53 protein-coding genes and 1 tRNA gene (2 of these 54 running past the window's edge) are annotated in these 57,671 nt (G+C 45.6%); 5 read left to right on the forward strand and 49 right to left on the reverse strand.

What is annotated here, in order from left to right:
* The 12 genes from FRZ06_12810 to FRZ06_12865 form a co-directional block, all read right to left on the reverse strand.
* Positions 1-147, reverse strand: the 5' portion of a protein-coding gene (locus FRZ06_12810; protein QOX64156.1) for an RnfABCDGE type electron transport complex subunit D. It extends 846 nt beyond the left edge of the window; only the first 147 of its 993 coding nucleotides appear in the window; the start codon lies at positions 145-147; its stop codon lies off the left edge, out of view.
* A 13-nt stretch (positions 148-160) separates the two neighbouring features.
* Positions 161-1,483 (reverse strand): electron transport complex subunit RsxC, encoded by a 1,323-nt coding sequence (gene rsxC / locus FRZ06_12815; GenBank protein QOX64157.1) that lies wholly within the window; start codon positions 1,481-1,483, stop codon positions 161-163.
* Between the two features lie 146 nt (positions 1,484-1,629).
* Complete coding sequence (locus FRZ06_12820) at positions 1,630-2,040, reverse strand: SoxR reducing system RseC family protein (GenBank protein QOX64158.1); 411 nt, start codon at positions 2,038-2,040, stop codon at positions 1,630-1,632.
* A gap of 134 nt (positions 2,041-2,174) precedes the next feature.
* Positions 2,175-2,639: a DUF3842 family protein gene (locus FRZ06_12825; GenBank protein ID QOX65928.1), complete on the reverse strand. Its 465-nt coding sequence runs from the start codon at positions 2,637-2,639 to the stop codon at positions 2,175-2,177.
* Between the two features lie 696 nt (positions 2,640-3,335).
* Positions 3,336-4,082: a nickel pincer cofactor biosynthesis protein LarB gene (gene larB / locus FRZ06_12830; GenBank protein QOX64159.1), complete on the reverse strand. Its 747-nt coding sequence runs from the start codon at positions 4,080-4,082 to the stop codon at positions 3,336-3,338.
* Positions 4,083-4,130: 48 nt separating this feature from the next.
* Positions 4,131-4,961, reverse strand: a complete 831-nt coding sequence (locus tag FRZ06_12835) for a hypothetical protein (protein QOX64160.1) — start codon at positions 4,959-4,961, stop codon at positions 4,131-4,133.
* Positions 4,962-5,066: 105 nt separating this feature from the next.
* Positions 5,067-6,041 (reverse strand): LarC family nickel insertion protein, encoded by a 975-nt coding sequence (locus tag FRZ06_12840; GenBank protein ID QOX64161.1) that lies wholly within the window; start codon positions 6,039-6,041, stop codon positions 5,067-5,069.
* A gap of 132 nt (positions 6,042-6,173) precedes the next feature.
* The gene (locus FRZ06_12845) at positions 6,174-6,821 is read right to left on the reverse strand and encodes a CoA transferase subunit B (protein ID QOX64162.1); all 648 of its coding nucleotides are present in this window, start codon (positions 6,819-6,821) and stop codon (positions 6,174-6,176) included.
* Positions 6,809-7,474: a CoA transferase subunit A gene (locus FRZ06_12850; GenBank protein ID QOX65929.1), complete on the reverse strand. Its 666-nt coding sequence runs from the start codon at positions 7,472-7,474 to the stop codon at positions 6,809-6,811. Before FRZ06_12850 ends, FRZ06_12845 begins: the two co-directional genes overlap by 13 nt.
* A gap of 60 nt (positions 7,475-7,534) precedes the next feature.
* Positions 7,535-7,834 carry a hypothetical protein gene (locus FRZ06_12855; GenBank protein ID QOX64163.1) on the reverse strand — a complete coding sequence of 100 codons (300 nt, stop codon included), beginning with the start codon at positions 7,832-7,834 and terminating at the stop codon, positions 7,535-7,537.
* A gap of 90 nt (positions 7,835-7,924) precedes the next feature.
* Positions 7,925-8,872 (reverse strand): 3-hydroxyacyl-CoA dehydrogenase family protein, encoded by a 948-nt coding sequence (locus FRZ06_12860; GenBank protein QOX64164.1) that lies wholly within the window; start codon positions 8,870-8,872, stop codon positions 7,925-7,927.
* A 24-nt stretch (positions 8,873-8,896) separates the two neighbouring features.
* Positions 8,897-9,703 carry a cyclase family protein gene (locus tag FRZ06_12865; GenBank protein ID QOX64165.1) on the reverse strand — a complete coding sequence of 269 codons (807 nt, stop codon included), beginning with the start codon at positions 9,701-9,703 and terminating at the stop codon, positions 8,897-8,899.
* A gap of 500 nt (positions 9,704-10,203) precedes the next feature.
* Between FRZ06_12865 and FRZ06_12870 the strand changes: the two genes are divergently transcribed.
* Positions 10,204-11,727, forward strand: coding sequence for a PAS domain-containing protein (locus tag FRZ06_12870; GenBank protein QOX64166.1), 1,524 nt, complete (start codon positions 10,204-10,206; stop codon positions 11,725-11,727).
* Positions 11,728-11,856: 129 nt separating this feature from the next.
* Here the strand turns inward: FRZ06_12870 and larE are convergent, their stop codons facing one another.
* The 4 genes from larE to FRZ06_12890 all read right to left on the reverse strand — a co-directional run bounded on the left by larE (position 11,857) and on the right by FRZ06_12890 (position 16,630).
* Entirely contained in the window at positions 11,857-12,681 is an 825-nt protein-coding gene (gene larE, locus FRZ06_12875; protein ID QOX64167.1) for an ATP-dependent sacrificial sulfur transferase LarE, read from the reverse strand.
* A gap of 17 nt (positions 12,682-12,698) precedes the next feature.
* On the reverse strand, positions 12,699-13,880 hold the full coding sequence (locus tag FRZ06_12880) for a thiolase family protein (GenBank protein QOX64168.1): 1,182 nt from the start codon (positions 13,878-13,880) through the stop codon (positions 12,699-12,701).
* Positions 13,881-14,015: 135 nt separating this feature from the next.
* Positions 14,016-15,329, reverse strand: coding sequence for an MFS transporter (locus FRZ06_12885; protein ID QOX64169.1), 1,314 nt, complete (start codon positions 15,327-15,329; stop codon positions 14,016-14,018).
* Between the two features lie 38 nt (positions 15,330-15,367).
* Complete coding sequence (locus tag FRZ06_12890; GenBank protein ID QOX64170.1) at positions 15,368-16,630, reverse strand: DUF362 domain-containing protein; 1,263 nt, start codon at positions 16,628-16,630, stop codon at positions 15,368-15,370.
* Between the two features lie 354 nt (positions 16,631-16,984).
* On the opposite strand from FRZ06_12890, the gene FRZ06_12895 reads away from it, so the two are divergent.
* Positions 16,985-17,833, forward strand: a complete 849-nt coding sequence (locus FRZ06_12895) for a 3-keto-5-aminohexanoate cleavage protein (protein QOX64171.1) — start codon at positions 16,985-16,987, stop codon at positions 17,831-17,833.
* Between the two features lie 197 nt (positions 17,834-18,030).
* Here the strand turns inward: FRZ06_12895 and FRZ06_12900 are convergent, their stop codons facing one another.
* From FRZ06_12900 to FRZ06_12920, 5 genes are read right to left on the reverse strand one after another with little or no spacing between them, the layout of a single operon-like run.
* A complete protein-coding gene (locus FRZ06_12900) occupies positions 18,031-20,088 on the reverse strand; it encodes an FAD-dependent oxidoreductase (GenBank protein ID QOX64172.1) in 2,058 nt (685 codons plus the stop codon).
* 55 nt (positions 20,089-20,143) lie between these two features.
* Complete coding sequence (locus FRZ06_12905) at positions 20,144-21,106, reverse strand: ABC transporter permease (protein QOX64173.1); 963 nt, start codon at positions 21,104-21,106, stop codon at positions 20,144-20,146.
* Positions 21,103-22,605, reverse strand: coding sequence for a sugar ABC transporter ATP-binding protein (locus FRZ06_12910; protein ID QOX64174.1), 1,503 nt, complete (start codon positions 22,603-22,605; stop codon positions 21,103-21,105). The genes FRZ06_12905 and FRZ06_12910 overlap by 4 nt, the downstream gene beginning before the upstream one ends.
* Positions 22,602-23,690 (reverse strand): ABC transporter permease, encoded by a 1,089-nt coding sequence (locus tag FRZ06_12915; protein ID QOX64175.1) that lies wholly within the window; start codon positions 23,688-23,690, stop codon positions 22,602-22,604. The genes FRZ06_12910 and FRZ06_12915 overlap by 4 nt, the downstream gene beginning before the upstream one ends.
* Positions 23,659-24,810: a sugar ABC transporter substrate-binding protein gene (locus FRZ06_12920; protein ID QOX64176.1), complete on the reverse strand. Its 1,152-nt coding sequence runs from the start codon at positions 24,808-24,810 to the stop codon at positions 23,659-23,661. The genes FRZ06_12915 and FRZ06_12920 overlap by 32 nt, the downstream gene beginning before the upstream one ends.
* Before the next feature lie 252 nt (positions 24,811-25,062).
* On the opposite strand from FRZ06_12920, the gene FRZ06_12925 reads away from it, so the two are divergent.
* Positions 25,063-25,770: a cyclic nucleotide-binding domain-containing protein gene (locus FRZ06_12925; GenBank protein ID QOX64177.1), complete on the forward strand. Its 708-nt coding sequence runs from the start codon at positions 25,063-25,065 to the stop codon at positions 25,768-25,770.
* Positions 25,771-25,869: 99 nt separating this feature from the next.
* Here FRZ06_12925 and FRZ06_12930 read toward each other — a convergent pair whose 3' ends face one another.
* The 8 genes from FRZ06_12930 to FRZ06_12965 form a co-directional block, all read right to left on the reverse strand.
* Positions 25,870-27,024, reverse strand: a complete 1,155-nt coding sequence (locus FRZ06_12930) for an iron-containing alcohol dehydrogenase (GenBank protein QOX64178.1) — start codon at positions 27,022-27,024, stop codon at positions 25,870-25,872.
* Positions 27,025-27,028: 4 nt separating this feature from the next.
* Positions 27,029-28,081, reverse strand: a complete 1,053-nt coding sequence (locus FRZ06_12935) for a hydroxyacid dehydrogenase (protein QOX64179.1) — start codon at positions 28,079-28,081, stop codon at positions 27,029-27,031.
* A 121-nt stretch (positions 28,082-28,202) separates the two neighbouring features.
* Entirely contained in the window at positions 28,203-28,844 is a 642-nt protein-coding gene (locus FRZ06_12940) for a class II aldolase/adducin family protein (GenBank protein ID QOX64180.1), read from the reverse strand.
* A gap of 80 nt (positions 28,845-28,924) precedes the next feature.
* Positions 28,925-30,070 (reverse strand): iron-containing alcohol dehydrogenase, encoded by a 1,146-nt coding sequence (locus FRZ06_12945; protein QOX64181.1) that lies wholly within the window; start codon positions 30,068-30,070, stop codon positions 28,925-28,927.
* 26 nt (positions 30,071-30,096) lie between these two features.
* The gene (locus FRZ06_12950; GenBank protein ID QOX65930.1) at positions 30,097-32,073 is read right to left on the reverse strand and encodes an FAD-dependent oxidoreductase; all 1,977 of its coding nucleotides are present in this window, start codon (positions 32,071-32,073) and stop codon (positions 30,097-30,099) included.
* A 244-nt stretch (positions 32,074-32,317) separates the two neighbouring features.
* Positions 32,318-34,264 (reverse strand): HTH domain-containing protein, encoded by a 1,947-nt coding sequence (locus FRZ06_12955; protein ID QOX64182.1) that lies wholly within the window; start codon positions 34,262-34,264, stop codon positions 32,318-32,320.
* Positions 34,265-34,339: 75 nt separating this feature from the next.
* Positions 34,340-36,319: an HTH domain-containing protein gene (locus FRZ06_12960; GenBank protein ID QOX64183.1), complete on the reverse strand. Its 1,980-nt coding sequence runs from the start codon at positions 36,317-36,319 to the stop codon at positions 34,340-34,342.
* Between the two features lie 265 nt (positions 36,320-36,584).
* Positions 36,585-37,622 (reverse strand): zinc-binding dehydrogenase, encoded by a 1,038-nt coding sequence (locus FRZ06_12965; GenBank protein ID QOX65931.1) that lies wholly within the window; start codon positions 37,620-37,622, stop codon positions 36,585-36,587.
* 253 nt (positions 37,623-37,875) lie between these two features.
* Here FRZ06_12965 and FRZ06_12970 point away from each other — a divergent pair, with 253 nt between their 5' ends.
* Positions 37,876-39,429, forward strand: coding sequence for a carbohydrate kinase (locus FRZ06_12970; GenBank protein ID QOX64184.1), 1,554 nt, complete (start codon positions 37,876-37,878; stop codon positions 39,427-39,429).
* Between the two features lie 207 nt (positions 39,430-39,636).
* Here FRZ06_12970 and FRZ06_12975 read toward each other — a convergent pair whose 3' ends face one another.
* The 19 genes from FRZ06_12975 to FRZ06_13065 all read right to left on the reverse strand — a co-directional run bounded on the left by FRZ06_12975 (position 39,637) and on the right by FRZ06_13065 (position 55,833).
* Entirely contained in the window at positions 39,637-40,596 is a 960-nt protein-coding gene (locus FRZ06_12975; GenBank protein ID QOX64185.1) for an ABC transporter permease, read from the reverse strand.
* Positions 40,593-42,182: a sugar ABC transporter ATP-binding protein gene (locus tag FRZ06_12980; GenBank protein ID QOX64186.1), complete on the reverse strand. Its 1,590-nt coding sequence runs from the start codon at positions 42,180-42,182 to the stop codon at positions 40,593-40,595. The genes FRZ06_12975 and FRZ06_12980 overlap by 4 nt, the downstream gene beginning before the upstream one ends.
* Positions 42,101-43,069 carry an ABC transporter permease gene (locus FRZ06_12985; protein QOX64187.1) on the reverse strand — a complete coding sequence of 323 codons (969 nt, stop codon included), beginning with the start codon at positions 43,067-43,069 and terminating at the stop codon, positions 42,101-42,103. The genes FRZ06_12980 and FRZ06_12985 overlap by 82 nt, the downstream gene beginning before the upstream one ends.
* Before the next feature lie 156 nt (positions 43,070-43,225).
* Positions 43,226-44,380, reverse strand: a complete 1,155-nt coding sequence (locus FRZ06_12990; GenBank protein ID QOX64188.1) for a substrate-binding domain-containing protein — start codon at positions 44,378-44,380, stop codon at positions 43,226-43,228.
* A gap of 451 nt (positions 44,381-44,831) precedes the next feature.
* Entirely contained in the window at positions 44,832-45,545 is a 714-nt protein-coding gene (locus FRZ06_12995) for a GntR family transcriptional regulator (protein QOX64189.1), read from the reverse strand.
* Positions 45,546-45,664: 119 nt separating this feature from the next.
* On the reverse strand, positions 45,665-45,931 hold the full coding sequence (locus tag FRZ06_13000; protein QOX64190.1) for an HPr family phosphocarrier protein: 267 nt from the start codon (positions 45,929-45,931) through the stop codon (positions 45,665-45,667).
* A gap of 89 nt (positions 45,932-46,020) precedes the next feature.
* Positions 46,021-46,413, reverse strand: a complete 393-nt coding sequence (locus tag FRZ06_13005; GenBank protein ID QOX64191.1) for a PTS sugar transporter subunit IIA — start codon at positions 46,411-46,413, stop codon at positions 46,021-46,023.
* A 146-nt stretch (positions 46,414-46,559) separates the two neighbouring features.
* Positions 46,560-47,426: a PTS system mannose/fructose/sorbose family transporter subunit IID gene (locus FRZ06_13010; GenBank protein QOX64192.1), complete on the reverse strand. Its 867-nt coding sequence runs from the start codon at positions 47,424-47,426 to the stop codon at positions 46,560-46,562.
* A gap of 2 nt (positions 47,427-47,428) precedes the next feature.
* Entirely contained in the window at positions 47,429-48,220 is a 792-nt protein-coding gene (locus FRZ06_13015) for a PTS sugar transporter subunit IIC (GenBank protein QOX64193.1), read from the reverse strand.
* 87 nt (positions 48,221-48,307) lie between these two features.
* A complete protein-coding gene (locus FRZ06_13020) occupies positions 48,308-48,796 on the reverse strand; it encodes a PTS sugar transporter subunit IIB (GenBank protein ID QOX64194.1) in 489 nt (162 codons plus the stop codon).
* A gap of 122 nt (positions 48,797-48,918) precedes the next feature.
* A complete protein-coding gene (gene murQ, locus FRZ06_13025) occupies positions 48,919-49,815 on the reverse strand; it encodes an N-acetylmuramic acid 6-phosphate etherase (GenBank protein ID QOX64195.1) in 897 nt (298 codons plus the stop codon).
* 78 nt (positions 49,816-49,893) lie between these two features.
* Complete coding sequence (locus FRZ06_13030; protein ID QOX64196.1) at positions 49,894-50,574, reverse strand: PIG-L family deacetylase; 681 nt, start codon at positions 50,572-50,574, stop codon at positions 49,894-49,896.
* 8 nt (positions 50,575-50,582) lie between these two features.
* Positions 50,583-51,521, reverse strand: a complete 939-nt coding sequence (locus FRZ06_13035; GenBank protein QOX64197.1) for a GNAT family N-acetyltransferase — start codon at positions 51,519-51,521, stop codon at positions 50,583-50,585.
* A 279-nt stretch (positions 51,522-51,800) separates the two neighbouring features.
* Positions 51,801-52,970, reverse strand: coding sequence for a TraB/GumN family protein (locus FRZ06_13040; protein QOX65932.1), 1,170 nt, complete (start codon positions 52,968-52,970; stop codon positions 51,801-51,803).
* A gap of 655 nt (positions 52,971-53,625) precedes the next feature.
* Entirely contained in the window at positions 53,626-54,273 is a 648-nt protein-coding gene (locus FRZ06_13045; GenBank protein ID QOX64198.1) for a hypothetical protein, read from the reverse strand.
* Complete coding sequence (locus FRZ06_13050) at positions 54,266-54,598, reverse strand: hypothetical protein (GenBank protein ID QOX64199.1); 333 nt, start codon at positions 54,596-54,598, stop codon at positions 54,266-54,268. The genes FRZ06_13045 and FRZ06_13050 overlap by 8 nt, the downstream gene beginning before the upstream one ends.
* Positions 54,599-54,820: 222 nt before the next feature.
* Positions 54,821-55,294: a cupin domain-containing protein gene (locus tag FRZ06_13055; GenBank protein ID QOX64200.1), complete on the reverse strand. Its 474-nt coding sequence runs from the start codon at positions 55,292-55,294 to the stop codon at positions 54,821-54,823.
* A 167-nt stretch (positions 55,295-55,461) separates the two neighbouring features.
* Positions 55,462-55,536 (reverse strand) — tRNA-Asn (locus tag FRZ06_13060).
* Positions 55,537-55,644: 108 nt separating this feature from the next.
* Positions 55,645-55,833, reverse strand: coding sequence for a hypothetical protein (locus FRZ06_13065; GenBank protein QOX64201.1), 189 nt, complete (start codon positions 55,831-55,833; stop codon positions 55,645-55,647).
* Between the two features lie 559 nt (positions 55,834-56,392).
* On the opposite strand from FRZ06_13065, the gene FRZ06_13070 reads away from it, so the two are divergent.
* On the forward strand, positions 56,393-56,605 hold the full coding sequence (locus tag FRZ06_13070) for a cold-shock protein (GenBank protein QOX64202.1): 213 nt from the start codon (positions 56,393-56,395) through the stop codon (positions 56,603-56,605).
* A 255-nt stretch (positions 56,606-56,860) separates the two neighbouring features.
* Here FRZ06_13070 and FRZ06_13075 read toward each other — a convergent pair whose 3' ends face one another.
* Positions 56,861-57,671, reverse strand: the 3' portion of a protein-coding gene (locus FRZ06_13075) for a hypothetical protein (GenBank protein QOX64203.1). The gene runs 86 nt beyond the window's last position; only the last 811 of its 897 coding nucleotides appear in the window; its start codon lies beyond the right edge, outside the window — the gene reads right to left on this strand; its stop codon occupies positions 56,861-56,863.

The following is a 57,671-nucleotide window of genomic DNA, read 5'->3' on the forward strand; positions in this document are numbered from 1 at the left end:
TCCGAAATAGATCACGCCGAAAATTGCCGCAGGAGCCAGTGCCAGATTGACCTTCCACATGATCTTGCTGACGGTGTCTTCACTTTTTATGTAAGGCGCTGTTGAAACCGATAATAACGTTTCCGCAGCGTTGATTTGTGCGCTCATGCTGTTTTCCTCCTTATTTATGATGTGGGGAATGCTCCCAATTCAGATTTTTCAGGTACCGTATGTACTGAACGATGTTCCTCTTGGCCGGACAGACATAGGAGCAGCTTCCGCACTCAATACAGTTTAAAATTCCAAATTTCTCTTTTGCTTCTTCGTATCTGCCCTTTTCTCCAAGGATGCTCAGCATGCTGGGAATCAATCCGATAGGACAAGCCTCCACACATCTTCCGCAGCGAATGCAAGCCTCTTCATCACCGTCGCAAAGGGCCTCTTTCGTCATTGCCAGAATTCCGGCAACCCCTTTTACCACAGGCACTTCCATGGAGCCTTGTGCATAACCCATCATGGGGCCTCCGTTTATGATCTTATCCGGCGTCTTTGTAAGACCCCCGCAAAATTCGATGACGTCCTTGAAGCTTGTGCCGATGCGAACCATGACATTCATCGGCTCGGCAACTGCGTCTCCCGCTACAGTGACAACTCTCTCAATGAGCGGAATTCCGTTTATCACTGCATTTGCGACAGAATCAATTGTACAGACATTCATTCCCACCACGCCGATATCAGAATGCCTTTTTCCTGCCGGAATCTCCCGTTCCGCCAGGACTTTGATGAGCATTCTCTCCGCACCCTGAGGATATTTTGTTGGCACTGCCACAACCTGTACATCGGTTCCCTTCAGGGCCTCTGTCATAGCTTTCACCGCTTCCGGCTTATTGTCCTCGATTCCCACGATGCCTCTTTTTACATTGAGGGATTTCATGGCAATCTTCACACCGGCTGCAAGGCGTTCCGTATGGTCCATCATAATGCGGTAGTCTCCGTTAAGATACGGTTCGCATTCGGCGCCGTTGAGAATGAAGGTATCAATCTTCTTTTCCGGTCCATAGGAAATTTTGATGTGACTGGGGAAATTGGCACCTCCCAGACCCACAATTCCGGAATCTCTTACAATCTGATGGATTTCCTTGATATCAAGGTTTTCCCAGTCCCTATGCATCGGCAGACCTAGCGCCCACTCGTCCAAGCCGTCGCTTTCAATGACGATGGCCAAACTTTCGTTTTTATAGGAGCTTGGGTATACGCCAATGTCTACCACCTTTCCCGAGGTGGAAGCATGGACCGAGCTGGTAATAAAGGTATCGTTATATGCGATAAGCTGTCCCTTTTTTACGTCATCGCCTACCTTGACGACTGGGTTTCCCGGTGCACCGATATGCTGGCTCACAGGGATTATGACCTTTTTGGGAACAGGCATTTCAACGATTGCTTTGTCCCTGGTGTAACTCTTACTATCCTGAGGATGAACTCCTCCGCGGAAAGTCTTTAACACTTTCAATCACCTTCCTCTATCTACGTATTTTAGGAAACGCTGATTCATAGCGTGCATAAATCTGCACACACTCCATCAAATCAGCGCTTCCTTTGATTTGATGCTGACTCAGCCCGGCTGTTTCACAACAACCTGACCGGCTTGTTTTATAAAATTCTGATGATTACCGGCAAGGATTTTTCTTTTTTGCCTACATAATGATCAAATATCTTAATGAATGCTGCCGCCGCCGCAAAGGCTGCAATGCCTCCAAAAACTCTCCCCGGAGCTTCCGGATAGCCTGCTAGACCCACCAGAATCCCGCCAAGCACCGCACCCAGAAAAACAGCAATGAGCGGCAAAACGAATACCACAAAGGCTCCTTTCAAAGAGTTAGTCTCATTCATTTCAAAGATCACTCTTTGACCAGGAACTGCGCCAACTTCATTTTTCGCGGTTACAATTGCGGAATCGTTGCCTGGGCAAGCGCCGCAGCTTTTACACTCACCGTGTTTTGCCGCTTTGATTTTAGCAATATTTGCCTTCGCTTCAATGACCATGCCTTCTTCTCTTTCCATTACAACTCACTCCTTTTTTAAGACTTCCTGCCGGCGCACAGCCCGCGGCAGAATTTTAACTGGTGAACAAAAAATAAAACCACGGAAGCTACACACAGTTCGACTGCGCAATAAACCTTCGTGGTTCTATATCATTATTTATATGTTGAGGGTACAGAGGGTGCTACCGACCCCCCATTTTTTTCTTCATAATAAAGGGCTTTGATCGATTTCACAGCTTTTTCTATGAGTTGGCTTGTATTGAGACTTTCATCGACTCCGCTGATCTTGATACCGGATTTTTCATGGGGAATCAGGAACTTCCTTGCGGGACTGGAAACCACAGCAAGTGCCATAGCCTCGGTCACTTCACCCTTCATACTGTTTGCAGCTATGATCCCGACCGATCCCAGAATCAGATCAACCTTTGGAGCAGCGCTCTGAACGGCGTTTTCTCCTGTAGCGCCCACATTGGCTCCCCCCTGTACCATAAAAGACGTTGCCAGCGAATTGGTTCCCAGTGCGATAATCTGGATATCCCAGTAAATCCGCTGTCTGATTTCCTCTATGATCTGTCTGCCGATACCGCCTTCCTGTCCATCGATAACAGCTATCTTCAGCAATTCTCTCACCCGATTTCATCTAAGCGTTTGATGCTTTTCCAAAATAAAAAGCCACGCCGGTTGTCATTTTCCTGATAACAAAACCTTCGTGGCTAAAATATTACTCTCCAAATATTTCAATCGATCTTCGTGATCTTCAAACAGATTTTACTCGCTTCGCAAAGCGAAGTCAATGGCTTTTCATATTTTTTCAAAAAATAATTCATATACCAGATTGTTGCTCTTAAACCATAAGTGCTGCGCCGGAATCCCTCAATTATCTTCCAAAACAAAAAGCCGCTTCTATGGTACTGCGGCATTTTGTTTGTATGATTTTAGGCATCGGTTTATCGCGGATTCTTTAGAAATGCAAATTCATTTCAAATGATAATTTCCAAAGATCTGACGAACCGATACTGAGGAGCTTGCAATAAAAAAAAACCAAGGGTGTTGTTAAACAGGAACGCTTCTCGCATTCGCTACACCTTCTTGGCAATTATGTAAAACGGCTGATATTCAGCCCGTGTTATTCAGCTAATCTTGTCATGGGCTTCTGCCCCGGTTTCACTCTCTGCGAAACACTAGAATAGATTAACGCTGATTGATCTAAATGTCAACCTATTTTTGATTTTCTAATGAAATTTTATAGTATGCAATTGAATTGTTAATTGAAGTAACTTCTACCTGTTTCGTAAAAACAATATCATTCGTTCTTTACCGATGATTGATCATGCTTGCCAGGTAACCTGCCCCAAATCCGTTATCAATATTGACGACACTGATCCCGCTTGCACAGGAATTCAACATGGACAGAAGCGCTGCCAGGCCGTGAAATGAGGCTCCGTATCCAATGCTTGTAGGCACTGCAATCACCGGACAGTCGGCAATGCCACCGATCACACTGGCCAGTGCACCTTCCATTCCTGCGATGGCGATGATAACATTCGCGCTCATGATCTCATCCATATGAGAAAACAACCTGTGGATTCCCGCCACGCCCACATCATACAATTTTGTCACTTGGTTCCCAAGGGCTTCAGCGGTGACTGCGGCTTCCTCTGCGACTGGAATATCGCTGGTCCCCCCTGTAGCTATCACGATCTTCCCTTTTCCGTTTGCTTTTGGAAAAATCCCAATCACGCCAATACGACCTGATTCGTTATAATACATGGTATGATACTGTCCAATATACTCTGCAGATTCAGATGACAAACGGGTGATTATGATCGTCTTTTGGCCGTGCTTCACCATTGCTGATGCAATTTCTACGATCTGCCGAGCTGTTTTCCCCTCACCGTAAATTACCTCGGAGGTACCTTGTCTAAGTTCTCGATGATGATCTATTTTTACAAATCCCATATCTTCAAAGGGCGACTGTTTTAGTTTGAGGAATGCGTCTTCAATAGACAGGCAACCGTTCTTCACTTCTTCTAAAATATGCATTACATGTTTGTTGCTCATTTTCTGCCCTTTCTGCTCTGTTCTCTCAATTCTGCACTTTTCTCTCAATCACACTTTATCCGCAAGAATTTTGATATCCTCTGCCAGTTTTGAAAGAGATACGATTGCATTGGTAATATCCTGTGTGGCTGATTGCTGAACCATGCTGATCTCGTCAACCTTTCGGATTTCTCCATCATGCCCCACCATCCCCATTTGAATCCCTTCCAGAATCTCCTGCGCCTCTTTTACTGCCGAAAAGCTGTTTACAGACAGCTTCCTCATCTCGTCTGCTACCACAGAGAAACCTCGGCCGTATTGACCTGCCCTTGCTGCCTCCAACAGCGCATTGAAACCAAGAAGATTGGACTGTGTGGCAATTTCCTTTATGAACACCAAAACCTGATCCGATTTTTTCAGACTTCCCACCATTCCATCTCCGGATTGCCTGAGTGCATCCATTTTATGCTGAAGCAGCTTCGCATTCTCCGCAAGATGGAGACTGGAAGCTGTCAGCTGCTGAGAAGAAGCTGCGATGGTACTCGCTGCATCCTGCAAAATCTCCTGATTCTCAAGACTGTACCCAAAGCCAAAGGCTCCAATTACTTCACCGTCCAGTCCATACAAGGGTGTCTGAATACTCTTAAAGGTGACTCCCCATACATCCTTGGGTATGATAGCTGAAAATGTCTGTCTGTAATGCATCGTTTCCCACATGCCGTCACCTTTTATAATTGCTTTCCCAACGGGGGATTCATGCCTCAGTTTCTCACCGGGCAGATAGAAGATAAACCGTTCTCGATCTGCCATACCCATCATGCAGTCAAAGGGGAAGACCTTTTGCATGACAGGTGCTGCATTCTTTATTGATTCGAATAAATCCGTCATGTTACTATCCATCTTTCTTATTTATAAATGGTGATTTCATCTGCTTCATTTGATCCATTGGAGCACTTTCCTTCTGCCCCATCCAACCAATACATCCATGGTGTGCTTTTCTCTGCCTTATTCAACCTGTGCATCCATAGACTTTAATTGATGGGTTGTCCCAAGAATTGCTCTTACTGCACCGAACCTGCCTGTTTCGCGCTTACCCAGGCCGTATCCGATTTTATCAATACTCATTTCAGGTATTTTGATGTAATCCTTTGCGAGACATTTCACGATGCCCATTCCCGTAGGAGTAATCATCTCTGTATTCACATCTTCCTGGACCATCGGAATACCCGAACCTTCCAGCATTGCCATGACTGCCGGAACCGGAACTGGAAGCAAGCCGTGACGGCATTGTATGAATCCGTTTCCGTCATGAAGGGTCGAAGCATAAATTATGTCAACATCAAGGGCTGCCACACATATGGCTACACCGACAATATCGACAATCGAATCGATAGCTCCCACCTCATGAAAATGTACCTGATCAATGGATTTGCCATGAACCTTTGCCTCGGCTCTTGCAATCTCCTCAAAGATTTTCTTGCTGATTTCCTTCGCACCATTGGAAATTGTGCTATTATCAATGATTTCCTGAATCATTGATAAATTTCGTTCGTTCGAGTGACTGTGGTTGTGATGGTGATCATTGCCTTCGTGGCTGTGTCCATGGTCGTGATGGTGATCATTGCCTTCGTGGCTGTGTCCATGGTCGTGATGGTGATCATGACCTTTGTGGCTGTGGTCATGGTCGTAACCATGATGGTGATCCTGCTGCTCATGGCTGTAATCATGTTCGCTACTGTGTTCATGTGCCTCAGGTGCGTTTTCATGGTTCATATGGGATTGCTCGGTCAGTATCACGTCGACATCCATCATCTGGATGCTGTGCCTGTCCTTTTTTTGTATCTTGACTTCGTAACCGTCGACCCCCAGCTTGCTTAGTTCTTGTAAAAAGAAATCTTTATCAACCCCCAGATCCAGCAGTGCCCCAAGGGTCATGTCGCCGCTGATTCCGGAAGTACAGTCCAAATATAATATTTTCATTGTGCTCCCTTTTATTTGCAAGTAATATTACGCTTTGCGCCGCTGATCAACCAGCTTCAAGTTCAGGCTGGTGTTCAGCTCTGCTGTAAAACCGGGCTGATGATTGGCACCGCTTCAAATCTGCTCGGCTTGTTAGTTCTGCTTTAGATTCGGGCTGATGATCAGCTCCGCTTCTGTAGCGGCCTGAACCTCTTCGATGGTATAGCCTTCGTTAATTTCTGTAAGGATGATACCCTCCGGAGTAAGCTCCATGACCCCCATCTCCGTGATGATCATGTCCACTACACCCACAGCCGTATACGGCAATCTGCATTCCTTCAGGATCTTGTGTGCTCCCTTCTGGGTGTGCTGCATGGCGATGATGACCTTCTTTGCGCCTACCACCAGATCCATCGCACCGCCCATGCCTGGCACCATCTTTCCCGGTACGATCCAGTTGGCCAAGTTTCCGTGCTGGTCTACCTCAAGGGCGCCCAGAATGGTTGCATCTACATGACCGCCTCGGATGATTCCAAAGGAGGTTGCGCTGTCAAAGAACATGGCTCCCGGATTTACGGTCACATACTGGGCTCCTGCGTTGACGATGTCCACGTCTTCTTTGCCCTTCTCTGCCGCTGCTCCCATCCCCATCATTCCGTTTTCTGACTGGAGAATGATATTCACTCCCTCAGGAAGAAAGTTTGCTACCATGGTGGGAAGTCCGATTCCCAGGTTTACCACATCACCGTCTTTCAGTTCCTTTGCAACTCTTGCGGCAATGATTTCCTTTATATCTGCCATGGCATTTCCCCTCCTACGATGGCATCCACAAAGATGCCCGATGTCACTACATTGTTCGGATCTATGGCTCCGATTTCCACGATCTCGCATGCGCCTACTATCACATAGCTTGCCGCTGCGGCCATCATGGGATTAAAGGTTCTTGTGGTCCCGTTATAGGTTGTATTGCCAAATTCATCCGTTACAGAGCCTCTGATGAGAGCGAAATCTGCCTTTAGCGGCTTCTCCAGAAGATAGTCTCTGCCGTCAACATGGATGACCTCCTTGCCCTCTGCAACGATGGTTCCCACTCCCGTAGGCGTGAGAAAGCCGCCAAGGCCTGCACCGCCTGCTCTGATCTGCTCAGCCAAGGTTCCCTGAGGCACCAGGATGCATTCCAGCTTATCTTCCTCAATGTCGGTGTTCATTCTCCTCGCCACCTCGGGGTTAAGTCCCACATGGGATGCAATGAGGGTTTTGATCTGACCGCTCGAGACCAGCTTTCCAACGCCTCTTCCCGGCACCCCCGCATCATTGCAAATGACAGTGAGATGTTTCACACCCTTTTCTACAAGGGCGTCTATGAGAATTTCCGGTGTTCCGCAGGCCATAAACCCGCCGACCATGACGGACGCCCCATCCTTTATTTCAGCGACAGCTTCCACTGCTGTCATGATTTTATTCTTCACTTGCTTGCTCCTTTTTCATTGGAATTCACTCTGATAGGGTATCGGTTACGCAGTAGGTCTCAGACAGCCAGACTCTTTCATTGCCGTCTGATACATCTCATCCCAGCTCTCGAATGCGGTCTTTCCTTTTACGCAGCAGTCAAAAGCCATCCTGTCCCCGACAATAAAATCAGCACTCCAGTTCACAAAGACAGCTCCGGCAAACCGGAATTCCTCAAAGGACTCGTAATTTGTATACTTCTTCATAAATCCATCATGAAACAGTGCTTCCAACTCTTCGTTGCTTTCATAGATCGCCAGCATTTTCGTCCGTTCATGTTCGTTCCGATAAGATTCACCCATCATATTCTCCCTCCAAAGCAAAATATACGGTTTGGGTTTTAACAGATCCACCGTCAAGCCCAAACCGCAACGTTACCCTTCTTTTGGCACGTATCAGAGCCGTTCTAAAATCCGTGCAACTTTTATCAACTTTTCCGTTAAATTCTTTTTTTCAAATTCTATCTTTTCCTGTGTCCATGGGAGCAGCCCTTCTCCGGTTTTGAAACCAAGCTTTCCCTGATTCAACTTCTCGACCAGGATTGGAGACGGTTCTTTCGAGCAGCTCAAATCCCGAAACAAATAGCTGTGAATGGAATGGGTCAGATCCAGCCCTCCCATATCCATTACCGTAACAGGCGCCATGATGCCGAGTCTCATGCCAAAACCGTATTTAATGGCATCGTCCACTGCCTCGGGTTCTGCAATACCCTGCTCAATGATATACAGTGCTTCACGAAACAGTGCATGCTGCATGCGGTTTGCCAGAAATCCGGGTACATCCTTATTGACAACGACAGGTTTTTTACCGGCGTCTGTAAGCAATGTACAGGTTCTCTTCACTGTCTGTTCCGATACATATTTTGTTTTTACCACCTCTACAAGCGGAATCAGATACGCTGGATTCCAATAGTGGGTTCCAATAATCCGCTCTTTATTCTCAGCCTTCTCTGCGATTTCTGTAATACTGATAGCTGATGTGTTTGAGGCAAGGATCGTGTCTTTCGGACATAAACGATCAAGCTCTGCAAAGTAGTCCTGTTTTATTTTTAGATCTTCAATGATGCATTCAAAGATAATATCTGCAAACCCGGCAGCTTCTTCAAGAGATTCGGTAATGCTGATCCGTTTCATGATTTCAGGTATTTCTTCTGCTGTTATCACCTGGTTTTCTTTCAAAATCTCAAGAGAGCTTCTGATTCTTCCGAGTGGGTCGGATTTCTGATCTGCTTCGCAAGTATAAATCAACATAACTTGAAATCCTTTTATTGCGAAAAGCTGACCAATTCCTGCTCCCATGGTACCCGCGCCAAGTACCGCTATTCTTTTTATTTCATTTTTCATGCAATCATTCCTTAATCGGCTTGTTTAAAAAACGCCGTACTTGTAGATTCTGTCCGGTACATCCTGATTGATATCGTCTTCATCAACGAACGCCACCGCGCGGACAATTGTACCGTCACCCATATACCATCTTAAAGGAAATGCGCAGAACATAAATCTTTTGCCTGTAACCTTATCAAGATCACCGCCAAGGTTTTCGATCCCCATTACATTATTTCTCATAAGAATGTCATGGCAAGGCTCCCATTCAGGAAAATCCTCAATTGGCGGATGGCCGAACATTTCGGTATATTCATCAATTAGTCTTGGCACGAAAGGACCCGGACCGTGATCGATCATATAGGTATAACAGGGGTGATCAATGGCCTGCATGTCAAATCCGACACCCTTTACCTTCTTTTCTACAAACCACTTAGCGCCTTCAATGGAAAGTCCCGGGCTGTACATAAAGTAATCGTCGTTCTCTCCCCATCTTCTGTGAGTACCTGTATTCAGGAGAACCCAGTCTCCTTCTTTGATGGTCGGGGTGGCATTTTCCAGGTCTTCAACCGTGATCAGCTCCCATTTTTTCTTTGGAATGCTCACGCACACTGCTTCACCATAGTAATTTTCCAGTGGAAGCTCATGGGTATATGGGCTTTCCGGAATAACGTGCGCAGGTGAGTCTGCATGCGTTGAGTTATGCATATGAAAATCGTTGAAGGTCTGAAGTAATCTGTAGTGCATCGGCATATGATTTACTCTGTCGATGTGGAAGTCTCCGTTAGACGGCCAAAGCGGATTACCTCTTCCAAACGGATGTGATAAATCGACTAATTTTGTTTTTCCCATTGTAGTTCTCCTCTTTTTATTTTTGATCCGATGTGTGTCGGATTTGCTAATATATAACGCAAGGACCGTGCCAAAATTGTCTCTTCAGAACATTTTGCAATGAAGTTTTGTATCTCTTGAATTCAGCCGTTCTCATTAATATTTGCAGCCGATGCGGCCCCGGCGAGTTCGAAAATACAGCAATTCTTGTTGCACAGAGTCAGATTTGTTGCAACCGTGCATCCCGGATAAATTTTCCCGCATGCAATTGGTTTGAAAAGAGAACATTATTTTGATATACTAATAACAAGATAAATTTATTACTAAGGAAGTGCTGATTTAATGGAGTGTGCGCAGATGGTCGAGGAAATTTTTCGATTGGCAAGGAAAAAAACGCAGCAATAGCGGCGCTATTGCGAGGATTTTTGACACCGCCAAGCGAAAAATTAACCGATTAGATGTGCGCACAGAATTAATCAGAGCTTCCCTAAGGTTCTGTTTTTAAGATACGAGGCTTTACTATGGATCAAGTACTTGCAATCATAAAGATTTGCGAAAAAATAAATAAGGCGCTGCCGTCAATCAAGGAACCTGCTGCGGAGACGCTGCTTCATGAGATTCTTTCCGATCTGAAGGTTTTTTTGGACAAAGGGATAGACTTTAAAGAAGTGGTCGACAGTCTGGATGACAGTATTTTCATCACCGACGGTGAGGGGAAAGTTCTGTACGTAAATCCCGCTTATGAACAAAATACGGGTATCCTTCCCAGGGAGGTTCTCTTCCGCTATGTGCAGGAGATCCTGGACGAGGGCAAGCTGTTCACCGGAGGCGCAACCATGGATGTCATCGAAACCGGTAAGAAGGCATTTCGCCTCTCTACCATCATCAAAAATGATCCGCCCAGAGTTGGTTATGCAGTGGGCGTGCCCATTATCGATAATGATGACAAGCTGAAGCAGGTGGTCGTCAGTAGCCGTCCCATTCTGACGCTGAAAGCGCTTCAGGAAGATTACGAACGGTTCCTCGACGAAGTGAAAATGATTCAGGAACCCGGCAACATCAGAATCATACCAAACTCGGACACCAGTGATCTTACCAAACGGATGATCGGTTCCAGCGAAACAGTAAAGAAGGTGTGGAATCTCATCGGGCTCATTGCGGATACCGATGCGACGGTTTTAATCACAGGGGAATCAGGTGTGGGGAAAGAGGTTGTTGCAGATGAAATCTATCGCCGCAGCAACCGAAATCAAAAACCCTTTATCAAGGTAAACTGTGCATCCATTCCATCAAACCTGCTGGAATCAGAGCTCTTTGGATATGAAAAAGGGGCTTTTTCTGGCGCAAGCTCTTCCGGCAAGCAGGGACTTTTTGAAATGGCCAACAGTGGTATTCTGCTGTTGGATGAAATCGGTGATATGCCCATGGATCTGCAGGCGAAGCTGCTTCGCGCCATCCAAAGCAGAGAAATCACCCGGGTTGGAGGGACAAAAGTAATTCCGCTTGATATCCGGATCATCGCACTGACAAATTCTGATCTGAAGCAGAAAATTAAAGAAGGCTCCTTCCGCAGCGATTTATATTACCGACTCAGCGTAATTCCCATTCATTTGGACCCGCTGAGAGCGCATACGGAAGACATTGAAGATCTCAGCCGCTACTTTATCGATATTTACTCTCATAAGCATAAGCGGACCATCAATCTCACTCAAAAAAATATTTCGCTGATGAAACTGTACTCCTGGCCGGGCAACATAAGAGAACTGGAGAATGTCATAGAGTATCTTGTGATCTGCTGTTCCGGTACTGCTGAGGTCGAGGACAATATGCTAAAGGGAATCCTCGGTATTTCGGGAACAGAAAAGAATGCGAACGATGCTTTTGATTTAACAAAATCCGTGGAGCAATTTGAGAAGCAGCAGATTGAGAAAGTTCTCAGCATCGCTTCAAACCTAAGGGAAGCGGGAGAGATGCTGAACGTCAATGCCTCAACCATCAGCAGAAAAATAAAGCAATACGGAATTGAATATCTCAACGCAAGATAAAATAGTGCGAATGAATCAGTACTTCCCCAAAACAACAAGACTGCGCCAGGCGGGTTACATGCCGGACGCAGTCCTTTTTTTCGATCTGAATGAACCCCTGGCAAGGAATGCTCATCCATCGTGTATCACTTATCCTATTGATGCTGGGTCTATTGTCTCATTCATGCTTCCGGTGCGGTAACCGGTGATATCCAGTGTCACGTAAATAAATCCAATCTCTTTTAACTGCTCCTGAAGAGTAAATCGCGTGCTTTTCTCCATGAGCTTTTCAAACTGGCTTTCGTCGATCTCGATTCTGGCCAAGGTTCCGTGATGTCTGACTCTAACCTGCCGAAAGCCCATATCAAGCAGAATCTGTTCCGCCAGGTCAACCATTTTTAGTTTCTCCGCGGTGATGCTTTCTCCATACGGAAATCTTGAAGATAGACAAGCAAAGGATTGTTTCTCCCAGGTCGGAAGCCCCATCTCTTTTGATAGTTTTCGAATTTCTTCCTTTGAAAGTTCAGCGTACCGCAAGGGGCTTTTGATGCCAAGTTCGGAAACGGCATCCAGACCCGGCCTGTAATCACCCATATCATCCATGTTGGACCCTTCGAGAATTTCTTTGTATCCATTTTTCCATGCAATTTCACGCATTTTTGAAAAGAGCTCGTGCTTGCAAAGATAACAACGATTCAGTGGATTACTTGAAAATCCCTCGATATCCAGTTCCTCAGAATCGACGATGAGGTGCTGGATATTATTTTCTTTCGTAAAAAGAATTGCTTCGTTCAGTTCTCTCTCGGGAAAACTGCAGGACCGAGCCGTTACTGCCACAACACGGTCTCCCAGAACCTCTTGCGCTGTCTTCAGCAAAAAGGTAGAATCAACTCCTCCGGAAAATGCAACAGCCACACTTTCCATACCCCGTATATACTTCATTAATTGCTCGCGCTTTTTCTGTATGTTTGTCATAACTCTTAACCCTCAGATTATTTCACGTTTTCGATGACAATAGCGGTACCCATTCCGCCGCCTGCACAGAGGGTGGCGAGACCGTAGGTATTTCCCCTGCGCTTCATCTCATAAATCATAGAAATGACGATTCGGCTGCCGGTGGCTCCGACGGGATGTCCGAGAGAAATGCCTCCCCCATTGACATTCAGCTTATCTCTGTCGATTCCCAGGGTTTTTTCGCAAGCAATGCATTGTGCTGCGAACGCTTCGTTAATCTCAAAAAGATCGATGTCCTTTATGGAAAGTCCTGCTTTTTGCAGTGCCTTCTGAGAGGCACTGATGGGGCCAATCCCCATAACCTCCGGTTCCACACCGGTTGTGGCAGTGGAAATGACTCTCGCCAAAATAGGCAGGCCTAGACTTCTTGCCGTCTCCTCCTCCATAAGCAGCACCCCGGAAGCAGCATCATTCATTCCCGACGAATTGCCCGCGGTTACGGTTCCACCATCTTTAAAAGTTGCCTTCAACTTAGCCAACCCTTCCATCGAAGCTTCTCGTCTCGGATGCTCATCGACAAGAAAGGTTTTATCTCCTTTTTTACCTGAAATGGTTATAGGAATGATCTCTTCTTTAAATTTACCGTCATCTATCGCTGCGGCTGCTCTCTGTTGACTTAACAGTGCAAATTCGTCCTGATCCTGTCTCGTAACGCCATATTGTTCTGCCACATTTTCGGCTGTAATTCCCATGGCAGGACCCACGCCCAGGTTCGTAAGAGAATCCCACATGGAATCACGCAGCTCGCTGTGTCCGAATTTCTTGCCGTATCTTCCGTCAAATACCATGTGGGGCGCTGCGCTCATACTGTCCGCACCTCCGGCCATGATGCAGTCTGCTTCTCCAGCCTTGATCTGATAATATCCCAGCTGAATGGATGACATGGAAGAAGTACAGTTCCGGTGAACTGTAATTCCGGGGATCGTTACAGGCAGCCCGGCTTTCACTGCCGCTACTCTTGCGAGATTGTTTTCTTTGTAGGTTCTCTGGTAATTACAACCCCAAATGACATCATCGATCAATTCCGGCTTTACACCGGACCTGGTGACCAAAGACTGCATTACTGGAATTGAAAGATCCAGTGCCGTGATTTCTTTAAACTGTCCGCCGATGGTCCCGATTGGGGTTCTGCATCCCGCGACAATTACAACATTTCTCATGTATTCCTCCGTATGCGGCAACGACCCCGCCGGCTTTCCGCCGAAGAGGCCGTTGTCATATTTTCGTTTTGTATTTTTTCTTTTATTTTCTCATGGCGAAGCGCTGACCGTATCCATATTGCACGCCATGATAGATTAGCGCTTTCCTAACGCTTGATCTTCTGCAAGATAGTCTTTATTGTATTTTTTTACATTGATGCTGCTGATGATAATGATATTAACAATCAAAAGACCAATATAGACCAGATAAGCACCTCTCAGGCTGCCTGTTATTCTGATTGCCTGCGCATTGATGATGTAATTGGTCATAAGCACTGCCTGCATGATTGGAAAATAGGCCGCATACACCTCTGCAAACCCGTGACGTCCGAATACAGATGCCGGCAGAGATACGATAAAGTTTGCTGCTGCGCCGATGGCAATTCCCACCATGCCCACAGAGATATAAACGCCCATGACCGTGTCCGTTACATTGACGGCCAACGCTGCAGAATACCATACCAGGAAGATAATGATTGCTTTTTTGACTCCAAACTTCTGATCGATGAAACCGAACAAATAGCTGCCTGCAACGCCGACACAGGCACACATCGTCATAAGGGAGATCGCTTTTGCCTGCGAAAAGCCAATGCCCATGTTTCTGACTACAAGCTGACTCATTACTCCCGTGGTCACAAGCTGGTTGATGCCGATCACAAGAGATACAAGCCAAACTTCTTTTGTCTTTAGAACCTTTCCCAGTGTCCAGAGTTTTCCCTCTCCGACGGATTCGGTGCAGTATTCACTCTCAAAAACTTCTTTTGTCACGTTATCAGGATATAAGCCTTTGTCCTGAGGAAGGTTTCTGATGAAAGCAAGTCCTATGAGTCCAAGCACGATTCCAGCGATACCGGTAAAGGTCATGCCCTTTGCCATCTGGAACGCTCCGATCAGGAATGCAATCAGCGGAACATAAAATGCCGATCCAAGGTTGTGCCCCATCGTGGTAAACCCGTTGACCAGACCTTTCTTTTTCGGAAACCACTGCGCAACCAAAGCGCCTCCTGCAATGTAAGCAGCACCGTTAATAAAGCTCGTTACTAAGGTCAGGCCTACTCCGTAGGTGAACAGCGTTTCCGTGCTGCCCCAGTAGATATAGGACAGTCCTGCGCCGATCATACAGATTCCGGAAGTCACTCTTGCGCCGATTTTGACGTTGATTCTGCCGATCAGTATGTAGGATAGGATTCCGATAAAACCTGCAATTGTAGCAACACTCAGCACATCTGCATAATCAATTCCAGTCTTTGCTGCAAAAGCAGGGGCAACAATATTCAGGCCATCAATAGAAAAGCCGATTAAAAAGAAGAACATTGCACCGCAGTAGAGAATGATACCCCAGCCTGCTTTCCCAAATTTGATATTTGTGTTTTCACTGGCAAGTTGTTTTTTTGTTTGCTGCGTTTCCATAAAAGATTTCCTCCCAAAATTCATCATACATTATTCATTTATTTTGTCTTTTTATCTTCTTCTCTTTTTTCTGCAACAATCTTGTCAATATAGGCATTCCAGATCGGTTCTTCTGCTGCCATACGTTCACGGAATCCCGGCCCAATCTCGGTCTGATCCATACGGTCAATAATCGCCCATGCAATATGGGGCTCTGACGGCGGACAGCCGTGTACCGCAACACCTCTTTTTCGGTATTTCGCTGTACAGTTTCCACACAAAATCAGCTTTTCCGGAGGAATGTCCTCTGAAATTTCTTTTTTTGCGCCCAGCACGATAACTGCATCCGTATTCTTGTCGTATTCTCCAAGCGCCTTGAGCTTTTCCATGGTGAATGCGACCAGTGACTGGCAGCTGGAACATGAATTCTCATGCATGATGTTATACTCCGGCCACGTGTCAAACCGTTCAAGATAAGGCAGCCACATTTTTTTATAGACATCCTTGATCTGCTTTCCTTTGATGATGATCTGATCCTCATCACTTGTTCCAAGCCCTCTCTGTCTGGCCGCTTCAAAGTAGTCCACCATGCTGATGTCAAGTCCCACCATTCTGCACGCGGTGGCGTCCAGTGCAACAGGGTCCTTACTTGCTACCACGCAGCCAAAATCAAGCGGAACTGCCGAGTGGGGACCAAAGCCCTCTGCCGGATAGATTAAATCCGCAATGGTCAGGTCGGCTTTTACAACGGACCAGATATCCATCATGGCCATTGCTAAATTAGTTTTGTGCATTTCATAATGAACCTTATCCTGCACCACACCCTTGATATTCTTTAAGGCACAGCTGAAAACCATGCTGGCATGTGATTTGAAAACAGGAAGGTTGATAATATGCTCTGCCTCAAGGATCAGCCGCGGCAACATCACATGAGTGATCTCTGATTTGGCATCTCTAATCTGAACCTTGATCAGATCTTTGTCTGATTTGATATCATAGAGTTCTGCCCCCTCTTCTCTTGCGACCTGCGCATGGCCGGCAGATTCAAAGCAAGCCATGGTGTCACAGCCGATAGCGGCAGCTTCACCGACGATAACCCTTTTGGCACCAGCAGCTTTTACCGCTTTAATGACAGCCCTCAGGAAATCATGATTCGTATTAATGCTTGTTCCCGGAGGCCCCAGGTGCCCCGCATTTGGTTTTAGGATGACGGTGGAATTCTTTCTAATTAATTGTTCCGCCCCGCCCAGCTCAGTTAAAACTTGCTCTACCATAACATCAATGCTTGGGTCTTTGGCGATGGCTACAATAGATTTTGTCATTCAGATACTCCTCTCGCGAAAAAACGTAATGATATATTCATATAAAGCTTTATACATTTTGATATATTGCAATATCCGTGCCGTTCATATTTCTTCCTGTAAATTGTTATGAATCGCCTTTTTTTGGTGTTCTTTCGATATTCTCTGAACAAGCAGCAGATTGTCATTTGTTGCTTTTTTAACGGGCATTGCAGCATTGCAACAGATTTCTCCGCATTCATTCTGACTTCCCTGCCCCCCTATCCATAAAACATCCGTCAAACGGAGAAGATTAACACCGTGCATTCCTTCCGGTCATCTTTGGCATACATCTTGCTTTTCATAATAGATAACGAATAAAAGGAGGACATATCATTGTTTGAAACAAGAAGATTAAATGCAAGGGATAAAGTCATTGTAACAGCTGCAGTTTGCGGCGCCATCCCCACAAAAAATGACAATCCTAATTTACCCACACAACCTGAGGAAATTGCCGAATCTGTCATCGCCTGTTACGAGGCCGGCGCTGCCGTTGCTCATATTCATGTCCGAGACGATAATGATCGATCCAGCATGAGCTTTGAAAAATTTGAAAAGACCGTCAGTCTCATCAGAGCGGCAAAATGCCCCATCGTACTAAATCTGACGACCTCCGGTGCCATCGGCGCCACGGACGAAGACCGAATGCTGCCCTTTATGAAGCTCTCTCCGGAGCTGGCTTCCTTTGATGCGGGCACCATGAACTGGATGCACTCCAGCGTCTTCATGAACGAACCGGCGTTTTTGGAAAAGCTCGGACTCCGGATGCAAGAGTACAACGTGAAGCCGGAAATCGAAATCTTTGACATGGGAATGCTGAATACCGCCCTCTATTATGAAAAGAAGGGAATCCTCAAGGGACCTCTCCATTTTCAGATTTGTCTTGGTGCTCCCGGCGGAATGAAAGCAGATGTGGAAAACCTGTTATACGTAGTCAATCACCTTCCTGAAAACTGCACCTGGGGTACCTTTGGGATCGGAAAAGGAGCCATGGAAATCACATTGGCAGCCCTTGCTCTGGGCGGCAACATCCGTACCGGATTTGAGGACAACGTCTATTTCAATTACGGAGAGCTTGCCGCATCCAATGCCCAGTTTGTGGGCAGGATCAAACGTCTTGCTTTGGAAGCAAATAAGACCCTTGCAACGCCTGATGAAGCCCGTGAGATACTGGGACTGAAATAGATACAAATTAGATTGTATATGATTTAACAACACAACACCACAAAAAAGTGGCCGCGCCACTTCCCGAAATAAGTAGCTGTGCTATTTCGCCAAAAAGCCCAGCGACGATACCTCCAATCCATAAAAAAGCTGCCGCACTAATTTACTTCGTGCGGCAGCTTTTTGATTCCGAGTATAAGGGTTTTATTTTCAGAGATTTATAGATCAAGGGCCATGTAATATCCGTCAGTCACTGCGTTGGTGACCTTCCCCGGGCGTCTGCAGTCTCCGATCCGCTGCACCACCGGTGCTGCATCACTCAGATTCTGGAACGCTGTATCATCGGCACGATATCCTGCAGCATTGATCACCGTGTCTGCCTGCACCAATACTTCCGAGCCTTCCGCTGTACTGATCAGGATTCCCTCTTTCGTGACCTTGCGCCCTGCAGAGCCGACAAAGATCTTTGCATTATTTCTGCGAAGATCGCCTTTTACAGCAGTCTGATAAAACAGGTCTGCATCCATTGCAAGATCGTCCCGCAGCTCTATGATCGTTACATTTTTCCCAAGCCTTGCAAGATGCGCTGCTGTCTCACAGCCCACCAGACCGCCTCCAAGGATCGCAACGGTATCACCCAGCTGGTCTTCCTTTCCATAGATGTCCTGAGCGAATCTCACATGATTGCCTTCAATCCCCGGAAGCTTCGGGGTAATGGGATTGGCTCCCACCGCAAGCAGCAGGGCATCCGGTTTTTCCTGCTCTACAAGTTCAGAAGTCACTTCCGTGTTCATTCTGATCTCTACTCCGTTCTTCTTCAATAAGTACTCCAAAACTTCCTTGTACTCATAGAGGCCATACTTGAATGGAACGTGTTTTGCAAATCTCAAGGCACCTCCCAACGCATCGGTCTTTTCACACAAAACCACCTCGTGGCCTCGCTCAGCCGCTGTCAGTGCCGCCTTCATTCCGCCGGGACCGCCTCCGGCAACCAGAACCTTCTTCCGTTCTGTGGGCTGGCAGTTTGCAATGCTTTCGTTAAACTCGTTGCCTATGACCGGATTGATCACACAGGATGTGGTTTCCGTTTTCAGGGACTCTCCGAAGCACCCCATACATCTGAGACACTTTGTGATCTCCTGCTCTCTGCCGTCTCTCAGCTTCTGCGGAAGGTAAGGATCTGCAAGGAGCGGTCTTCCCAGTTCCACCAGATCTGCTTTTCCTGATGCGATAATCTCTTCCATCATCGCCGGATCAACAATGCCCCCTACCGTGGAGATCGGAACGCTGACTTCTTTGCGAATTGCTTCTGCAAGATACACATTTGCTCCTTTTTCCATGAACTGGGTGGGATGCGTTCTGAGATACAGTTCAAGGTCCTCATGCATTCCTGCGGAAACATTGATCAGATCGCATTGCTTTTCGATGTGCTTCGCAAGAAGAATCCCTTCCTGCAGGTCGATTCCTCCTTCTACAAATTCATCTGCACTCATGCGAACCTCTATGGGGAATCCGGGTCCTACGTGGCGCCTGATGGATTCCAGTGCCATGGTAAGCGGTCTTGCTCTGTTTTCAAAACTGCCGCCAAATCGGTCGGTACGATGGTTCGTCCTTTTGGAAAGAAACTGGCCGAAAAACCAGCCGTGGCCTGCATGGACCATGCACATCTCAAACCCGGCCCGTTTCAGGACGGCAGCTCCCTTTCCGAAGGATTCAATCACTTCCAGCAGCAAGGCCTCCGGCATTTCCTTTACCGGGCCCTCCGCCAGCATTTCATCGCTGGCACCGTATGCAACTCTTCCCTCTTTCATACTGCCTGCCATACTGACCAGTCCGCCCCATTTGCCTCCATGAGACAATTCAGCGCTGGGCACTGCTCCGTGGCGTTTGATTGCCCTTGCCAGCAGGGACAAACCCACAAGAGAGGTAGGATTATCAAGCTCAATCTGACGGTCATGGGATTTTCCGGTGGCAGTATGTACAATGCTTTCTCCCATGGTTACCACCGCTGCACCACCTTTTGCTTTCAGTTCATAATAAGCAATGGTTTCCGGCGTGAGATTGCCGTCTACTGCTCCCCAGTTCAAGGAAGTAGGTGCGGAAAAAATCCGGTTCTTCAGTGTTAGATTTCCGATTTTAATTGGTTTTAAAAGATTTGGATAATGGTTGTTATATTTCATGGATGATTTGATTCCTTTCATAATTAATGCTCGCAGCACTGGCTTGTGCCGGTTGTCCTTCCCGTGGCAGGCTTCTTTGACGGTAAGCTGCCTCATCCCGGCTTCTTTAACAATGGGCTGCCTCGCCTCAACTGCTTGATAAATGAATCTGCTATGCTTCCTGCCCTGCTGCTTTTTTGACTTTCTGTCTGCGAAGTTCAAAAAATACCGTCAGAAACAGAATGACCATCAGCAAGAGCCCCTGAACAAATTCAGAAATCTCACTGGACGCATACCCCATAATTTTCAATCCGTTTTCGATAATCATTACGATAAAAGCGCCCAAGATTGCTTTATACATCTTTGCAGTGGAGCCGCCCCGCACCAGAACGCCACCCACATAAATTGCAGTCATCACTTTCATTTCGAAAAAGGTTCCCATGGTTGTGCTGGTTCCTCCCAGCCGGGCCATAAGAAAAATACACGAAATTGCTGCTGTCAATCCAGAGAGCGCATACGCAGCAATCTTACTCCTTGCTACTGGCATTCCCACTGACGATGCCACCACCTCATTTTCACCAATGGCTTTGCAGTACCTTCCAAGGCTTGTATACTCAAAAAGGTACCAGAATATTAAAACGATCAGGATCAGAAGCGGCAGTTTGATCTGATTTTCTGAAAGCATCATAATCGCATCACTGGCATAATTCACGCTGACAATGCTTTGAATATAGTTGATAATTCCCCGCAGTCCGATGAGGATGGCCAAGGTGGCCATAAAAGAAGGAACCTTGTATCGACTGATCAAGATTCCGTTTACCAGCCCGATTCCGACACCCACCAGCAAGGCTGTTACAACCATAATCAGCGAGGAGCCCGTTGCCCGATATGCAAGATCACCGATCACTGCTGAAAAAGCACAGTTCACACCAACAGACAAATCAACACGACCCTGGGCAGACACAAAGATGGTACCGCAGCAGGCAATGATAAGCACCACCGATTGATCGATCAGCATCGAAAGATTATACGGCGAAATCATACTTCCCTTTGTCAGAACGGTAAATACGAGAAGCATCACGATTAATGACACAACAGGGGTCAGTTTGTTCAATTCGAATCTTTCTTTTTTCATACCATTACCTCAATCAATTTCTCCTGGGTAAAGTCATCTCCACGATAAAATTCACCGTTAATTTTGCCGTCTTTCATGATAATCACGCGATCCGACATCCCTATGATTTCAGGCAGTTCATCTGAAATTAAAAGAATGGCAAGGCCCTGCTCCTTTGCCTGACGCATCAGCTGATAGATATACGCCTTCACGCCCACATCAACACCTCTTGTGGGACAATCCAAAATCAGCACATCCAGATCTTTGATCAACCAGCGGCCCAGGTTTACCTTCTGTTTATTTCCTCCTGAGAGGCCGTCCATTCGTTGATTGACACCGCTGCACTTAATTTGAAAATCTGCGATGCCCTTTACTGCCACTGCCCTAAGTTTTCCGGGATTAAGAAAGCCCAGTCTACCCTTCAGCGATGCAGTGGATGGGAACACAAAGTTATTCACGATACTGTCCTGCATCATCAATGCTTCCCCATCACGATCCTTGGGAACATAGGCCATACCGTTACACAGAGCTGTTCCGGCATTTTTTATTTCCAGTGATTTATTTGATAAGGTAACTTTACCCTTCATGGATGGAGCAAGACCGTAGACCGCTTTTCCAACGGTATGTATACCAGAATCACTAAGTCCGCAAAAGCCCAGAATCTCTCCCCGATGCACGTCGAAGGACACCGCTTCAATTTCACCGGAAACCGAAAGGTCTTCTGCTTTCAAGACAACCTCATCCTCGTAATCCGGACTCCAATCCTCCCGATAATATGCACAATTTACTTCACGCCCAACCATCATTCGCTTTAGTTCATCGGGATCAAGATCGTCACACGCTTTCGTTCCCACCACTTCACCATCTCTTAAAACTGTGATGTTGTCGCACAGGCGAATCATCTCTTCCAAATCATGGGTGATCATCACGATGGTTTTTCCCGCTGCCTTGAGATTTTCAATCAATTGATACAGCATGTCCCGGTTATTTTGAGACAGAGACTGGGTAACTTCATCTAAAATCAGCAGATCCGGATCTATGGAGAGTGCTCTTGCCAGCTCGATCATTTTTCGAGTTTCAATTTGCATATTGCCGCAGGTTTTCTTGAGCGGAACTGGCATCAGCCCCCATTTTTGAAATTGTTTTTCGGCCTCCTGATACAGCGCATTCATATTGATGATTCCAAATCGTGTAAATTGAGAAAGTCTGCCGGCAAATACATTAACGCCTGCCGGCAATGTTGAGAGTACGCCCAGTTCCTGAACGACAATGCCAATCTTATGGTTCGCTGCCTGCAAAGGGCTCTGAGGATCGTAGGGCTGCCCGTTTAGAAGCATCCCTCCTGAATCTTTGCGGCAGATGCCTGAAATTTGAGACAGGAGCGTCGATTTACCCGAACCATTTTCACCTGCAAGGCCTCTAACCTCCCCCCTCTTCAGGGAGAAATCAACGTTTTTATTTGCACAGGTTGATCCGAAATGTTTATAAAGACCCTTTACGTCAAGGATGATGTCCGTCATTTCACTACCCCCTTTGTGTTCCTTTGCGCAATCACTCCAAATAGGATTACGATAAAGCCGAGAATGGCTTCCTGCCACGTACCGGATGGAACTCCAGCTATTGTTAGCATGTTGAAGATGCTGTAAACCAGCAGGGAACAGATGGGGATTCCTACAATGATATTAATCCTTGACTGCAGCACCTGCGCAAGCATCAATGCTGCCATGGGCTGAAAGATCATCGCCAGACTTGTCAGTCCGGTTTTTGCTGTCATTCTGGCATTATAACTCTCGTTTAGGAAGGCGGAGCAGCCTACAAAGAAGCCACAGATAAGGCCTACTGAAAGTAGTGTTTTCTTTATATCAATTCCAAGGTCGGCGGAGACCTTCAGTCCGCTCCCCAAGGCCCGGATATTCAATCCTGCCTGTGTTCTGTTGTAGATGAGATAAGCAGCAATAAATCCAAGGAAAAAGACCAGATAAATATACGGCGGCTTTGCCAGCAGCCGCAAGGAATTATCCAGCTGTGCAATGGTTCCCCCGCTTTGGGTAACCTTGTTGGAGTACAGTACTGCCAAAGCTTCATAGATCATTGCCAGCCCGATTCCCGCAATCCACGATGGAATGTTGGTTTTAACAAAGATGAAGAAATTGAACGCAATCAGCAGCATTCCGGTACCGATCCCGCCAAGGATGATTCCCGGATACCCGAACGCACTGCCAAGCATGCCAGAGACGTTGGCGGCAATCACGATCACGGCTCCGATAGACATATCCGTAAATTCACAGGCAAAGATAAAACAAAGTCCCCAAGCCACGAAAGCAGGTATAATTGCATGTGAGATTAGTACTGTAAGATTGCTTTTGGTTAGAAATTTCCCATCGAAACAAAAATCGAAGAGATAGCAAACCGCCGCTATGAGTAAAAGAATCAGAAAGAGAAAAACCCATTGCCGCAAGCTTTCTCCTTTGTTGATATTATTTTTTATTGTCACGTTGCACCCCACGCATTCTTTATGAGAGCCGCCGAAAACCGGCGGCTCAATTTTTCTTTTTCTTCGTGATTTATGTGATTTATTTTGAAGCGATTTCTTCCAGGTTGTAATTTATGATGAAGTCAATAAAGGTCTGATAGGTAACCCCTTCTCCAACTAAGCCCTTCAGTGCATCGGCATTCATCGGATGACCTTTCAGAAAATACTCTGAGTACAGCGAAGCATTATCTGCATTGACTTCAAATGGAACGATGGTATTAAAGTAAGGTGCCACCCCATCATCCCCTTTAATTGCGTTCCCATTCAGATAATTATTCAGGAGTAATGCCGCAAGGGTCGTTACGATTTTTGAGCCGCCATCTCCGTAAACAATTGTGCCGTCCTGAATGTAGCTGATACATTCTTCCGTGGTATCGGAGCAATAAATGGCCATTTCTTTATTGTGATTGGAAAGTGCTGTGATTGCGCCGATAGCATAATCACCGGTCAGTGCATAGATCCCTTGTGAGCTTGGATTGGCCGATACAAGATCGTCACCTTTTGTTGCGGCATCAGAAGGAGAATCACAGCGACCTGCGGCCAGTACCTTTCCGCCACCCTTTTCAAAGGTCTCAGTAAAGCCCTTTACTCTGGCGTCATGAACCGGATCGCCCACTGCGCCTCCAAGGATAAATGCGGATTCAATTCCGTTTTCCTGCATCTTTCTTGCAGCATTAGCACCTGCTGAATAATTGTCGGTTCCCACACTGCCCGCATAGAATGCGTTTTGCTCCAGCTTATCAAGTATTTTCTCATCCGTAGGAATCTGATCAAATATCACGAAGGGGATCTTCGCCTTTTCGCAGGTCGAGGAAAGTGTCTGATACAGCGTAGGAACGGAACCGAAGATCATCATCCCCTGTGTCCCTGAGGATGCCATGTTCTGGATATTGCTGGCCTGGGTATCAGCCGTAAAGTTGTCGTTGTATATTTTGAAAGAGTTTCCTAACGATTCGTTTACATACTGTGCTTCTCCTGCAATAACATCCAGTGCATTGACGCCTTGGCCCCAGATATTGCCGCTGACGGCAAATTCACCTTTTGCTGCGCCACCAGACTTCTCGCCTCCGCCGGATGCTTCATTTCCTCCAGCACCGCAGCCGGTAAAGCTAAATAGAATCAAGGAGCATGCCAGTACTCCGGGCAGCACATTTTTCATTAACTTTTTCATGTTTTTTTCTCCCATTTCCATTATTTTTTTCTTTTGCCACCAGACTTGCCACAAATGGGGCTTGCCCCTTTATGTCATCCGGTTTGCCGTTGCTTTGTTCTTCTATAAGGTATCATAATTTGCTTGATAACAATTAGGACCTGTGTCATAATGAAATTGATTATTTTTAGGACATACGTCCCAATTCCTCGTCCCATTCATATTTGCGTTTAGATAGGTCTAAAAACAAGATCATGATGACCAGAGGATTCATAAAAGGAGTGATAAAATCGCATGGAATTTATGGATAATCGAGATAAAATATATTACTATATGAAGCGGTTTCGGTTGAAAGAATTCTTTCGTCCCGACTATTATCCCGAGTACTTGAAATATATGTCTCTTGTAAAGTTCTCGAAGGGAGAGTACATCTACAAACAAAAGGAGAATATCCAGTACATCTATTTTTTTGTAGAGGGCAGGATTAAAGTCTACTCTCTATTAAGCAACGGGAAGCGACAGCTTCTGTACTTTTATACCAAGTTTGGAATTTTGGGAGATCTGGAATTATTTAACAGATCTAATCCCTATACTCTCATTCAGGCTGCCCAGGATTCCTACTGCATTGCTCTGCCTCTTGCTGATACAAAACAGCTGCTTTACGATGATCCCATCTTTCTGCGCCAGATGGCAGAACTGCTTGCCCAGAAACTATGCAACTCTTCCAGCAATTCTTCCCTGAATATTTATTACTCATTGGAAAACAGGCTCTGTGCCTATATCCTCGCTTCCGCTGAGAAGGGACTGGAAAACGAGAAAGAGGTTTTGATCTTTAAGGAAGGACTCTCGGAAACAGCGGAAATCCTCGGGACCAGTTATCGTCACCTTCACCGTACTTTAAAGGAGCTCAAGGAAAAAGGAATCATAGAGAAAGGGAAAGGGGGCTACCGGGTTCTTGATCCCGATCAGCTGATGCGCCTTTCCTCAGATCAATACATGTAGCAAAAGGCGCCTCACTTTCATGAGACGCCTTTAGAGGGAAATTATGTAAGTGCAGCGTATTTTAGATAACTGGTCAGACAAGTTTCATGTCCAGTTAATTTAAATGCGCTTTACTAGTTTGTGATAGATTGCTTCCGCATCGGAGCGTGTTATTTTCATAAGCCCCCCACCAAGATATTCCTGTCCGTGAGCAAAGGCTTTATCTGCAAGCTGCTCAGGATCGAACTCTACAACGCCCCATTCTCCAAGGCTTGCTGCGAGTCCAAGCGCACGTAAGAATTCTGTCAGCTTCTCGATTCCCGCCAAACCGTCTGCCTCACCCCAAACTGTAGCGGCAAATTGATCAAACCGCTTGCTTGCATGGGGATAGGCGTAACTGCTCCAAGCCGGCATAATCAGAGCCAAGGCTGCCCCGTGCGGAATACCGAATTCGACTGTAAGAACATGGGCAAGGCCGTGACAGGCAAAATCGCCGCCCGGACCCAGCATATTGCTGTGAGCCACCGTAGCACTCCACATGAGTTCGCTGCGTAGGTCATAGTTTTTCAAATCACCTAACAGAGACGGCGTGATTCCTGCCACCGTTCGCATGGCTCCCTCACAAAGCTCATCCCAGATCCTGCTGGTTCTTCTCAGGTCGAAATACCGTTCAAAGCAATGGGAAAAGATATCGGCAGCAGCAATAGCAGTTTCCTTTTGCGGTATGGACAGCGTCAGTTCCGGATTGAGCACTGCGAATTTCGGGATCGAATCGGGGCTGGCAATGGCCGCCTTATCCCCCAATTCGTAATTGGAAAGAACAGAAACCCCATTTGCCTCGCTGCCGGTTGCCGGAATGGTAAGAACCACGCCGACAGGAAGCGGATCTGCGGGAACCGGCTTCTCACCGCAGTAAATGGACCAAAGGTCTCCATCGAACCGGGCGCCCATGGCAATTGCCTTTGCAGAGTCCACCACGCTTCCTCCTCCGATGGCCAGGATGCAGTCAATTCCCTCCGCTTTGCATCGCTGAGCCGCTTTCCTTGCATCCTCAACAGAAGGGTTGGGTCGAACGCCTCCCCATTCAACGAAAGCCACGCCTTCTTGTTTCAGCTGCCCTTCGATCTGTTCCAAAAGACCGCTCTTGCTGATGCGGTCGCTTCCGTAATGGATGAGCACCTTTCGTCCCAGTCCGCGTACAAGCGTTCCCGTTTCAAGATGCGTACCCCGTCCAAATTTTATTTCTGTCGGTATTGAAAAGTTAAAATCAATCATATTCTCAACCAAGTTTCCAGAGATGTTTTCTCTTTTCTCCTTTTAGATACGCAAGGACCTCATCACCCATGATTTCTCCAGACCATCGGTCCACATCAACGGTTAGCCCTGCCATATGAGGGGTCAGCGTAACATTTCTCATGGAGAGGAGCGGATGATTTGCAGGAATCGGCTCCTGCCAATAAACATCCACCGCAGCACCGGCAATTACCTTGTTTTGCAGTGCTTCAACAAAATCCTGCTGATGGATCACTGCCGCTCTGGCCGTATTCACAACATAAGCTGTAGGCTTCATCTTTGAGAACCAGTCCTTATTGACAATTGCAGTGGTAGACGGCAGAACCGGCAGATGAATGCTAATGATATCACTCTGTCCCAGCATAGTTTCCAGATCCACCGGTATCACACCGTCGGCCTTAATCCTTTCTTCCGGGCAATAAGGATCGTACGCGATTACTTCCATGCCAAGAGCGATGGCCCGTTTTGCAACTTCAGAACCGATGGCACCGTATCCGGCGATTCCCAGCGTTCTTCCATAAAGCTCAAAACCGATGCCGTAATCCGTAAACGGGTGATTCTCATCCAGGGGTCCCCAGACTACATTCTTAATGTCAGGAATCTGGTACACATCCTCTGAGTTCTCACCAAGATGCTCTCCCAGATGCAGCCCGGTGCTGCTGACCGCCAGATTTCGCGTAGAAGCAATCATCAGTCCGATGGTGAATTCAGCAACGGCAACAGCGTTTCTTCCCGGCGTATAGGAAAGTTCAAGGGCAGCTTCTTTGATTGCGCCATGGTCAACGGTGACCGGTGTGCCTTTGGCTACGCCGATGAATTTCATTCCCGCATTCGCCCAGGCCTTTATGGTATCCGCTCCGGCATACTCGTCACCAAGCACGATGAGTTCATTCCCCATGCATTCATTTTTTGTCTGCTCTTCCGCGGCGTTTCCTTTTCCGTGCTTTAACTCACCGCAGATCGTTATATCACAATACTCTTTGATCAAATTTAATTTTTTCTCCGGAATCGGAGTACAAAGTGCTAGCTTCTTTTTCATGACATCTGCCTCCATATATTTATCTGCTTTTAGCAGCTTTTCAATTTTCCACATGTTTTTCCGTTGTTAATAGCTTTTCGCTTCACATGTTTCTCTGCTTTTAACAACTTTTCTCTTAATTCTAAACTGCTTTATCTGCAGCAATCAGCTCTTTCATTTTCACAATTGCGGCCTCCGGCAGTGGCTTAAAGTTTCCAAGAACTTTTGCATAGTATGCAGTTGTAGCCATTTCTTCCGTATATATGGTGGCTGCCATCGCATCCTTGATGGTCTTTCCGCAGCAAAACATACCGTGGTTTTTCAGCATGACAGCCCTTCCGTCCACACCAAGGGTTGATACAACGCTGTCTGCCAGGTCATCACTTCCGGGCATGATGAACGGTACAATCTCAACGGGTGCAAACTCTGCCTGGGGCGGAGTTGTAGGCTGCAGCGCCTCTTCATCCATGGCCATAATCGTAGCAAACATGCCATGGGTATGTACGGTTGCTTTGATATCCTTTCTGGCTCTCAGTACTGCTGTATGCATCGGTGTTTCAGAGGAAGGCTTATACGGCCCGTCAATCCACTTTCCATTGAGATCAACAATTGCGATATCTTCAGCTTTCATCGTCTTATAGGCAATGCTGCTGGGTGTAATGGCGATGACATCTTCAACCTCATCCCTTACCGCGATATTTCCTGATGTTCCTTTGATTAGTCCCATCTCCACAGCTTCTAAAATAGCATCTAACACTTGTTTTCTGATTTTTTCATATTTCATATCGTTAAGTCCTTTCCATTGATTGATTTGGGTGCGCCGTAAGTTTGCCTGCTGCGCACCGCCACGCTTTCTTCGCCGTTTTAAAGTGCTTTTCTGAGAATCTGGAGAATCTGTTCCTTTGTAATGTTTTGCCTTGGATTGAAGTTGAGCACCGGCTCCTTCAGAACTTCTCCTGCAAGCATTTCCAGATCTTTTTCCTGAATTCCCTGCTCGGACAATTTTTTAATGCCCAAAGCGGCTGTCATTCTCCCCAGTTCCTTTGCGAAAACATATTTGTCTTCTTCTGCATTTCCAGACACAATAAGGCCGATGGCCTTTGCCATTTCAATCATCTTCTCCGGGCAGCTCTGTGCATTGAATTCCATTACATAGGGCAGAACCGTAGCGTTGGCCATCCCATGGGCCAGATGAAAATGTGCACTCAGCGTATGGGCGATGCCGTGGACAAGGCCCAAATTCGCATTGGAGAAGCCAAATCCCGCGATGATACAGCCCAGCATCATCTGTTCTCTCGCTTCCATGTTCTCACCGTTCTCTACCGCCAGCGGCAGATTTTGATACAGAACCTGCAGTCCTTTCAGAGAATGGTACTCCGTTAAAGGTGTTGCCATGTTGGAAATAAAGCTTTCAACTGCATGAGTAATGGCATCCATGCCTGTGGCTGCCGTTACTGATCTTGGCATAGTTCTTGTGAAAGCGGGATCAATGATCACATTGGTGGCTGTTATTTTATTGTCGATGATCACGTATTTGCACACCGCTTTTGTATCGGTCAACGCCACTACGTTGGTGATTTCACTTGAGGTTCCTGCGGTTGTGGGTATGGCCACCAGCGGAAGCACCGGATGCTTCACGTTGCCGATTCCGCCGTACTGCCCGATGGGAGATGGATTTGTCATCAGCACGTTCACCGCCTTGGCAAGGTCAATGCTGCTGCCTCCTCCTACCGCAACAAATACATCAATGCCGCTTGCCCTTGCCAGCTCTGCGGCTTCCTCAACAAGCTCATTGGATGGATTGGGCAGAACCTTATCGTAGACGGTGACGCTTACGCCAGCCTTATGAACCTCTGCTAGAACCTTTTCTGAGATTCCTGCCAGTTTAACGCCTTCATCATAAATGACCATAACCTGCTTCGCTCCGTAAGATATAAGAATCTCTGGCAGCTTTTCCACAGAATTCAGTCCAAACGTTATATCACTTTGCACAAAAAATTGATAACTCATTGATTTGCTCCTTATGTCTTTACTTTCTATACCGACTTTGCCGCATAGTAGGCGGTGCTGACGGCCTGATAAATCTGGCCTGCATTTCTGCAGTCGCCAACGATATAATATTCATCAACGGTTTCACAGAGCCTGTCAACAGCGTCATAGGGTGCTTTATAGCCCGCGGCGCAAACCACCGTATCCGCTTCCAGGACGAAACAACCTTCCTGATTCTCGCAAACCACCCCTTCGGGAGTGATTTCCTTTACGGTGGTTTTCAAATATACCTCTGCATATTTTTTAAGCTCAGGCAGCAGCGCGCCTTTATAGAAGAAATTGTAATCGCTGATCAAATCCGCTTTCATCTCAACGATCTTAATCTCTTTTCCTTCTTTTCCAAAAGAGACTCCGGCTTCACAGCCCACAAGACCGCCTCCGATGATAACAATTCGTTTTCCTAGTTTCTCAGGATGCAGTTCCGCATCTGCTGCCATTACCACGAGGGGAAGATCGATTCCCTTTACCGGAGGTACGATTTCTCTTGATCCGATGGCAACGAACAGTGCCTCTGGGTTAAAGTCTCTGATATATTCGGGGGTCACTTCCGTATTCAGGACAATGTTAACCCCTGCTTTCTCAACTCTCTTTTGCATAACGTTGCAAAAGTCAATGATATCTTTCTTAAAAAAGGATGCGCCTGCGGCGTGAAGATTTCCGCCCAGCTTTTCGCTCTTTTCCACCAGCGCCACGGTATGTCCCCGCTCTGCCGCTACGATAGCGGCTTCCATTCCCGCAGGGCCTCCCCCTGCAATGAGAATACGCTTCTTCCATTCCGGCGCCTTTTCAGGCAGTTTGGCAGCCATCTGCTGTCCCATAACCGGGTTTACCGTGCATTTCACGGATTCTCCTTTTATGGTCTCTCCAAAGCACTCATAGCACCTCAGACATGGGGTGATATCCTCTGCATTTCCAGCCAGTGCTTTTTTCGGAAGGTTTGGATCCGCCAGCAGCGCACGTGCCACTTCCACCAGATCCGCCTGCCCTGACGCTATGATGGATTCCATCTGTGCGGGATCGTTCAGACCGCCCACACAGGCAACCGGGGTCTTCACATGTTTTTTGATTTCCGCTGCAAGATAAACATTGCAGCCGCGAGGAAAGAATGCTGAAGGATGGGTTCTGCAGAACAGATCTGAGTCCTCGTGATTTCCACAGGATACATTGATCAGATCCACCTTGGAATCAATCATGACAGCTACCTCGACACAGTCCTTCTGACTCAGTCCCGATAAACTGAAATCATCACCGGAAAGCCTGATCTCGATTGGGAAACCAGGTCCGACACCTTCTCTGACAGCATCAAGCGCAAGCATCAAAAACCTCGCTCTGTTTTCCAGGCTTCCGCCGAACTCATCGTTTCTGCGGTTTTGAACCGGTGATAAAAATTGAGAGAACAGCCAGCCATGTGCCGCATGAACCTGAACCATGTCAAACCCGCAGTCCTTGCAAAGCCTTGCACCTTTCTGATAGGATTCTATAATTTCGTAGATCAATTCTTTAGGCATCTCTTGTATGACTTCACCCTTATCGGACACCTCTTCAGATGGTCCGTATGCGGTTTTTGCACTTGCAACTTCGCCTCCGATACTGGAGATTCCGCCGTATTTACCGCCGTGGGAGAGCTGGATATTTGCATAAGCACCTGCATTATGAATCGCTCTGGTCGTGTTTACCAGCGAAGTCCTTACCCCAAAGGCGTCCAGCTGAAGCTGTTTGGCATGAGACTGCCCAGTGGCAGAATGGACAATGGCTTCCCCATAGGTGACGACCGCAGCCCCTCCCAATGCCTTTTCTTCGAGATATGCCGTCATCTCCTGTGTCATATGTCCTTCTGTTGTTATCATGCTCGGACTAGTGGGCGCCGCTATGATTCTATTTTTCAATCTGATGTTCCCGATTCTGATGGGAGAAAACAGATTGCTGTAAAGTTCCTTGCCTGAATACTGTTTTTTCTGATTCATGCTCATTTTCTATCCCTCCTTGTCTATAGCTTATATTAAACGATCTGTTTGGAAACTTCATATCAAGTTTTTCCATACGCTTGAGGAAAAATTTGATAGAATGCGTCTATTGAAAAAAGAGCCCTCATTCCGATCTACAATTGCGGAAAAAGGGCTCGTCTGATGCGTATAAAAATAACCGGCCTAGGGTTTCGTATTGTAAGGCACTTACACCTTGGCATTGCACTGTGAGAACGCAGGTGTTCTAGTCCAGATGGAAATACCGGATCAGCTGCTCCTCGGATTTCACCTCAGAGACGGGTATGGCACTGTTTTCCTGATAAAACAGCTTCAACAGCGTACCGAGCTGGCTGTAATCTTCCGGTCTCATGGTGAGCAGACACAGGACTCTGATCTTACAGTCGTTCCATAGAAAGCGATGGCGGATCGTTGCAAATGACATTGCCGTTTTCTCGCAGGGACTGATGGAGTACGCCAGAACCATTCCTTTCTTGAATGCAAGAGGTGAGACTTTGTCTCTCATTACAACCTGATCGAAGTAGCTTTCATCACAACAGTTTTGCTCTGCCATGCGGCTCACAAGAAATTTCAGTGCGCTTTCTTTATTTGAAAAATCTGCATTCGCATAGATTAAGCTTCGGTCAGCCAGTTTTCTGAGGGGGTTATCCTGTGCTTCATGGTAGGTCACCTCTCGCCTCTTATTGATAAACATTCGGATTGAATCCAGCTCTGCATCACTCAGAAGCGGTGAGATTTCAAAAAAAGGAACCTCCATTTTCGTAACGATCTTTTTGCTTGCGGTGGATAATATGAGATCAAAGTTTTCTGCCTTGACCTTCTGCTTTTCGTAAACAGAGATCGTATCCACAACAGTCGCTTCCTGATTAAAGTACCACTGCAGCTTTTGTTTCAATACCCATTTTACACTGCTGCTCAGGTGGCAGATAATCAAAACCCTTACCGGGTGCTTGCTCTGTCTTACTGCACCGGACAGCAGCATAGCCAGATGCAGAAGCTCTGTCTCATTGAGGCAGAAGTCAAAGCAGCCGAGGGAAATATTCTGAAATAGAAGCGCCAGCTCATATTCAAAGAGACAGCTTTCTCTGATCTGATGCTCCTCCGTTCCGAGTTTTTGTTCTGTATACATTCGATTTTGCAGTGCTCTGATATGCAGAAGCAGCACAAAGTAAAATGCATCATCCTCAGCAAGATTCAGCTGAAATGCCGTTTGAATTCTTTCAAGAAAAAGATCTGCTGCACCAATAATACTTCTGTCAATATAGTCAGTAACATTTTCTCGCGTCAAAATCCCAAGATCAAGAAGCGTATTATTAAGCACCAGCCGTGCAATCTCATATCGTTCGCCGTCATCAAAACCGCACTCCAGACAGGCTTCCAGGTGATCCAGAATCTCATTCATGGCTGTCAGTACGTTTGGGAGCATCTTGATCCGCAGCTCGTGTCTTCTTCTGATCCGAAGGTCTTCACTGAGCCGATGGCCTTCACTGAGCCGTTTGAATGCAATGGCAATGGAATAGATCACAGAGACCAGCCCCGAATCATTCATTTGAATATTGTGGATTCGGAAGTACTTGTTCACTGTGTTCAGTACCACTTCAAAAGTGGCTCTATCAATATAGTCGTTCCTGTAATACTGACTATCTTTCGCATCGTAATTCCAGTCCGCGGAAAGCAGATTGTTGAGCAGCACTCTTTTTTTATACTCATCCTCTCCAAACCAGATATTTCCGTCCTCACGGTTCAAAATAAGATAAGGGGGGTTTTCCACAAAGCGCTTTTTAATTTCCTGCACATCCCGTTCTATGGTCGCGATGCTGACAAACATCTCATCTTCCAGGTCAAGTACATTGATTTTTTCATCCGACCGCACCAGCTTTATGGCAAGATACCGGATGCGATCCTCCTTTGTCATAAAATTCTCGTTGGTCCTAATAATCTCATGCATGATTTGTTCATTGCCTGCAATCAGCCGGTACCCTTTGCCCCTCTGGGACTCTACGGAAATGTTAAACTGGTTGAACAGATGATTGATATCGTTGACATCACTCCTCACCGTTCGGTCAGAAACCTTTAAAAATTCTGAAAGGTCCCCTGCCGTAACATAATCCTGTTTTCCGTATAAATAAAAGATCAGTTTACGCTGACGGAGCAGCAATCCATTAAATTCCATCGTCACTCTCCTTAGACAAGGCTCAATACGCCTGAATCGTTAAAACTTTACCATCCCGGTACGAGTTGCGCCTTGTCAGCGCAGGGAAATTGCCTCAAAATCAGAAAGCTCTTCTGCAAGCACCAGCACCCTCCCCAATTGTTTTTTATCGGGCAAAACAGCCAGAATAGCGCCTCGCAGATTTCTGTTATGACCCCAGGAAAAGGTGTTTTTACAGATCGCCCCATCCATTGACAAATCCGCATCCCGCCCCAGCTCTATATAGAAAAACACAACATTGTTCTTCAAAACCACATGGCGGTACGAGTCCGCCACAGGATTCAACTCCAGACCCCTGCTTGCCTTGATGTGATTCGTCAGCACACTCAGCAACTCACTGATATCAGGTTTCTCGTCGATCCTCTGCCATTCCAGTTCCCTCAGGCCAGCTTCCTGACGCGCGGAAAGCTTCTGATACAGCAGATCATCCTCAATCCGTTTTAAATGTTCATTGATCCTTTTCTGATCTTCCGCTTCGATCAAAGGGGATACGGTGATCACCGGCACGTCAAACCTCCGGAAGGCATCCATTTGAGCGGTGGTCAGAACCAGCGCCGGCTCTGCCCTGTCGATTCGCTGCCTGTCGTAGATGGGAAATGGGCCCTTAATATCAATTCTACCTCCGTAGACTTCCCGCAATCTTCCAATAAAATAGCCGGTCAGACTGGAATTCATGTGACTCGCCACTGCCACTTGAATTCCTCGCCCTCTCTTTTGTTCCAAATCATGTTTTTGCCCGGAAATCAACAGCGGAAGAAGATAGTTTTCCTCTTCCAGCCCAAGCTCTAACTCGCAGATTTGCTCCAGCCGTTCACATAAGTATTGTGCCACACAGCTCAGATAAGGGTGCTGCAGCCTTAATTTATCCGTCAAATGCTTGCTTTGCAATTGGACAGAAATCATTCCGTTCATCAGCGCCTGTACATGCAGCAGCATATCCTTGCAGAAGCTATCATCCAGGCGAAAATCCAGCAGGTACTCAGCGTTTAGTTCCTGAAGCAGCTGTTCTACAAGAATCTCACAGGTTGCGGAGGTATGTTCCAAAACCGCTCCCCTTTTGGTATCCGTAAAGTTTTGTGTGCACAGCTGCTTTAGAATTCCTGTGATCCATCGCTGCTCTGATACGTCTGGCTCCAGATCCCACGTTTGACGTAATTGTTCAAAGATCTGACGAACCGCCTCGGCGGAGATACCTGATGATGCAAGGAGCAAAGCTTCAGTCTCTGGTCTGCCAGAAGCACTAAGACCTAAGGTCCTTCCTCCCATTTTAGATCCGATTCCGAAACCGGACTGGACTCTGGAATAAGATACCGCCACGGCAAGAATCATATAGATCAATCCGAAATCATCAAGGTCTATGCGATACTTCCTTAATACATCTTTCAAAACCAACCGGATCTGGTTCAGCATCTCATGATTGATCAAGTCTTCCTTCAGTATGATCCCGTCCCGGGAATCGTAATCCCAGTTTTCACAATACAACCGGATCAGTATATTTCTTTTTTTGATTTCATCTTCTTCCAGCTTCACATGCGTTCCCCGCCGCAGCAGCGCCAAGTGAGGCTTGCGGTCTGAGAAGCGGTTCTTCACCGCTTTCATATCATTTTCGAGGGTTGTACGGCTGATAAACATTTCATCTTCAAGCAAACCCAAATCATACCAGTCATTCTCACTGATCAGCTTCAGAATCAGGTACCTTATTCGGTCTTCCTTCGTTTGCAGATTTTCCTTCTCCAGAAACAGATGATGAAATGCTAGGCGGTCTGCCACTTCAAGACAATAGCCCTTGCCGTGAAGAGAGTTGATCTGCGTCCCATAAGCCTTCATCAACCGATTAATCTCAGCGATGTCGCTGCGGATGGTTCTTTCCGAAACCCCAAGCTGAGATGAAAGTTCCTTTCCGGTCATGATACCGTGCTTGTAATTCAGTATATAAAGCAGCTTCCGCTGTCTTGCATGCAACGTCAAGGTCTCCATAATGACACTCCAAATTGAAAAATTAAAACCAGGTTTCATTTATTCGATCATTTATGCAAAACGCTGTTACGGTGCTTCACACCGATATAATAAATGACTCCGGCACGATTTCGTTTTTTATTTTGCATTTATTATAGCACAATTGCGGGCGAATCATCAGAAGGATATTTTATGGGAATGACGGAACGGGCTTTGTCTGGCAGAAGCAAGAATAGAAAAAAATTGCCCGACTCGGTATTTTTATACTACCGGAAATCGGGCAGGCAATATTATATTTATAGCTTAACAAATCCTTAAGGAATTTTTATTCTTGGGGAAGCAGGACCACCTTGATGGCCTCGCCGCTTCTTGTCAGCTCAATGCCGTCATTGATTTGATCAAGGGGAAGCGTATGGGTGATGAACTTATGGCTGGGGAAGTTTTTATCAATTGCTAATTCATATGCTCTTTTTGACTGGATATAGGATGCTCCGAAATGTCCCTTGATCCAAATATTACTATAGTGGATATAGTTGGTGTCAATTTCAGTCAGCGAACCTTTGGGAACGCCGCCAAAGAAGACAACAATTCCGCCCTTCTTAACCATAAAGATGCTTTGTGCCTGCGCCGTATTGGATGGATTGGCCGAAATTACTTTGTCCGCTCCCAACCCGCCGGTCAGCTGATTGACCGCTTCAATGGGGTCTTTCTCTGCACTATTTACCAGATGATCCACACCAAATTCTCGTGACATCTCAAGACGCTTCTCATTGATATCAACCATAATCACAGTTTGGACGCCCCTAAGTTTGGCCAGCTGTGCCATAAAGCAGCCGATGGGACCGGCGCCGATAATTACAAGGGTATCCCCATAGCCTACTTGTATGTTTTCTAAGCAGGCATACACCGAGGTCAGCGGTTCTCCCAGGCTTGCTGCCTCAAAGCTAACATCTTCCGGGATAAGATAGATACCGCCCAGCTGAATTTTGCGGCCGGAAATGGCCACATACTGAGCAAACCCGCCAGTTCCTGCCAGATCTTTCTCAACATTTGTGCAATTTTCACTGTGCCCGCTGATACAGTCGTCGCATTCCATGCAGTAGGTTCCGGGGAATAAGAAGAGGCGATCTCCGATCTGATATTTACTCTGGGCTGCTCCAACTTCGTCTACAATTCCTACAATTTCATGACCATATATAAATGGGTAGTTGCCCTTTCTTGAGTCACTGGTCAGATTTCTGATATCCGATCCGCAAAGGCCGACAGCCATAATTTTCAAAACAAGACCATCTTTTGGGCAGCTGGGTCTCTCCACCATCTCCACCTGTATATCGTTTGGGCCATACATCATGGCAGCTTTCATTTTCATACTCCTGCATCTCCTTTAAACTTTTTTATCACAATTTCAGTATAAAACATCCCGCCATCTCGCATCAAACTTGTATTTTCCACTACCTAAAGGAAATGGATCTGCAATTCCCCCTGATTTCCGCCTTGTAACGGAAATCCTTGGAGTTGTTCAATGTTTTGTCTTTTGATATGATTTGATTGGGTATAACTGCCCCCGGTCTCAAAAGAAAGCAGATCGGTAAAAATCGTACGGAGGACAATACTATATGAAAATCGCTGAGAATTATTTACTTGGGATCGATCTGGGTACGACAAATGTGAAAGCAATCATTATGGATGAGAACGGTACCGTCGTCGCCTCCTCTTCAAAAGGAAATGAATTGATTTTTCCAGGACCGGGTATGGCCGAACAGAATCCGGGGCACTGGTGGGAGAATACAGCTGAAATCATCAGAACAATTGCCATGCAAGTTGGGCCGGATATCGTGAAGAAGGTTCGCGGTATTTGTGTCAGCTCACACATTGTCTCCATGCTGCCCGTTGACAAAGACGGCAATCCACTCCGCAATGCTATGATCTGGATGGATCATCGTTCTGACAGGGAATTGCAGTACATTCTGGATGAAATCGGATTCTCCAAATTTGTATCCATTGTAGGCGCTCAGCCTGATGTGGCCTTCCTGCCGAATAAAATACTCTGGTTGAAACGGAATGAACCTGAGCTCTTCGAAAAGACTGCCTGCATCCTTCAGGCAAGCTCTTACATTAATTACAAGCTGACAGGGCAGATGATCATGGACATCGATCAGGCCTCCAGATGTCAGTGTCTTAATATCAATACGCTGCAATGGTCCGATGAAATCTCCCAGGCCATCGGCGCTGATCTGAAGCTTCTGCTGCCAGAGGTAAAGGCAACGGATGAAATCATCGGCCATGTTACCAATGAGGCTGCGGCAGAAACAGGCCTGATCAGCGGGATTCCGGTGGTAGCAGGAGCCAGCGATGCCATGGCTTCCATGTATGCCACTGGGCTCTGCAAAATCGGCGAAGCGGGAGAGTCCTCCGGCACAACCTCGTTGGTCTTCGTGGGTCATACCCATCCAAGTGCAACGGATATCCCCGTTGTGACCAAGCCGTGTGCCATTGCGGGGATGCCTTACTTGTTTGACGCACCCATCAATGCCACCGGTGCCTCCCTCAATTGGTATCTCAATACGCTGGGCAAAGAGGAAAAGGAAGCTGCTGCACTGCAAGGGAAGAATGTCTTTGAATATATCAATGAGCTTGCAGCAGAAGTCCCTGCCGGAAGCAACGGTCTTATGTTCTTTCCCTATATGATGGGCGAACGGGCTCCGCTGTGGAACTCACATTCCAGAGGAATGTTTATCGGATTGTCCCTTGATACACAGCGCAGCGCAATGATCCGTTCCATTATGGAAGGAACCGCTTTTGCACTGCGTCATGTTATGAATACCATCAAAGAATCAGGTGCAGAGGCCCATTGCCTGCGCATTACGGGAGGAGGAGCCAAAAGCCGCGTCTGGTCTCAGATCAAAGCTTCCATGCTGAATATGCCGGTCTATCTTATGGATGAAAAATCCGGGGACGTTCCCTTCGGCGATGCCATCATCGCAGGTCATGCTGCAGGCGTATTCCCTGACCTTACAACAAGCATCAACAAGCTGGTACAGATCAAGGAGATCATTGAACCCGTCGATGAATGGGCCCGTATTTATGACAGGATGTATCCGCTCTATCTGGATATGTACCGCCATCTTGACGCAGACCTGATGCAGCTGAAAAGTATTTTTACAGATTGAATGTAGGAAACAGATTGAACATCGGGATCAACTGCTCGCGCAAATCAAAGAGCGGCAAAGAACGCAGTATTGATTCCAGAATATCGATTCCATATGAAAAGGGCTGCCGATGGGCAGCCCTTTTCATATGTATGATTTAATTTGAGAGGAAGCGATAAAATATTGAAATTATTGCTTTTTTTAGAAATAATACGGTTTGATCGGAAATTATTTCTGTACAGCAGCTGTTGCTTTTTTAGGTGATTTTACTGTCCCTCCGCTGAACCGAAGTGTGACAAACAGGACCAGCATCAGCAAAATGCCCTGAACAGCTTCGGAAATGGAGCCGTCCACGTTGCTGATCAAGAGCCCGTTTTCAATCACGACGATGGTGAATGCCCCGACAATCAACTTATAGATCTTTGATGACATACCACCGGTAACCAAAACGCCTCCAAGAAAAATTGCCATCATAACCCTCATTTCAAAGAACTGCCCCAGCGTAGAGCTTGATCCCCCCAGCTTGCACAGCTGAAAAACACCGACGAGGGACGCCATAACACCAGAGAAGATAAAGGAAATGACTCTGGTCTTATTGACATTGATCCCGATATATCTGCTGGTGGTTTCATTTTCTCCGATAGCCTTGCAGCAGCGTCCTGTCTTTGTATACTCAAAGAGGTATCCTACAATTATAATTGCAATAACCATCGCTGCAAGCTGAACGTAAAATCCATTCAAAAATGCCGATCCATCAGGAGCAAACACCACATCCTTTGAAAGCAGATAGTTGAGAAAGCCTCTGAGGGAAATGAGCATTGCCAGGGTTGTCATAAATGAAGATACTTTGAATCTGGTAATAATGATCCCGTTGATTACACCGATCAGAATCCCGATGACAATAGCGACAAGGAACATGAAAGCGAAGCCGTATCTGGCTGCTACCATCGCTCCAACTGTAGCCGAAACTGCAGCCGTTCCGCCGATGGAGAGATCGACACTCCCCTGGGAAACCACAAACATGACGCCCAGTCCACCGAGCACAATGGGAATTACCTGACCAATGATGACCTTCATATTATAGCTGCTGCAGACAGTTCCGCCTGTTGAAATGCTAAAGACAAGAAACAGACCGAAGAATGCAATAAAAGGAATCAGATTGCTCACCTTTAATTTCATATTTGTCATATCATCACCTCAATTATGGCTTCTTCACTGAAATGCGAGCTTCTCTTAATGGTTTTAACGATTTTTCCGTTTTTCATCACGGCAATATTATCTGACATCCCGATTGCTTCCGACAGTTCATCGGTAATCAGCACGATGGCGACACCCTTTTCCTTGGCATTTTTCAAGCACTGGTACAAATATGCCTTGACGCCTACATCGACTCCTCTAGTAGGACAGTCCACCACGAGAACATCGGGGTCCTTCAAGAGCCATCTGCCCAGATTCACCTTCTGTTTATTACCGCCGCTCAATCCGTTCATAGGCTGGTCGATGCCGGTGCACTTGACATTGAACAGATTCTTTGCATCTTCCGCCATTCGGTTCAGCTTTCTGGTACTCAGATACCCCAAGGGGCCTCTCAGTGCATCCAGTGACGGCATGCTGAAGTTCTCCCGGATAGATGCCGCCATCATCAGCGCCTCATGGTCCCTATCCTTTGGAACGTAAGCCATCCCATTTTGGAGAGCTTGCGTCTGATTGCAGATCCTTATATTTTTGTGTTTCAGGCAGACAGTTCCTGTCTTCAATTTGCTCAGACCGTAGACCGCCTTGCCCACTGCATGAATGCCAGAATCACTTAGACCGCAGAATCCCAAGATCTCTCCCTTATGTACATCAAACGAAATGTCTGCAAGGCCATCCTCTGATACGATATTTTTCACTTCGAGAATAACCTCATCCTCATAACGTTCTTCTGCGTCTGCACGGTAGTACTCTCCGTCCAATTTTCTGCCGACCATCTTCGTTTTCAGAATATCCGAATTGATTTCGCTACTGGTTTCTGTTCCGATCAGTTCACCGTCACGAAGGATTGAAATCGTATCAGTTATTTCGATCATTTCTTCAAGATCGTGGGTAATTAAAATAATAGACTTTCCCTGCTCTTTGAATTTTTTAATAATCTCATATAAGCGCAGGCGGTTGTCATGGGACAGCGCCTGGGTTACTTCATCCAGGATCAGGATATCGGGATCCGTTGACAGCGCTCTGGCAAGCTCGATCATTTTGCGTGTTTCCACATTCATTTCTCCCGCCAGCCGATGGTACGGTATTGCCGGCAGCCCCCACTTTTCAAGCTGCTGGTTTGCTGCCTGATAGACCTTCTTCATGTTGACGATACCAAAGCGTGAAAACTGATCGGTCCTCCCAAGAAAGATGTTAATTCCGGCAGGCAGTGTATTAACCAGCCCAAGCTCTTGAACAACAATGGCAATTTTATTTTCGTTGGCCTCCAAGGGTGATTTGGGATCGTATGCGGCCCCATCCTTTTGCATTTTGCCCGAGTCTTTACATAGGATCCCGGCAATCTGGGAAAGCAGTGTGGATTTTCCTGATCCGTTTTCTCCCGCCAAACCTCTGACCTCTCCCTTTTGAAGTGTGAAGCAGATGTTTTTATTGGCATGGGTAGGACCGAAGCTTTTGTTCAGATTTTCAATCTGCAGTATGGATTCATTTTGCACCATCATTTGATTACCCCTTTCTCTTTTCTCTGTGCGATCATTCCGAAAGTGATAACAATCATGCCCAGTATGGTCTCCTGCCATGTGCCGGAAGGCACTCCCAGAAGGGTCAGCAGATTAAAGATGGATGAGATAAATAAGGTTGCAATTGGGATTGCGATAATAATATTGATATACTTTTGAAGTACCTGGGACAGCAAAACTGCTGCCAAAGGCAGGAATATGGTGCTGATGCTGGATAGGCCTGTCATGGCGATCACACGTCCGGCGTAGCTCTCCTTGATCACTCCTGCAATGCCAAAAAAGATTCCGGCAATTAAGCCTCCGATGATCAATGCCTTTATCGGATGGATCCCCATCATCTTTGCAATGGTTCCATTGCTGCCCACAGCTCTGACATTCAGTCCTGCGGTGGTCCGGTTGTAAAGAAAATACGCGGCAGCTAGTCCTGCCGCCAGCAGAAAGTAAACTGCGGGGACATGTCCAAGGGCACGCAGCTGCGGATCCAGCTGCACGACCTGGAGGCCCTGCGCCAGCCTGAGCTTCGCATAGTAAGCAGCAACTGCCTCATATATCATTGTCATCCCCAGACCTGCAATCCAGGATGGTATTTTCGTAATGTTGTACACCTGAAAGTTAATAAAAAGTAAAACCATGCCAACAAGAATTCCTCCCAGGATCAATCCCGGATAGCCCATCTCATTTCCCAGAGCCCCGCCCACTGTAGCGGAAAGAATTAGAACAGCTCCGATGGAGAAGTCCGTAATGCCTGCTGCAAAGATAAAACAAAGACCCCAAGCGACAAAAGTAGGTATGGCTGATCCGGTTATCAGTACATTGAAATTTGCAACACTGATAAACTTGCCGTCAACGTAACGATTTAGTATTCCAAAGGCTAGAACAACGAGGATAATCACAATAACCGCTTTGATCCTTTTTGTTGCTGCAGCGGATGAAGCCTCTTGATTCATATCAAATATTCTCCTCAAACAATTTCTTATATACGGATACACATCTTTCAGAAAGGCTCCTCTCCTGCGTCGTTACAGCGAACCTATGCTGATACCAAGAGAGGAGCTTATCTATCGCGCTTCACCTTCCGCAATTTTGCGGCGGTGTCTATGTATTTATTTTAATTTTGCATTAAAGGTTTCGTTATAATTTGTAATAAAGTCAAAGAATGTCTGATAGCTCACTTCGGGATTGAATCGATACGTTAAGCTCTGATACTCTTCGTCTGAAATGGGACTTTCGTTGTTTTCCAGAAGCTTGATGAAGGCACCCGCCTGATCTGGAGCAAGGGTACACATGGGAAGGTTTGTAAACACCGGAGCTTTTCCGTCTTCGCCTAGGATTGGATGACCGTCAAGATAGTTGAGAAGCAGCATATTCGCAAGAGAACCGTCAACCCACTGTCCGCCTACAACACCATCAATCTGTTGATCCACCATTTTTTGTGCGATATCAGGTGTAATATCTGTGCCGTAGATTTTGGGGTCCATGTTTGCGTCTTTTCTGCTTGCCAGCGCATTTAACGCTCCATCCACAAAGTCACCGCCTGTACCATAAATGCAGTCTGCATCTGGGTAGGCAGTCAGCAGATCATTGGATTTCTGAACGGCTTCCGTGGGGTCTGCGCAGTGGGCTTCCCCTAGAACATAGCCTCCACCAGCTGTGAATGCTTCAACAAATCCTTCAATTCTGAGGTCATGGGAGGAATCCCCTTTTGCTGCTGCCACAATAATTGCAGTTTCGCATCCATCCTTTAGTGCCATCTCTGCGATGCTTTTACCTGCCAGTTTATCTTCTGCAGATATCGCTCCCACAAAGTAAGGATTCTCCTTCAGCTTTCCAAGAACCTCATTGGAAGGAATCTTATCAAATAAAACAAAAGGAACCTTTGCCTCTTGACAGATCTGAGAAACCGAGTTAAACATGGTTTCTGAGATGCCAAAGAACTGAATTCCATCTACACCGGATGAGATCATCGTCTGAACGTCAGAAATCACCTTGTCAGCTTTAAATTCATCATTTGCCACCACCAGCTTGTTTCCGAATATCTCCGTTGCATTTTTTGTTTCTTTCTCGATGATATCCAAAGGAAATACGCCCTGACCCCAGTTATTGTAGCCGATGGAATATACTGCTGTGCCATCTTTGTCAGAACCGGATTGATCGGAATCCCCGGTGCTTGCACCCCCGGATCCACATGCGCTCATGGTGCTAGCAATCAAAAATACAGATAGACATAGGCTCAATTTTTTGAATATAGAACTTTTCATAATTGATTCTCCTCCATTATTAAATCTTCTTCAACCTTCTTGAGTTGTTTTCTCAGGCGCCATTTTTACATACAGTATGCCATCTCTATTGCCTATCATAACCCATCTGTTTCTTAACTTCATATCAAGTTTTTCCATACCCATGTGGAAAAACTTGATATGGAAAAGTCTCCAAAAAAAAACAGCTTCCCTGCCTGGATATCACATGGAAAGGCGGAGAAGCTGCCGCTTGATTATATTGAATTATATGCTGGTTCGCTCATAGGAAGCAATCAAGGTAGTTTTCCAGTTTTAACTGCGAAAGCCCGCAGAAATAAAAAATGCAGACAACATCGTTGTCTGCAGCTTATCCAAAAATTGCATTAAATTTGAAGCACACTGGAACAGTTTTGCCACCATTTTTTTGTGCCTGAATTGGTTATTCTTTAACTCATGTTAACAGATTTTGGGATCAAATTTTAATATTTATGGTAACAGAATACCAATCCTTATTGAAATGTGTCTCTGCGTACTCGATGACTTTATCAAATTCATCGAAGGCAAGCCTCTTGACAAAAAAGGTGTCTGTATTCTTCTTCATATTCATGAGTTTTGCAATCCTGCCATCGGTCACCTGTTTGACGGAATAGTTTTCACTTGCCCAGACAGGAAAAATTTTTGCGTCCTTTAAGGTTTTATAAAAAGACCCAGTCTCTCTGATTCGCTCTGCCTGATCAAGGCTCAGGATTCTGCTGTCAACAAAGGAGCTTTGATAGGCGATGGGTTCGTCATTGGCAAGTCTCACTCTTCGTACACAGATCATCGATTGATCGGCAGGAATTTCTAATTTTTCCGCAACACTGGGGTTTCGCACCTCTTCGATGAGATCCACGAGCATTCCGATCTGATAACCTTGCTGCAGTAGTTCATCGCTGAAGCTGATGGAAGTCAGTCCGCGAGTCATCTGCTTCTTGGTGACAAAGGTACCAACGCCCTGCACACCCATAAGATATCCCTCGCTGATCAAATCATTGAAGGCTTTCCTGACCGTGATGGTGGATACATTGTATCGTTTTTTCAGGGCGGACTCGCTGTCCACTTTGTCGCCAGGCTGCAAAAGTCCCGATTTAATATCACCTATGATATCTTCCTTGATCTGAATGTACTTTGCAACTTTATGTTCCATACACCTACTCCTAATACATTAACATATTTATGTGAAATGTTTTATCCTGAAAGACATTGCTTTTGGGGCACGATTGCAAGTATTTCTGGGATTAGTTTACCACATTCTGACGAAAATTCCTATTCTTCACCGAATTTTGATTCCACTAGCTCTTTCAGTGTCTTCACTGCATGATTTTCGTCTTCACCCTCCGCTATAATTTTGATTTCCGCGTCCTTGGAAACACCAAGGGCGAGTACTGCAAGCATAGATTTAGCGTTAGCTTTTTTCGAGTCCTTCTCAATAGTAACGATGGATTTAAACTTTGCCGCAGTTTGTACAAAGGTTGCTGCGGGCCGTGCGTGAAGTCCTGTCTTATTCTGAACGATAATATTTTCTGAATACATGTCGATTCCTCCTGATTTTTCATCTGTAAGCTGCCGGATCGCTCCGTTTTCTCATTGGAGTTTAGAGTCTTATTCTCTAAAATGCTCTGTTATTCGGGAAATCTCGCGATTGCAGTCTTTGCTGTTTCCATAGAAAGGTTTGCCAATTCTTCGATGGAGAGTTCGCTGTCCAGGTTCATGCTAGTCTCAAGAAACGCCATGGTATTTAATCCTGCAACAGCAAAATATCTTCCGGGGTGCTCTGCACACTGCATCGCAGCCACACGGAAAGGAGATGCGCCAAGAAGATCGCAGGCAAACAGAACTTCATCAGCTCCAAAGCTTTCCAGCTGTGTTTTAATTCGATTTTCAAGGTCAGCCAGATCCTCTCCTTTTCTCAGATCGAAAAAATACATTTGTTCCGGAACTCCGGCAATCATTTCCATATTTAGTCTGACACCTTCGGCATAGCCACCGTGCCCGACAACGATCATTCGTTTCATTCTTTCCTCCGAGTAAAATCAGCGGAGGAGGTCAGCAGCCTTTCATTTGGCAGAAATCTGCCGAGCTCTCCCGCTTCAATCTTTTATTTTCATTCCAGCTTCTTTAGATACTGAGCTTACAATTTTTAATTGCTGTATTCTAGATGCTAAGCGTAGAATCCTGTGGAATATCCGATAAAGGTAAGTACACCAGCAGCTGCAAGGATCAATCCCATGAGCTTAAGGGGCGACCACTTCTTCTTGGAATATAGATAATAGATTCCAAGGGTCAGCAGGAGCGGAACAAGATGCGGGAAGATAGAGTTCAGCATCTTATCAGCCTCAAAAAGAACCTGATCTTCAAGGACAACACCCTGCGTTGCATCAAATACATCCTTCACAATTTTGAAGGGAATAGAAACGGTTACGAAGGAAGCAGTCAGTGCGCCGACAACGGTGAGTCCAAGGACGGTCATGGTATCCGTAAGGGTATCCAGCTTGCCCGTTGACATAAAGCCATGCATTCCTTCCAGGCCGGACTTATATCCCAGTTTGAACAGATTCCAGCTTAAAAAAGCTGTTCCGATGGGGTAAGCGACCATATAAATCAGGGGGCCAAGCCATGATGTGGCCGGAGACGCCTGAGAAATGGAAAGGCAAATGGTCAGCAGGATCGGAATAAAGGTCGCAACCCATAGAGAGTCTCCAATTGCCGAGGTAGGTCCGATCAGTGCTACTTTAACGCTGCTGATCAGCTCTGGAGTACACTGCTTATTGGAATTAGCCTCTTCAAGACCGCAGACGATGCCGTTACAAATAGAACCTACCTGCTGCTCGGTGTTGAAGAGTGTTACGTGCCGCTTCAGCGCTTCTGCTTTCTCTTCTTTTGTATCATAGAGTTCTTCAATTACAGGAGACATGGACTGCGCAAATGCCATACCGAGCATGCTTTCCGCCTGCTGGGAGCATCCATGAAAAAAGAACCAATTGAGCCATGACTTTTTCAGTGTTTTTGCATTGAGTTTCTTAGCCATTGTTACGCCACTCCTTTCCTGGAATCCAAGCTGGAATTCGCTACATAATACAGTATGGCTGTTATAATCGCCACAACCGCTACGGCCATGGTGGAAAGATTAAAGTATGTTACCAGAACAAACCCTGCAAGGAAAATTACGATATGATATTTCTTCTTGAGCAGGAAGGATAAGATAATACCCATTCCGAGAGATGCCATCATGCCTCCGAAGACGCCCAGTACGGTTGTAACCCAGCCCGGGATAATAGCTGCGAAATCTGCTTGAGCAGAAGCTGCAGTCATGGAAGTAAGTACAATGATTGCTGGGATAAACCGGCAGGCAAAACCGATTGCCTGACCCATAACCACGTTGGGAATGAACATTTTTCCAGTAGCACCTTCCGCTGCGTATCTCTGTGCGACACGGTTCAGCGGCAGATTCAGCGCATAGGATATGTTCCACATGATCTGACCCACAAGTCCGCCGATCCCTGCAAATACCACTGCAAGCCCGATAACCTGTGCTGCGTCAAGCCCGCTGCCAAAAACAATCGCACCGGAAACGCCGATATAAGTAGCATAAGATAAGTCCCAGGCAACGGCTCCTCCGGGTGTTACGTTACCCATGTACATGATCTGAAGCGGGATGCCGACGATCATTGCTGTCTGAACATCACCGAGAATCACGCCTACCACAAGAGCTGCGACCAGCGGCCTTCCCAGCGTATACCAGCCTATGGTATTTCCGACGATGGAGCCGATCGAGCCGAGGTACACAAACAGGGCGATTAGAATAATTTGATAAATCTCCATGGTATCCTCCTTTAAACTTTCTTAGAATCTGACCGGTTGTCTTTGTGGTTAAACAAACCAAAACCCAAAGTTTCGCCGGTCATGATGCTATATAGATTTTTTAAATGCTTCCCAGCCGGTCTTAGAAGTATTCGGCAGCTGCTGGAAGAATACTTCAAGCCCCTGAGAAGCTAACTTATCAATAACTGCCACATCCTGATCGCTCAAATAGAAAATGCCTGTAGCGCCGCTTACTTTATGAATCGTGTCTTCCCGCTTTGCAATGTTACCCAAGATGATGGACTCTGCTTTTGTGATACCCGCTTCAATTTCAGATAATTTTGCTGGCTGCTTTACGATGACCAGACGGTTAACATTGCTTTCCTGCGCCAGCAGCGCATTGGCTTCCTCGGTAGTCACGATATGTGTTGTATAAGCAGGTGGAACGCCCATTTTCATAATCGACTTTAAGGTTGGATTTTTGGCACTCTCATCGTCGATTGCGATGATCTCTTTGATGGAGAGCGTTGGACACCATGCTACGATGGTCTGCCCGTGAATCAGTCTGTCATCAACTCTTACATACGTATTTGCCATTGCTTTCCTCCTTTCTCAGTGGAACGACTTTGTTTTTTATGCCTGCTTACAGGCTGCAATTTGCTTTAGTATCCTTATTTAATAAAGAGCACATATTCTAATTCGGCATGGCTTTCGAAGCTCTATTCAATGCAGCTTCTGATAAAGCCTTGCTTCTCCGTGATCCGTGCTTCAGCTTCTTCTTTAGAAATTCCAGTCAGAATCATGACGATTGCAGTTTTGCTGCTGCAGCCAGAGGCTTCTAGGGTTCTTGCCGCCGTATCATAGTCACATCCGGTGCTTTCCATTACGATTCTCTTTGCTCGCTCTACAAGCTTCTGGTTGGTCGCTTTCATATCAACCATCAGGTTGCCGTAAACCTTGCCCATGCCCACCATCGACGCGGTAGAAATCATATTGAGAATCAATTTCTGACAGGTACCTGCTTTGAGTCTTGTCGAACCGGTCAATACCTCCGGGCCTGCGTCTGCTTCTATTGCCACATCTGCATATTGGGATAAAAGTGCCTCTTTGTTGCAGGAGATTCCAACGCATTTAGCATTCATTTTTTTTGCATACTTCAAGGCTCCGATTGCATAAGGAGTTCTTCCCGATGCTGCAATTGCGGCGACTACGTCATTTTCTCCCACATGGAGCGCTTCCAGATCATTAGCAGCCAGTTCCTCCGAATCCTCGGCGCCCTCCACCGCTCTGACAAACGCTTTTTCTCCCCCTGCGATCACACCAATGACCTCATCCTCCGTGGAAAAGGTCGGTACACATTCCACTGCGTCCAATATACCGAGCCTGCCGCTGGTACCGGCTCCGATGTAAATCAGCCTCCCCCGCTGTTTCAGCGCCTGAACAATCAGTACCACGGCTCTTTCAATCTGTGGCAGGGCCTCTTTCACGGCAAGAACGGTTTTTTGATCCTCTTCATTCATAATCTGTAGCAATTCCAAAGAGGACATGGTATCCAGATTGGTTGTTTTTGGATTTCTGCTTTCTGTTTTTAAATGATCAATTTTGACCTGGTTCATTATCTGTCACCTTTTGTTTTTCTGATACCCTACTTTTCCATGACGCAATGCGGATTGCGAAACAGGGCATGCTAACTGCTACCATAATTGATTTTCGATAAGGCTGGCATACATATATGCCACTGTATATCCGCTGTTATTGGATTCGATCTGACGAACTTTCCCTATGGTGGTATAGTAAGGAAGATATGGGAAGTCGTTGACTTCTCCCTGAAAAACCGAATACTCTTTGAGTCCGGAATACCATTGATCCACTTCATCCTGCTCCAGCTTGAAATATGCCTGAGGAATGAAACCCACCAGATCTTCAAAGTTTTCTCCGTATACCAGCTTAATGGAATTTCCCTTTTCCCGTAAACGCTTTACTGCTGTAACCACTGCATCATGGGTATTGATGTGCCGTGGATGCATGGAGCCACGCCAATGGGTGATGACCAGCTCTACCTCTTCCTCCACAAAATATCGTTCCAGCCTTGCTGCAAACTCTTCTAAAGAGGGCATATTACTGGATACATAGCCGAGCCAGATGGTATCCCCCCCGAGTTTTGATGCTGCTCTTTGATTCTGATTCAAAAGCACCTTGAGATAATCTTCTTTTTCTTTTTCGGTGGCCTTTGGATCTTCAAGACGCCCCTGAGTGACGTGGATATAGGTACATCTTGCGCCTTCTCTTGCATATTTCAGCATGATAGGACCGCCCAGAACTTCCGCGTCCAGGGAGTGAGCGCCGATACTCACTACTCTTTTTATCTTACTCATAATTTCTCCTAAATTGTCTTCTGATAATCGGCAAAGGTGCGAAATACTTTCAGACCATGCCGCTCATAGAACCTTCTTCCAGGAACATCGGTAGAAACGAAATACAGGTGATAAATTCCCCTCTTTTCCATCTCAAATTGCATCAGATCAAACAGAATTCCTCCGATGCCGTAGTTTCTCACATCTGCCTTAACTCCGAAGGGACCAAAACGCATCGGATTGCCATCAATCATTCTCATGCAAAATCCAACAATTTTTTCCTCACGGTCCAGAACCAGTAGAATACAATCCTCAGCAGTGTTGCTTTGCATGGATATTAGTGCATTGCGCTTCCATCCTCCTCCGAACTCTTCTTTTAAAAATTCAAGAAGCTCCAGAGCATATTGATAGTCAAAGTTTATGAACCGGAATCCCGCTTCATGTGCCTTGGAAAGCTTTTCCCTGGTGTCCTCACTGATCTGATATCCATGAAGATCCTTACACATGGAATAGCTTTCTTTCCCTGATTGGTATCCCATCGTTTCAAAGAATTTCACCGCCGCGTCATAGTTTTCCACGTCAACACCTGGAAAAAAATAGTTGGGGCTGTATGCGCCGAGGGTTATGGTCTCTGCCCCCATGGATTTGAGTTGTTTTTCCGCTTTGGCAACCAGCGCATCTCCGATGCCCTTTCGCCTATGTTTCTGATCAACAAACAATACATTGATCCATCCCCGGGTTGGCTCAAGACCCCTTTCCAGGTATGGGAATTTTCGTTTTGTTGCCAGAAGAAAGCCAGCTACATTTCCCTCTTCCAGAGCTATATAACACAGCTCATTGTCAAAATTGTCGTCAAACAAAGCCTGTTTTCGGAATTTGCCCACGGTGATGGGATCTGCTGTAAGCGTCTTATTCCACAGTGCAACAACGTCGTTTTCATACCGCTGATCATAGCTTACGATCTCCATTCGTCCACCTCCTTTATATTGCTGTATTTCAATTTAAGGGACAAGATTTAGAATATTAACATGTTAATATGTTAAGTTATGTTCATTATAAACCTGCGTTTTCATTTATGCAAGATCTTTCTCTGAACTTTTTCTGTAATGATTGTACTAAAATCTGGGTACGGCCCAAAAAAAGAAAACCGCCCGGTGGTATGTTACCGGACAGTTTAGCGCGTATTGTTTTCACAAACGGCAGTATCGGTGCTGGATCAGAAAACAGTTTTATGGATCCTATCAACGCTACATATGGAACAGATTCCGGATCATATCCAAGCCCGCAACGAAGGTTCCGATGGAGGCACCGATATTTGCCATCATTACGACCATAAGGATTTTTAAAAATCTGTTTCTGAAAAAGCCTTTAAAGCTGAATATGTCTTGCGGAATGTTATTGACGTCTTTTACCGTGGGCTTTTTAATCCATGCCTCCACGAGTCCGGTGAACCAGCCGCAGGCTAACACCGGATTGATGGTCGTAAAAGGTGCCGCTACAAAGGACGTTAAAATGCTCAGGGGGTGGGCCAACGACAATGCGGTGAAACCAGCCGCAAGGAGGCCTGTCCATAAAACCCAGGCCGACAGCTGCTGAAGGCCTGTCTGAAAGCTAACCACAAAGGCATAAACGATGAGCACCAAAATTGCCCCAGGAATAATCCAACCGACTGCTTTTGAGAGTTTGCTCTTGGGAGGCGCTGTGGAAATACTGCTGATATCACGTTCGATGTCAATCTCCTTGGTTACTCCCGGAACATGGGCTCCGCCAAGAACCGCAACGACTTTTTTCCCCGGCGCTGTTCTGATTTTCGAAGCAAGATACTGATCTCTTTCATTGATCAGCACTTCACCGATACTCGGAAATTCTTTGTGCATTCCCGTGATGGCTGTCTCCAGGATATCGCTCTCAAGAAGCTCGTGAAGCTCTTTTTCCGAAATCTCGGTATCCTCATCAAAGGAAAACAATAGGCTGGTAAGCAGTTTTGACTTTTCCCAAAAGCTCAGCTTTCGCCAGATGCGGAGAAATGTTGTCTGGATATCACGATCTGCCAGGACAAGCTTCGCTCCCACTTCCTCGGCACTTTTTATGCCTTGGATCATCTCGCCGCCGACATTGGTTCCCAGCTGCTTTGCAAGCTTTTTTTGGTAGGAACTCAATGCAAGGTTCACGAGCAGGAAACCCACTCGGTTTGATTTGATCACCTTGACGATGTCGGTATTTTCCCACGCTTTAGGATCCTGAAGATTTTTATATCTGCCCTCATCCAGCTCAATACAGACACTGTCCGGCTTTTCTTCTGAAATCACTCTCTTGACCAGTTCCACACTTTGCTGAGATACATGAGCTGTGGCCAGCAGGATGATCTCCTTACCCTGATAATTTAGCTTTGTGATGTGGCTGTCATCGCTTGTTATGCTGTCATCGCTTGTTATGCTGCCATCGCTTGTTATGCTGCCATCGCTGATGTCAGCTCTAATTTTGCTGTCATTATTTATCTGACAATCTTCATTTATTTTGCTTCCGTCATTTATCTGACTGTCATCAATATTGTTATTGCTCATTAGTCGCTCCTTTTATGTTTAACGGGCTCTTCATCTAGTATATACCCGATTTGGCTCTTTAGTAATATAGTAACACAGGGATACAGATATATCCACAATGATAAATGATAGGGGCGCATGAAACTCGGTTATTTTTTTATATTAATTCTAAAATGGTCAATCACTTGCTAGTGACATAAAAATTTCTTGAGAAAATTAATAATTTTTTAATACTCTCTTTATATAATCTTCACATTTGGGTTATAAACTAAATACAAGGGGGTGTTTTAATATGTTAAAAAGAATTGATATGGAAGGGGTTTTTTCCGTATGTATTGTAATCGTGATCGCTTTTCTGTTTACCATGAAAGCCTTTTACAATTTAAGCTGATAGAAAACAAATAAAACGAAAGTAGTTGGGAACGTCCATTTTATGGGCGTTTTTAATATTGTACGAAACATTGATTCCCGCTATATTGACCGGGAAGTGGTGATGATGCAAGGCTTTTTTCTGCCTAAGCGATTTTGGTTATTGGCCATTCTCTGCCGTCTGCGCTTTTTCATCGCGCCTTTTCTTAATCGTTCCCATGGCCATATAAGTACCAATGAGCATTGCCTGGTCCTCAATTTGTTCAAATATCTGGGTTTCTAAATCATAGTTGCCAGTTGCGATCGCCTTAATTTCGTTATTTTTTAATTCTACATAGCCATACATCAATTTTTTGATTTCGTCCTGCTTATAATATGGGTTAATCCTCGCGAGAAACTCTGACAATCGGTCAGCTACTTGGTATAATTGATTTCTGTTAATTTCAATTGAAAGCGCATCTTTGTTTTTATAGCTGTTCGTCAGCTGCCAGTTATCGTTTATCAAGTTTGTTATGATATTCAGAAATTCCTGAGAATCCTGATCACTGTAGTATTGATTAAATTCCTTAAAAAATTCCGAGGGCAAACTTATAAATAACTCTTTTCCAATGGAACTTTGCTCCGGAGAATTTCCAATCGTCGCTTGGATCAGACTTCTGGTCCAATAGACAATTTTCATCCATAAGGTAATAAAATTGATGAGAATCTGTACTTCTTCAAAGGTATACTGTTCTATTTCCTGCATTGCGATCACGGTGCATTTATTATTTTGCAAAATTACACCTCTCCGCTCATCAAATTCATCCATTTCGTTTCATCGCCTGCTTGATCAGTTCGTTGCCAAAGACCGTTACCGCAGCAATTAGTACTGATTGGATGATTACGGCAACCAGCACCTGTGGAGAGAACCCTTCCCCCATATAGATGCTCACATAAGCAAGCGTAATCAAAAAACTGATTCCCAGAAGTATGTATGGAATGGTCCACGTGTTTTTGAACCTGTCGTTGAGCTTTAGAAACAACCCCACGCAGTACAAAAATACAATGAGAATAAAGAGCTCTGGCCGAATAAATTCTAATATGCTTTCCAAATTAATCCCTCCTCCAAAGTTCAGATAGTTCACCTGTTTCATATCCTCTTGTATTTTATGCGGGTATCTCTAGACTTATCCAGTATTTTCTTTCATCTGCGCCTCACGGCCTTGTCACGTCTGCCCCATGTTCATGTTTATGTACATGTTCATGCTGCTGAACTGCTTCGAAGTCGACCCAATTGGGGCAGGCGTTTTAATATTTGGCCATACAGCAAGTTCCTCTGCTATTTTATAGCCTGAGGTACTTACAAGTGTTTCCCCTTAATCGTGATGTTCCTCATGCATTGCATCTTCCTTGGTTCTATGAATCGTTCCATTCGGGTGCGCTGGCGGTGCATAGACAGAGTATAGCTTCAACGGCTTATCTCCTGTATTAATCAGATTGTGCCATGTACCTGCCGGAATAATAATTGCATAATCATCGTCAACCTCTTCCTGATAATTCAATTGATCCATGTGATAACCCATTTTTATCAGTCCGGTTCCATCTTCAATTCTTAAAAATTGATCCAGATCTCGATGAATCTCCTGGCCAATATCTTCTCCGGGTTCAATACTCATCAAGGTTAACTGTAAATGATCTCCCGTCCACAATGCAGTACGAAAGCAATCATTTTGCTCTGTCAATTGATCTATGTCGAAGGCAATAGGCTTCGGACCATAGTCCATTGGATCCAGCGTGCAATTGCTCTTAAACTTTTTCTGGCTGTATGTAGTGGTTACGTGCTTAGGCATTTAAAATCATTCCTTTCATTGTATGTATCCATTTATCATATTCTTTACGGGACCACTTTGTGCCAGAGTTCGTATTGATATAAATATCAACAACGCATCAGAAACAAAGGCGAAGAAATGAATGAATAACGTAAAAAAGAAACTACTTAAACAAGCAGTCTCTTTTGTGGCTGGAAAAGTGGGACTCGAACCCACAACCTCCCGGTTAACAGCCGATTGCTCTACCATTGAGCTATAATCCAAGATTGATATTGGTGATTTCTAGTATATAGTATTGATTGAAATTTTCCTAAGATACCTGGATAATTTTTCATACGATTAGTGCTTGACGCTTACGGCATTTGTTTAAATTATAATTTACTGTTGTAGCGGTGGGGCTTATTCCAGCTTTCCAGTTGTTTAAGATTTATTATTTGCTGATCGAATAGCCACCCCAGATACTTTGTCCACTCACTGGAAATTGAAGTTACATCCTCTTCCCCAATGCTCGGTAAATATTCTTGATTAAATATTAATTCTGCTTCCTTTTTTCTCATCATAAATCCTCTTTCGGCTGGTCATAGCACTCATTACAATTCAACTTCTGATAACATTTTCCCCCATTCGAATATTATTATTCCATTCAGTTTCCTTTATTCCCTATGGCGGTGAAACCGCTCGTAACTGCCGCAGCACAAGAATTCTTTTCTCCTGCAGCAACAATAAAAAATTCAATCAGGTGAATATATAATGCCTAGAACGCGCATACTAATGTCGTTTCGTGAGATAAGAAGACCAAACATGTGTTACTCAAAATCGAACTTCCATCACGATGGGAAAGGAGACTATTTTTTCATGGATAAGAATAATAAGAAAAAAAAGAACGAATCCAAGAACAAATCAAAAAACAATACGAAATAAGCCTGCTGAAGCTATATTTAGCTGTAACAGAAGCACAATTATTATTTAAAAATATTGACAATTGTCTTCTATTCACATATACTAAAAGTAATTCTAAATGTATTAATTGATGGCTGCAGGCTTAGGTCAATTTCCATTTTGACTTACACTGTGGCTTTTGTTTTTGCACGGGATAATAAGTATTAAGGAGGTACCTAGATGAATAGTGGTACTGTAAAATGGTTTAACGAAGGTAAAGGATTTGGATTTATTTCCAACAACGATGGTTCTGGAGATGTTTTCGTGCATTTCTCAGCAATTCAGAGCGATGGATATAAATCTTTGGCAGAAGGACAGCAGGTAACATTTGATACCGAAGCCGATCCTAAGGATTCCAGAAAGCTTCGCGCAATCAACGTTCGCCCGGCTTAAATTGCCGCAACAAATCCGCTCCTTTGGGGTGGATTTTTTTTTGCCCAGATTTTGAGCGCTAATCTTTACAAACCTTTAACCTAATCTTCATCTGTTCGTTACAAAAATCGCCTATACTGATAACAGACCAGAAAATTTTTTCATTGGCTTTCTTCTCTAAACTGCCCCTGGAACAACCAGGGGCAGTTTTATTGTATCAGCGCACCAACGGCAAAGCCGCAGGAGGAAGCGCATCTATTGATTTTTGATTGAGTGCTATCTTCTGTCATGATTCCTTCTGTTGTTCAAGCTTTTATAAAAATCAATTGACTTTCTGTTGGTTTGCTCAAAGTAAAATCGGAATTCCTGTGATGACAATTTTATATTGATTGACTCTAGCCCCACATATTTCTCATCCTTTTCCGGGATCAAGATACCTAACTTTTCAATTGGGATATAAATCGTACTATAATCATAGTTGGCCTTCCCCTTTTTCATGATTGTTCTTCCTCTGGTAAAGACGATCAGCTCTTTATTGTTGGTAAGATGCAGGCAGTTTAACAAAATCGATCTTGATAAAAAATGTCCTATCCTTGCTGCAAAATTACCCTTTGCCAACTTTAAAGGGATTGACCTTTGCACTGCACAAACCCGAAGATCCGGAATCATTGGTTTGATATCTTTCAGCATATTTCTATATAAGACTTCTACGCCCAAATCTTCTTCTGGACCAAACTCACTTTTGAGTTCAAAGGATTTCTGCGTGTATTTATCTCTAATTATGCCGATAAATTTAACGATAAGATTACTTGAGACTGTATTATAGGGTATGGTTAATTTGGTATGATTCAAGAAAATGGTAAGCGTCCCCTTAAGCAGCCGCCTATGATCTTCGATCCCCTCAATGTTGCTGTAATAGACCCTATGCTCTTCCACATGCTCATCAACGCGCTTGAGTATATAAATAGAATCCGCATAAAGACCAATCACATAATCATATAAATTCATGTCTGGTCTGGCATTCCGTCGCTCCAGATTTCTGGGAATCTTGATCACCATAAGGCTGTTATCGCCGCTTTTGTAATAT

It is taken from the genome of Clostridiales bacterium (assembly GCA_015243575.1).
In the GTDB taxonomy this organism is placed as follows: domain Bacteria; phylum Bacillota; class Clostridia; order Peptostreptococcales; family Anaerovoracaceae; genus Anoxybacterium; species Anoxybacterium hadale.

What these genes read in the sequence shown, in the direction of transcription:
- FRZ06_12850 (QOX65929.1), bottom strand. Translation starts at nt 7,474, where the DNA reads ATGACAGCAGTGGAAGCTGTCGCTGAAATAAAGGATGGGGCGTCCGTC.
- FRZ06_13030 (QOX64196.1), bottom strand. Translation starts at nt 50,574, where the DNA reads ATGAGTAAGATAAAAAGAGTAGTGAGTATCGGCGCTCACTCCCTGGAC.
- FRZ06_13055 (QOX64200.1), bottom strand. Translation starts at nt 55,294, where the DNA reads ATGCCTAAGCACGTAACCACTACATACAGCCAGAAAAAGTTTAAGAGC.
- FRZ06_13070 (QOX64202.1), top strand. Translation starts at nt 56,393, where the DNA reads ATGAATAGTGGTACTGTAAAATGGTTTAACGAAGGTAAAGGATTTGGA.
- FRZ06_12880 (QOX64168.1), bottom strand. Translation starts at nt 13,880, where the DNA reads ATGAGAAATGTTGTAATTGTCGCGGGATGCAGAACCCCAATCGGGACC.
- FRZ06_13050 (QOX64199.1), bottom strand. Translation starts at nt 54,598, where the DNA reads ATGAAACAGGTGAACTATCTGAACTTTGGAGGAGGGATTAATTTGGAA.
- FRZ06_12900 (QOX64172.1), bottom strand. Translation starts at nt 20,088, where the DNA reads ATGAGGCAGCTTACCGTCAAAGAAGCCTGCCACGGGAAGGACAACCGG.
- FRZ06_13020 (QOX64194.1), bottom strand. Translation starts at nt 48,796, where the DNA reads ATGGCAAATACGTATGTAAGAGTTGATGACAGACTGATTCACGGGCAG.
- FRZ06_12885 (QOX64169.1), bottom strand. Translation starts at nt 15,329, where the DNA reads ATGGAAACGCAGCAAACAAAAAAACAACTTGCCAGTGAAAACACAAAT.
- FRZ06_12950 (QOX65930.1), bottom strand. Translation starts at nt 32,073, where the DNA reads ATGAATCAGAAAAAACAGTATTCAGGCAAGGAACTTTACAGCAATCTG.
- FRZ06_12865 (QOX64165.1), bottom strand. Translation starts at nt 9,703, where the DNA reads ATGGGAAAAACAAAATTAGTCGATTTATCACATCCGTTTGGAAGAGGT.
- FRZ06_12985 (QOX64187.1), bottom strand. Translation starts at nt 43,069, where the DNA reads ATGAATCAAGAGGCTTCATCCGCTGCAGCAACAAAAAGGATCAAAGCG.
- FRZ06_12860 (QOX64164.1), bottom strand. Translation starts at nt 8,872, where the DNA reads ATGAAAAATGAAATAAAAAGAATAGCGGTACTTGGCGCGGGTACCATG.
- FRZ06_12890 (QOX64170.1), bottom strand. Translation starts at nt 16,630, where the DNA reads ATGACAAAATCTATTGTAGCCATCGCCAAAGACCCAAGCATTGATGTT.
- FRZ06_13015 (QOX64193.1), bottom strand. Translation starts at nt 48,220, where the DNA reads ATGGAGATTTATCAAATTATTCTAATCGCCCTGTTTGTGTACCTCGGC.
- FRZ06_13000 (QOX64190.1), bottom strand. Translation starts at nt 45,931, where the DNA reads ATGTATTCAGAAAATATTATCGTTCAGAATAAGACAGGACTTCACGCA.
- FRZ06_13045 (QOX64198.1), bottom strand. Translation starts at nt 54,273, where the DNA reads ATGGATGAATTTGATGAGCGGAGAGGTGTAATTTTGCAAAATAATAAA.
- FRZ06_12905 (QOX64173.1), bottom strand. Translation starts at nt 21,106, where the DNA reads ATGAAAAAAGAAAGATTCGAATTGAACAAACTGACCCCTGTTGTGTCA.
- FRZ06_13065 (QOX64201.1), bottom strand. Translation starts at nt 55,833, where the DNA reads ATGATGAGAAAAAAGGAAGCAGAATTAATATTTAATCAAGAATATTTA.
- larE (QOX64167.1), bottom strand. Translation starts at nt 12,681, where the DNA reads ATGACAAACATACAGAAAAAGCGCGAGCAATTAATGAAGTATATACGG.
- FRZ06_13005 (QOX64191.1), bottom strand. Translation starts at nt 46,413, where the DNA reads ATGAAACGAATGATCGTTGTCGGGCACGGTGGCTATGCCGAAGGTGTC.
- FRZ06_12970 (QOX64184.1), top strand. Translation starts at nt 37,876, where the DNA reads ATGAAAATCGCTGAGAATTATTTACTTGGGATCGATCTGGGTACGACA.
- FRZ06_12995 (QOX64189.1), bottom strand. Translation starts at nt 45,545, where the DNA reads ATGGAACATAAAGTTGCAAAGTACATTCAGATCAAGGAAGATATCATA.
- FRZ06_12940 (QOX64180.1), bottom strand. Translation starts at nt 28,844, where the DNA reads ATGAAATATGAAAAAATCAGAAAACAAGTGTTAGATGCTATTTTAGAA.
- FRZ06_12840 (QOX64161.1), bottom strand. Translation starts at nt 6,041, where the DNA reads ATGAAAATATTATATTTGGACTGTACTTCCGGAATCAGCGGCGACATG.
- FRZ06_12835 (QOX64160.1), bottom strand. Translation starts at nt 4,961, where the DNA reads ATGGATAGTAACATGACGGATTTATTCGAATCAATAAAGAATGCAGCA.
- FRZ06_13010 (QOX64192.1), bottom strand. Translation starts at nt 47,426, where the DNA reads ATGGCTAAGAAACTCAATGCAAAAACACTGAAAAAGTCATGGCTCAAT.
- FRZ06_12960 (QOX64183.1), bottom strand. Translation starts at nt 36,319, where the DNA reads ATGAAACCTGGTTTTAATTTTTCAATTTGGAGTGTCATTATGGAGACC.
- FRZ06_12975 (QOX64185.1), bottom strand. Translation starts at nt 40,596, where the DNA reads ATGACAAATATGAAATTAAAGGTGAGCAATCTGATTCCTTTTATTGCA.
- FRZ06_12820 (QOX64158.1), bottom strand. Translation starts at nt 2,040, where the DNA reads ATGGAAAGAGAAGAAGGCATGGTCATTGAAGCGAAGGCAAATATTGCT.
- FRZ06_12855 (QOX64163.1), bottom strand. Translation starts at nt 7,834, where the DNA reads ATGATGGGTGAATCTTATCGGAACGAACATGAACGGACGAAAATGCTG.
- FRZ06_12990 (QOX64188.1), bottom strand. Translation starts at nt 44,380, where the DNA reads ATGAAAAGTTCTATATTCAAAAAATTGAGCCTATGTCTATCTGTATTT.
- murQ (QOX64195.1), bottom strand. Translation starts at nt 49,815, where the DNA reads ATGAACCAGGTCAAAATTGATCATTTAAAAACAGAAAGCAGAAATCCA.
- FRZ06_12845 (QOX64162.1), bottom strand. Translation starts at nt 6,821, where the DNA reads ATGGCAGATATAAAGGAAATCATTGCCGCAAGAGTTGCAAAGGAACTG.
- FRZ06_12980 (QOX64186.1), bottom strand. Translation starts at nt 42,182, where the DNA reads ATGGCAGGAGACCATACTGGGCATGATTGTTATCACTTTCGGAATGAT.
- FRZ06_12955 (QOX64182.1), bottom strand. Translation starts at nt 34,264, where the DNA reads ATGGAATTTAATGGATTGCTGCTCCGTCAGCGTAAACTGATCTTTTAT.
- FRZ06_12930 (QOX64178.1), bottom strand. Translation starts at nt 27,024, where the DNA reads ATGATTGATTTTAACTTTTCAATACCGACAGAAATAAAATTTGGACGG.
- FRZ06_12935 (QOX64179.1), bottom strand. Translation starts at nt 28,081, where the DNA reads ATGAAAAAGAAGCTAGCACTTTGTACTCCGATTCCGGAGAAAAAATTA.
- FRZ06_12945 (QOX64181.1), bottom strand. Translation starts at nt 30,070, where the DNA reads ATGAGTTATCAATTTTTTGTGCAAAGTGATATAACGTTTGGACTGAAT.
- FRZ06_12965 (QOX65931.1), bottom strand. Translation starts at nt 37,622, where the DNA reads ATGAAAGCTGCCATGATGTATGGCCCAAACGATATACAGGTGGAGATG.
- FRZ06_13035 (QOX64197.1), bottom strand. Translation starts at nt 51,521, where the DNA reads ATGGAGATCGTAAGCTATGATCAGCGGTATGAAAACGACGTTGTTGCA.
- larB (QOX64159.1), bottom strand. Translation starts at nt 4,082, where the DNA reads ATGAGCAACAAACATGTAATGCATATTTTAGAAGAAGTGAAGAACGGT.
- FRZ06_12925 (QOX64177.1), top strand. Translation starts at nt 25,063, where the DNA reads ATGGAATTTATGGATAATCGAGATAAAATATATTACTATATGAAGCGG.
- FRZ06_12870 (QOX64166.1), top strand. Translation starts at nt 10,204, where the DNA reads ATGGATCAAGTACTTGCAATCATAAAGATTTGCGAAAAAATAAATAAG.
- FRZ06_12910 (QOX64174.1), bottom strand. Translation starts at nt 22,605, where the DNA reads ATGACGGACATCATCCTTGACGTAAAGGGTCTTTATAAACATTTCGGA.
- FRZ06_12920 (QOX64176.1), bottom strand. Translation starts at nt 24,810, where the DNA reads ATGGAAATGGGAGAAAAAAACATGAAAAAGTTAATGAAAAATGTGCTG.